Raw genomic sequence first — 54,945 nt, 5'->3', positions numbered from 1 at the left:
CGTCATCGATGATCTTGCACAGGGTGGACGGCACCGGAATACCGATAGTACCCACCTGGTTGGCTTCTGCCGGGTTCACCGCCGCCACCGGGCTGGTTTCGGTCATGCCGTAGCCTTCGCAGATGGCGCACCCCGTAACGGCCTTCCAGCGCTCGGCCACGCTCAGTTGCAGGGCCATGCCGCCCGACAGGGTAATTTTCAGCGCCGAGAAGTCCAGTGCACGGAACGCCTCGCTGTTGCACAGGGCAACGAACAGCGTGTTGAGGCCGACAAAGCCGCTGAACTTCCACTTGCCCAGTTCCTTGACCATGGCAGGCAGGTCACGGGGGTTGCTGATCAGCACGTTGTGGTTGCCGATGAGCATCATTGCCATGCAGTGGAAGGTAAAGGCGTAGATGTGGTACAGCGGCAGCGGGGTGATGAGGATTTCGCAGCCTTCGTGCAGGTTCGCGCCCATCAGCGCTCGGCACTGCAGCATGTTGGCCACCAGGTTGCGGTGGGTCAGCATGGCGCCTTTGGCCACACCGGTGGTGCCACCGGTGTACTGCAGCACGGCCACGTCGTTGGCCTGCGGGTTGGCCTCGGTCACCGGCTGGCCCTTGCCCAACGCCAGCGCGTCGTTGAAGCGCACGGCCTGCGGCAGGCTGTAGGCCGGCACCATCTTCTTCACGTACTTGATCACGCTGTTGATCAGCAGGCGCTTGAGCGGGGGCAGCAGGTCGGCCACTTCGGTGACGATGACGTGCCTGACCTGGGTCTTGGGTACCACCTTCTCGGCCAGGTGGGCCATGTTGGCCAGGCACACCAAAGCCTTGGCGCCGGAGTCGTTGAACTGGTGTTCCATCTCCCGCGCGGTGTACAGCGGGTTGGTGTTGACCACGATCAGCCCGGCACGCATGGCGCCGAAGACCGCGACCGGGTATTGCAGGACATTGGGGAGCTGCACGGCAATGCGGTCGCCCGGCTTGAGGTCGGTATGCTGCTGCAGCCAGGCGGCAAACGCCCCCGACAGCGCATACAGCTCGCCATAAGTGATAGTCTTGCCCAGGTTGCTAAAGGCCGGTTTGTCGGCAAAGCGTTGGCAGGATTGCTTGAGTACTGCCTGGATATTGGGGAATTCGTCAGGATTGATTTCCGCCGTAACCCCGGCTGGGTACTTATCCTTCCAAAAATTTTCGATCATGGAAGCCCACTCCTTCAGCAACAGCGAAGTTCGATTGGCGCGTCGATGCGCTTATTATTGATATGAGACGGCGGTTCGTTGCAAACCGGATCGTCTGAAAGCGGGCCGAGAGTAACAGCTTTGCCTGGGGTCGCCTAGAGGCCAAAACAGGCCTTGCAGTCACAAAAATGACTCAATGAACAATACAGGTCATTTTTAGAGTTTTTAACCAAAATGTCGCAGATCAGGCTGAAACAGGCCTGTTAGACCACCTTGAACGCATTCGCGGGTGAACCCGCTGCCACAGGGGCCCGCACAAAGCTTGGAGGCTGTGCAGTACCTGTGGGGGCGGGTTCACCCGCGAAACAGCCAACACAGACTCAAGCTATGTCGCGCAGCTCCCGCCGCAGGATCTTGCCCACCGGCGTCATCGGCAACGACTCGCGCAGCACGATGTGCTTGGGTACCTTGTAGCCGGTGAAGTTGGCCTTGCAGTAAGCCTTGAGCTCTTCCACGCTCAGCCCGCCCTCGCGCGGCACCACGAACAGCTTCACTGCCTCGCCAGAACGCTCGTCCGGCACGCCGATGGCGGCACAGTTGGCAACCTTGGGGTGGCCCATCACCACGTCCTCGATCTCGTTGGGGTACACGTTGAAGCCCGAGACGATGATCATGTCCTTCTTGCGGTCGACGATGCGGGTGAAACCGTCCGGGTCGATCACCGCGATATCACCCGTCTTGAACCAGCCGTCCGCATCCAGGGCCTGGGCAGTGGCCTCAGGCTGCTGCCAGTAACCCTTCATCACCTGTGGCCCCTTGATGCACAACTCGCCCCGCTCGCCCAGGGGCAATTCGTTGCCATCGTCGTCAATTACCTTGAAGGCGGTACCCGCTACCGGGATGCCCACCGTACCCAGACGCGCCAGCTGGCCATAGGGATTGGTGCTGGCCACCGGCGAGGTTTCTGTCAGACCGTAGCCTTCGACAATGCGGCACCCGGTAAGCGCCTCCCAGCGCTCGGCGGTGGCCTTGACCAGCGCCGTGCCGCCAGAGTTGGTGACCTTCAGCGCCGAGAAATCCAGCTGGCGGAAACCGGGATGGTCCATCAATGCGACAAACAGGGTGTTCAGCCCCAACAGCGCCGAGAAACGCCACTTGCCCAGCTCCTTGATGAAGCCGGGGATGTCACGCGGGTTGGTGATCAGGACGTTGTGGTTGCCGGTGACCATCATGCACATGCAATTCGCGGTAAAGGCATAGATATGGTAAAGCGGCAGGGGTGCGATCATCACCTCCTGGCCGTCCTTGAGCAGCTTCTGCCCGTCGGGGCCGTGCTGCGAGAAGCAGGCCAGCACCTGCAACATGTTGGCCACCAGGTTGCCGTGGGTGAGCATGGCGCCCTTGGCCAGGCCGGTGGTGCCGCCGGTGTACTGCAGCACGGCGATGTCGTCCAGGCTCAACGGCACCGGTTTGGGCGAGTGCTCGCGGCCCTCGCGCAGCACCTGTTTGAACGATATCGCCTGGGGTAGCTGGTAAGCGGGCACCATCTTCTTCAGCTTGTCGACCACCGTGTTGACCAGCCAGCCTTTGGCGGCAGGTAACAGGTCGCCCATCTTCGCCTCGATCAGGTACTCGATGCCGGTATCGGGCAGCACTTCCTGCACCCGCTTGCCGAACATGTTCAGGTACACCAGCGCACGTGCGCCACTGTCCTTGAACTGGTGGCGCATTTCGCGCTCGGTGTACAGCGGGTTGGTGTTGACCACGATCAGGCCGGCACGCATGGCACCAAAGACCGCGATCGGGTATTGCAGCACGTTGGGCATCTGCACCGCGATGCGGTCACCCGGCTTGAGGCCGGTGTGCTGCTGCAACCAGGCGGCGAAGGCTGCCGAGTGGCGCTCCAGCTCCCCGTAGGTCAGGGTCACGCCCAGGTTGCTGAACGCCGGGCGGTCGGCAAAGCGCTTGCAGGAGCGCTCGAATACCTCGACGACCGAGGTGTAGGCATTGATGTCGATGGTGGAAGGCACGCCCGCCGGGCGCTTGTCATTCCAGAAGTCGGCTTGCATTTATTATTGTTCCTCTGCCTGGACCTGCACTGCGTCCTTTAGTCCTTTACCTGATTGCCTGCCGGCAAAAAGGCGTTGCTCCGACGTTAGCAGGTAAGCCCAAGGCGGCATATACGCCAAGTGCCGCCATTAACATTGTGAATCTTATTTGTGCCCTTCCTGCAATCCGGCCGGTTGTGCATACACTGTTCGGGTACCCGCGCGCACAAGGACCCGCCATGCCCCACGACGCCTTCTGGCTCCCCGCCAGTGAGCACTGCAGCCTGTATGTACATCAATGGCTGCCGGCCACACCGGTAAAGGCCGTGGTGCTGCTGGCCCATGGCATGGCCGAGCATGCCGGGCGCTACCAGCGCCTGGGGCATGCCCTGAGCGAGGCCGGCTTTGCCCTGTTCGCTGCCGACCAGCGCGGCCACGGGCGCAGCGCCGAGCTGGGCAGCCGCGGCCTGTTCGCCCGCCATCATGGCTGGAATGCCGTAGTCAATGACGTTGGGTTGCTGGCCCAGCACATCGGCCAGCAGTACCCATGCACGCCGCTGTTTCTGTTCGGCCACAGCATGGGCAGCTACATTGCCCAGGCTTACCTGCTGCACCACAGCGCCAGCCTGCACGGGGCGATTCTCAGTGGCTCCAACTACCAACCGGCGGCGCTGTACCGCCTGGCGCGGCTGATTGCCCGGCTGGAGAGCTGGCGCCAAGGGCCGCAAGGCAAGAGTGCGCTGATCGAATGGTTGTCGTTCGGGTCGTTCAATAAAGCGTTCAAACCCAACCGCACGGCGTTCGACTGGCTTAGCCGCGACCCAGCCGAGGTCGACCTGTACGTCAACGACCCGTTGTGCGGCTTTCGCTGCAGCAACCAGCTGTGGCTCGACCTGCTGCAAGGCTTGGCGCAGATCAGCCAGCCGGGTAACCTCGCGCAGATCGATCCGAACCTGCCCATGCTGGTAATCGGTGGCGAATGTGATCCGGTCAGTGCCGGCAAGCGTCTAACCCATCTGGCCGACGCCCTGCGCGCGACCGGCAATCGACATGTACAGCTGCGCGTCTATCCTGAGGCGCGGCATGAAGTACTCAACGAAACCAACCGTGACGAGGTCACCGCCGATATTCTCGGCTGGCTTGAGCAGGCGCTGGCCCTTGGCCGCCCCGTGCGCAGTGAATGATAGCCGCCCTCGCCTAACGCTTAAGGAAGCACCGATGTCCCAGGTCACCAACACGCCTTACGAAGCCCTCGAAGTTGGCCAGACGGCCGAGTACAAGAAGTCCGTTGAAGAACGCGACATCCAGCTGTTCGCTGCCATGTCCGGTGACCACAACCCGGTTCACCTGGATGCCGAGTTCGCCGCCAAGAGCATGTTCCGCGAGCGTATTGCCCATGGCATGTTCAGCGGCGCGCTGATCAGTGCTGCGGTGGCCTGCACCCTGCCAGGCCCTGGCACCATCTACCTGGGCCAGCAGATGAGCTTCCAGAAGCCGGTGAAGATTGGCGACACCCTGACCGTGCGCCTGGAGATTCTCGAGAAGCTGCCCAAGTTCAAGGTGCGCATTGCCACCAACGTGTACAACCAGAACGATGAGCTGGTGGTCCAGGGTGAGGCCGAAATCCTGGCGCCGCGCAAGCAGCAGACAGTCGAGCTGGTGTCGCCGCCGAATTTCGTGGCTAGCTGAAGATTGATGTAGACCGCACCGGCCTCTTCGCGGGTAAACCCGCTCCCACAGGTACAGCACCATGCTCAAGTCTGTGGTGATCCTGTGGGAGCGGGTTTACCCGCGAAGAGGCCAGCGCAGCCAACATCACTCGATGACTTTCAGCCGCTGCTCGATATGCCGCCGCTCCGGCGCCTGCCGGGTCAGCGCCAGCGCCTGCCGCCACGCCGCACGCGCCTCCTCCACCTGCCCCAACTGGTAATGCAGCTCGGCCCGCGCCGCGTGCGCCAGGTGATAGTCCAGCAGATCACCGCGCGCCAGAATCCCTTCGACTTCCCGCAGGCCCACTTGCGGCCCATCGCGCTTCGCCAGCGCCACCGCCCGGTTCAGTTCCACCACCGCTGACGGCCAATGCCGCTGCAACACATCATACAGCCCGACGATTTCCACCCAGTCCGTTTCTTCTGCGGTTGCCGCTTCAGCGTGCACAGCGGCGATCGCCGCCTGCACCGTGTAGGCACCGAACGCCCGGCTTTGCAGGGCCTGGCGCACCAGCTCGCAGCCCTCGTCAATGCGTTGCCGGTCCCACAGGCTGCGGTCCTGTTGTTCCAGCAGCACAAGGTTGCCCTGGGCATCGGTGCGCGCCTGCTGCCGCGACGCCTGAAGCAGCATCAAGGCCAGCAGGCCGTTGGCCTCCGCATCAGGCAACAATTGCACCAGCAGCCGCGCCAGGCGAATGGCTTCATCGCTCAGCTCCTGCTGCAGCAGTGACTCGCCCGACGACGCCGAATAGCCTTCGTTGAACACCAGGTAGATCACCCGTAACACGCTCTCCAGGCGCTCGGGCAGTTCGCTCAACGCTGGTACCTGGTAGGGGATGCCGGCATCGCGGATCTTGGCTTTGGCGCGCACGATGCGCTGGGCGATGGTAGTCGGGCTTTGCAGGAAGGCGCGGGCAATCTGCTCGGTGGTCAAGTCGCAGACTGCGCGCAGGGTCAGCGGTACCTGGGCATCGGCCGACAGCGCCGGGTGGCAACAGGTGAAAATCAGCCGCAGGCGGTCATCCGCCAACAACTCTTCTTCGCTGGGGTCCTGCCCCTGGCCGTCGAGCAGCATGCTCAAGTCTGCCTGGGAGCGATCGAAACGTGCGCGTCGGCGCAGTGCATCGATGGCCTTGAAGCGCCCGGTGGAGACCAGCCACGCCCGTGGGTTATCGGGGATGCCATCACGCTGCCAGCGCTCGACGGCGATGAAGAAGGCATCATGCATGGCCTCCTCGGCCAGGTCGAAATCACCCAGCAGGCGGATCAATGTCGCCAGGATGCGCCGCGACTCCCGCCGGTACACCGACTCGACTTCGGCGCGCACCTGCGCCAGGGCTGTCATCAGTCGGGCATCCGCTGGGTCACCACCTCCACCAGGCGGTCCAGGCTTTCTCCCCAGCCCTGATAAAAACCCATTTCTTCATGGGCCCGGCAGTCAGCAGCATTCCAGTGCCAGGCGCGGGCGGTGTAGCGGGTTTTGCCCTGCTCCTCGTCAAAGCTGATCACGGCGGTCATGAAGGCCTTTTCTGACGGCACCCAACCGGGGCCAAAGGCATCGGTGAACACCAACCGTCGCGGCGCGGCAATGTCAAGAAACACGCCCTGGGTCGGGTATTCGCTACCATCCGGCGCTCGCATCAGGGTGCGGAATACCCCCCCGATCCACAACTGCATCTCGCACTCCGGGGTGGTCATGCCATGCGGCCCCCACCACTGCATCAGCCAATGGGGTTCGCTCCAGGCGCGAAACACCTTGGCCGGCGGTGCGTCGATCAGGCGGCTGATGGACAACTCGTGTTGCGCTTGCGCGGGGTGTGCAAGGCTCATGCTGATGGTTCTCCGTAGCTGTCAGGGTTGCAGTTCACGCACCGGTCGCACCTCGACACTGCCGACCCGTGCCGCAGGGATGCCCTTGGCGATATTCAGCGCTTCGTTCAGGTCGCGGGCCTCCACCAGGTAAAAGCCGGCGAGTTGCTCCTTGGTTTCGGCATACGGACCGTCGGTCAGGCTCATGTGCCCGTTACGCACACGTACCGTGGTGGCGGTCTGCACAGGCTTGAGCGCCTCGGCCGCCAGCATTCGCCCCGAGCCATGTACGGCTTCGGCGTAGGCCAGGCATTCGGCGTCTTCCGGGCTGTCGGGCAAGCTATGCAGCAGCCCCTCGTCACAATAGACCAGGCACAGGTATTTCATGGTCGCCTCCAGGGCATCGGCAAAGTGCGTTTGGCGATAACGGCTCAGGGCTTGAGATCGAACAGGGCTTTTTGCGTCTCCATGTCGAAGGGTGCAGACCAGTGTTCGTGGATCACCCGCCACTGGCCACCTTGACGACGATAGCCCACGGTCGCGCGCATGAAGCCGCACTGGCTTTCGTCGTCGCCTGGGCCGCAGCGGTTCAGCCAGTGGGCCAGGGCCAGGTCGCCATCGGCGTGGACGGTAAGCTGGGCAAGTTCGAAGACCATGGGCCCGGTGCACATGCCCATGCACATTTCCCAGTGCGCCGTGTAGGCGGCCTTGCCTTTGAATTGCAGGGCCTGGATGGCATCGAAGGCAACGATGTCATCGGCATAGGGGGCGGTGATGCTGGGGATGTCGCGATCGCGCACGGCCTGCATCCAGCGCTCGATCAGTTGGCGGATCTCGGTTTCGGCTGCGGTGCTCATCGGGGTGCCTCCGACAGTACGTAGGGTTTTGACACGCAGTGCGGCGTGCCTTCACCTATGGTCGAACGGAGAGCAGAGTAATCGACAACGCTTGAAAATATTCTGAATGCTGATCGCCCCATCGCCGGCAAGTCAGCTGCCACAGGGGTAGCACAACATGCAAATGCTGCGACAACCTTGTGGGCGCTGGCTTGCCGGCGATGAGGCCATCAGCAACTACAGTGGATACCTGTCGGTCAACCTTGCTGGCAACCTTCACCCATAGCCCGGTACTGGATGGTATGCACCTGGCCCTGGTGGTCTTCGTAGGTCATGGTCGCAGGTACCACTTCGCAGACATTGGGGATGGTCGACAGGTTGATCACCCGCTTGATGTCCAGGTTCATGGAGTAGTCGTACTGCTGGGCCACAGGCTCGCTGGAGACGGGTTTGACCTCATCGGCGAGGGCGAACGAGGACATACCGACCAATGCAAGAATCAGTAATGGTTTCATGTGAGTGTGCCTTTTGAGCATTCAAGCTGATCGATTGACTTCTATTGCCGTACCCGGCGCGGAGAAGTTGCCATCTACGGTGAAGATGGCACGAAGTACCGATCCCGCTTCGTACTGCCAGGGGGGATGAGTAAAATTCTACTCCCGGTTGCCAATAGTTGAACCCTGAACTCGGATATTCACCGTTGCCCGATTTGCAACAATCTGCGTCAAAATGGCCGCAACATCTCAGGCCAGAGCCTTTGGCCAGCTTTCAGGGAAGGACGCGTCATCTCATTAAAAAATATTCACTGCTCGACACTTGCGGCCACAGAACGCCGGCTGCTGGAGCATTTTTACCGCCAACACGGCTCGCGCATGCGTGCTGCAAGCGACGCTGAACTGTGGGTGGCACGCGCCCCAGGCATCATTGCGGGCTTGAGCCTCAATGCAGTAGGCGAAGGATTATGGCTGACGGGGCTGTTCGTCGACCCGCAACTGCGCGGTCAAGGGGTGGCCGGGCGGTTGATCGACGCGGCGCTGCAACACGCTGGCGGACCAACCTGGCTGTTCTGCCACCCGGACCTGGCGCCCTTCTATCAGCGCCTGGGTTTCCACATGGCCGGGCAACTGCCCGAAACCCTGGCCAGTCGCTTGCAGCGCTACCAGCGCAGCAAACGCCTGGTAGCCCTGCAGCGGGGTCAGTCGTCGCTGACCTCGAGCCCGGGGAATAGCACCTCGGTGTAGCCGAACTTGGCAAAGTCCTGGATACGCGATGGGTACAGCCGGCCGATCAGGTGGTCACACTCGTGCTGCACCACCCGCGCATGGAAACCGTCGGCAAAGCGGTTGATCGGGTTGCCTTGGGGGTCGACCCCTTCGTAGCAGATATGCTTGAAGCGTGGCACCACACCGCGCAGGCCCGGTACCGACAGGCAACCTTCCCAGCCGTCCTCTACTTCAGTGGACATCGGCGTGATGACCGGGTTGATCAAAATGGTCTGCGGCACCGCTTCGGCATCCGGGTAGCGCTCGCTGCGCTCGAAGCCGAAAATCACCAACTGCAGGTCGATACCAATCTGTGGCGCGGCCAAGCCTACGCCGCCCACATGGCGCATGGTTTCGAACATGTCGTCGATCAGTTGCTGCAGTTCGACAGTGCCGAGCATGTGCCCGGGCACGGGCGGGGCGATGCGCAGCAGGCGTTCGTCGCCCATCTTTAGAATGTCACGGATCATCTGGGGTTCGGCTCGGAAGGTTGGTGCTCGCTGGGTTGCGGGTGCTCATGGCCCAGCACGGTGATGGTTTGCGGAGCCTTGTGCCCTTCGAAATCTTTCTCACCAGGGTTTTTACCCTCGCTCGACATGTGCTCGATCACCGCGTTCATCTCCGCGCCCAGCAGCAATACGGCAGCGGAAATATAGAAATACAGCAACAGCACGATGATTGCACCAATGCTGCCGTACATCGCGTTGTAGTCGGCAAATGTTTTCACGTAATAAGCAAAGCCCAGGGAAGCCACGATCCACACCACCACTGCCAGCACCGAACCGGGTGTAATGAAGCGAAACTTTTGTTTCACGTCAGGCATGACGTAGTAGATCAGGGCCACTGCCACCATCAGCAAGATGATGATCACTGGCCAGCGCAGGATGGTCCAGAGTGTGACGATGAACTCCTGCATACCAATCTGGGCGGCGATCCATTCCATCACCTGCGGGCCCAGTACCATCAGTGCTGCGGCCGCCAGCAACATGCCGGCCAGGCCGATGGTGTAGAAAATGGAAAGCGGGATACGCTTCCAAACCGGGCGGCCTTCGGGCACATCGTAAGCAGCGTTCATCGCGCTCATCATCAGGCGTACGCCGGCCGATGCGGTCCACAAGGCAATCACGATACCCACCGACAACAGCCCGCCCTTGGACTGCTGCAACTGGTCGATCACCGGGTTGACCTGTTCCAGCGCCTGCGGTGGCAGTACCAGTTCCGACTGCAGCCGCAGCCAGGAAAAGAAGTCCGGCAAATGCAGAAAACCAATCAGGGCAATGAGGAACAGCAAGAAAGGGAACAGCGAAAACAGTGCTTGGTAAGCCAGCGCAGAGGCATAGGTGGACATTTCGTCATCAAGGAATTCCTTGACGGTGCGCACCAGCACGCGGTGCAAGGGCAGGCCCTGCAGGGCGGAAAAAATCATAGCGTCTCCTTTCGCCGCTCGATCGATTCAACAGACAAGTCTAATAGACCATACCGCTGCTGTGCTGCTCCCGGCCAATGCATCAGAAAAGGTTCAAGCCCTTATAGGCCTCTTCGCGGGCCTGCCCGCGAAGAGGCCGGTACAGGTTGCTCAAATCAAGGCTTTTTCACCGCGTCCTTTACATCGCCCTTGATCTGCTGCGCCTCGCCTTTGACTTCCTGCGCCTTGCCCTCTGCACGCAGCTTGTCGTTGCCGGTTACCTTGCCAACACCCTGTTTCACGTTGCCGATTGCTTCGTTGGCCAGACCTTTCGCTTTGTCTTTAGTACCGCTCATGGCAAAACTCCTGCAAATGGAGACACGTGAACCGTGTCGACAGAAGGTGGACCCAACACCCTCGCCAGGAGTTTCAACGAATTTTCCATTCGCAAGCCGAACGGTAAAACTGCGGGCGAATACCGCACCAAATCACCCCGGCGCACCTACGCAGCCAGCACAGCTGCCCTAGAATGCCCGCAAACGTCCGCCCACAGCAGGCTGGCACTCGATAAGAACAATGTTTTCCGGATACCCGCACCCATGCGTCTGATGCCTGCACTGGTGGCCTTGCTGCCACTGCTCCCCCTGCCCGCCCTGGCCGCTGCACCGGCCAACTCCGAAACCTTGCGTGTCGAGCGTTACGCCGACGACGGCCAACCCGGTTCGCTGCGCTGGGCCATCGAAACCAGCAACCAGAACCCCGGCCACTACAGCATCGACATTGACGCTGTCGGCAAACCGCCTTACATCATTCGCCCCAGCCGTGCGCTCCCAGACATCAAGGGCCCAGTGCGCATCACCGGCCTGCCTTGGGCGCGCGATGGCCAGTACATCGCCATCGACGGTTCGGCCTACATCAAGGACCAGGGCGTACGCACCTGCCCCGGCGCCCTGCCCGGCCAGTTCGGCACCAACGTGCGCACCACCACCAACCCCGGGCTGGTGCTGCGCGACACCCAGGGCGTGCACCTGAGCGGCCTGGAAGTGCGCAACTTTTGCATCGGCATCCTGGTCAACCGCGCCAGTGGCAACGTGATCGAAGACAACCGCATCATCGCCAACAAGGGCGGCGCTGGCATCATGCTGACCGGTGACGACGGCGCGGGTAACCCCACCGCTACCACCACGAACAACAACAAGGTGCTGCGCAACCAGCTGATCGACAATGGCGACGGCCTGGAGCTGACCCGCGGCGCGGCATTCAACCTGGTGGCCGATAACCTGTTCCGCTCCACCTCGGCCAACCCCGAGCCATCGCAGGGTATCGAGATTCTGTTGGGCAACGACAACAGCGTGGTGCGCAACCGCTTCGAAAACTACTCCGACGGCCTGCAGATCAACTGGGGCAAGCGCAACTACCTGGCTGCCAACACGTTCACTGGTAACTCGATCGGCGTCAGCGTTACCGGCGATGGCAACATCCTCGACGGCAACCTGATCCACGGCAACCGCATCGGCGTGGCACTGCGCCCGGAGCCGGAGGCCACCGCCACACGCCTGAGCGGCAATCGCATCTGGGGTAACAGCCAGGATATCCGCCGCTGCGAAGCTGGCGGTTCGTGCGTGCCGGGCCAGCGCACAGGCGCCATCGTGTTTGGCGTACCGGCCCAGGCGCATGCGCTGTATGTGGGCTCGCGCGGCGTGGGGGCCGACTTGCCGAAGAAAGACCAGGCAATCATCTGCGATGCCAACGGCGAGCCCAAGCCTTGCCAACCGCTGCCCAACCATAACCAGCAAGCGCCACACCTGATTGCGCTGCAAGGCAATGTGTTGCGTGGTGAAGTGCAGGGGCCGGCGTCGAGCCTGCTGCGGGTGGAGTTGTTTGGCAATGCCGAGGCGGATGGCACCGAGGCGCAGCAGTACCTCGGGGAGGTGCTGGTGAACAGTGACAAGCAGGGCCAGGCGCGGTTTGCGCAGGTGCTGGAGGGCATCGGCGGGCTGCGCAGTTTTACTGCGACCGTGACGACAGCTGACGGGGCAACATCCGAGTTGAGCCTGCCGGTTCGGCGTTAACGCTACCGGCCTGTTCGCGGGCTTGCCCCGCCCGGTGCCACCCCTCACAATGCAGGCCTTCATAGCGTCAACCCGCAGGAACCTGCATGAAACTCGACAAACCCGCCGCCATCGCCCGGCGCAACGAAGCACTGGCCAAGCCGGTGCTGAACAGCAGCAATACGCTGTTCGCCATCCTGGACAACAAACGCAACCTGTGGTGGTTCGAAGTGCCTGTGGCGCTGCTGGGCAAGGGCCAGGCCGACTGGGTCAACCTGCTGCTGCACACGCCAGAAAGCGATGAGCTGCAGCACCTGAAGGTGCCCACCAACTTCCTCAAGGCTCACCTGGAGCAGATGGAAGTGCGCAAGCCCGGCAAGCGCCGTTCCACCATCAGCCTTGCGCTCAGCGCCGACCGCGATTCGCTGCTGCGCGACACCCGCCCGGGTGGCGAGCAGCTGGACTTCCGCAACTTCGTGCAGGCTTAAGGCGGTCAGACCTTCTCGATACGGTCGTCATGGATGACGATCAGGCCCTGCTTGAACAACGCGCCGATGGCCTTCTTGAAGTTGCCCTTGCTGACGTTGAACAGCTTGCTGATCAGCGCCGGGTCGCTCTTGTCGCACACGCCCAACACCCCACCTTCAGCCTCCAGACGCGCCATGATCTGCTCTTGCAGGCTGTCAGCCAGGGCCGCACCCACCGGTTGCAGGCTCAGGGCGATCTTGCCGTCGTGGCGCACTTCCTTGATGAAGCCCTTTTCGTGCATGCCCGAACGCAGGAACTTGAACACCTCATTCTTGTGGATCAGGCCCCAGTGGCGGTTATTGATGATGGCCTTGAAGCCCATCGGCGTTTCGCCGGCCACCAGCAACTCGACCGGTTGCCCGACTTTGTAGTCGGCCGGGGTGACGTCGAGGTAACGGTCCAGGCGCGACGTAGCGGTGATGCGGCGGGTGCGCTTGTCGAGGTAGACGTGCACCACGCAGTAATCGCCGATCTTCAGCTGCCGAGCCTCTTCCGAGTACGGCATCAGCAGGTCCTTGGGCAGGCCCCAGTCCAGGAAGATACCGGCCCCGTTGATGTCCTTGACCTTGAGGCTGGCAAACTCACCCACCTGAACCTTGGGCTTTTCAGTGGTAGCGATCAGCTGGTCTTCGCTGTCCAGATAGATGAACACGTTCAGCCAGTCATCCACCTCGGTTTCGGCGTTTTTCGGGATGTAGCGCCCCGGCAGCAGGATTTCGCCATCGGCGCCGCCGTCCAGGTACAGGCCGAAGTCCACGTGTTTCACGATTTGCAAACTGTTGTAACGCCCAAGCAGAGCCATTTCCGATGATCCTCAAGACAAGGCGGCTATTCTACACCTGAAGCCACCGCATGGCCCGACCACTGATACAGTTGAACCGCCAGCCCGCCCTTGCGTCTACCCTCTGGCCAGACTGAGGAAGGAACAGCACATGCCGCTACGCCTGCTCAAAGCCTTGCTTGTCGCCGTCGGCTTCGCACTGGCCCTGGCCGCCTGCAGCCGCATCGACCTGGCCTACCGCAACCTCGACCGCCTGGTGCCGTGGTCGCTGGGCGATTACCTGGACATGAACAGCGAGCAGAAGGCCTTGCTCGACGACCGCTTGCGCGAGCACCTGGCCTGGCATTGCAAGACCCAGCTGCCCGGCTACCTCGACTGGCTGGACCGGGTACGCGGCATGGTCGCCGATGGCCAAGTGACCGACCAGGCCCTGCAGCAACGTACCCGTGAGGCCCGTGAGGCGATTGGCCGGGTGGCAGAGGAAATCACCCCATCGGCCACTGAACTGTTGCGCGGCATGAGCGATACCCAAGTGGCGCAGATGCGCGAAGCGTTCCGCGATGACATCAGCGAACGGCAGAAAAAGTACGTGGATACGCCGCTGCCCAAACAGATCGCCCGCCGTAGCGAACGCATGGAGAAACGCCTGACCCCGTGGTTCGGCGAGTTGTCGGCAGCACAGAAGCAACGGGTCCAGGCCTGGTCCACAGCGTTGGGCGACCAGAACCGCGAATGGATCGCCAACCGCGCCCACTGGCAGCAGCAATTGTTGCTGGCGATGAACCAGCGCAATGACGCCAGCTTTGAACCACGCCTGGCGACACTGTTGCAGCGCAAGGAAAGTCTGTGGACGCCTGAATACCGCTCAGCGTTTCAAAATACCGAACAACAGGCGCGCAGCCTGCTGGTGGACCTGGTGCAGCTGAGCACCCCGCAACAGCGGCGGTTCTTGCAAGAAAAGCTGGGCAAGGTGCGGACTGATTTCGGTGAATTGAAGTGTTTGAAGGGGTGAAGTCACTGGTTGCCTGCCCTGGCCCTATCGCCGGCAAGCCAGCGCCCACAGGTCCCCGAGAACGCTCAGCCCTGTGGTAATCCTGTGGGAGCTGGCTTGCCGGCGATAGGGCCAAGACAGGCCAAGCATTTACCGGGCCTTGCGCCGGTAGGGAAACACATCAATCACCTTCCCCTCACGAATCGCTGCCTGCAGCCCCTTCCAGTAATCCGCGTCATACAACTCCCCGTGCAAGCGGCTGAACAACCGCCGCTGGCCAATATCGGCAAACAGGAACGGCGGAAACTCTTCGGGGAACACGTCATGCGGCCCGATCGAGTACCACGGCTCGCCCGACATCTCGTCTTCGGGGTAACGCGGTGGCGGAATGTGGCGGAAGTTCACTTCGGTCAGGAAGCTGATCTCGTCATAGTCGTAAAACACCACCCGGCCATGGCGGGTAACGCCAAAGTTCTTCAGCAACATGTCGCCGGGGAAAATGTTAGCCGCCGCCAGTTGCTTGATGGCCAGGCCGTAATCCTCCAGCGCCTCCAGCACCTGGCCTTCGCTGGCATGCTCCAGGTACAGGTTCAACGGCGTCATGCGCCGCTCGGTCCAGCAGTGGCGGATCAGTACCGTGTCACCCTCCAAAACCACCGTCGACGGTGCTACCTCCAGCAGTTCGGCCAGGCACTCGGGCGCGAACTTGCCCCGTGGGAAGCGAAAATCGGCAAACTCCTGGGTATCGGCCAGGCGCCCCACGCGGTCGACGCTTTTCACCAGCCGGTACTTGTCGATCACCGTGGCGCGGTCGACGGTTTTAGACGGCGAGAAGCGGTCCTTGATGATCTTGAACACGGTGTTGAAGCCCGGCAGGGTAAACACGCTCATGACCATGCCGCGCACCCCAGGCGCCATGACGAAGCGGTCTTCGCTGCCGGCCAGGTGGTTGATCAGCGCCCGGTAGAACTCCGACTTGCCGTGCTTGTAGAAACCGATGGAGGTGTACAGCTCGGCAATGTGCTTGCCCGGCAAGATGCGCTTGAGGAAGTTGACGAACTCTGCCGGTACCGGCACATCGACCATGAAATAGGAGCGGGTGAAGGAAAAGATGATCGACACCTCGGCCTCGTCGGTGATCAGCCCATCGGCCTCGATACCATGCCCTTCGCGGTGCAGCAGCGGTATCACCAGCGGCCACTGCTCATCGCTGTTGTACAACCGGCCGACCAGGTAGGCACCCTTGTTGCGGTACAGCACCGGCGAAAACAGCTCCACTGCCAGCATCGGGTCTTTGCACACCCAATCCGGCAGGCATTCGCGCAGTTGCTCCTCAAGGCGTGACACGTCGCTTTCAAGGTCGCCGTAGGCGAATGCATAGTCGGAAAGAATCGCCCGTAGCAGGCCTTGCAGATTGCCATCGGGGCGATAGGTGCAGGTTTGCGTGGCGCGCTGGTGGCTGCGGATGGACGGCCGGGTGGTGTGGATGAACATGCAGCCGTCGCTGATCTGGTCATGGCTGAACAGGCTGCAGAACAATGAGTTGTACCAGGTCTCTGACAGCTCATCGTCCAGGCGCGGGTCGATCAGGCGTATGTAGGCACTTTTAACCAGAGGCCACTGCTCGACCTCCAGCAGCACCTCGTCATCGAACGCATCACGCAACCAGCCGTTGACCTCACCGACCTTCTGTTCGTACAGGTTGATACGGGCAGCGGCTGCCCGTTGGCTATCTTGCCAACGCGCCTGCTCGAAGCGCTCGCGGGCGCCTAGGGTGATGCGGCGAAAATGCTCGCGATAGTCGTCGAAGCCATCGAGGATCATCCGGGCGATCTCGCCGGCAGGCCAGTGCTGGGTCATGCGGTGGGCCTCGGTGCAAAGATTGAGTACTGAGCTTAGCCGCCCTTGGGGTCATGGGTTAATGCCACACCTCGAAGGCCTGCATGGCCCTTGCAGGCCGCAATGGATTGCACCGCAAGAAAGCACAAGAATCCCCCCGCCCCCTGGCGTACACTCGCGCCCTGCCCTGTACCCGGAGACCGCCGTGAGCCCCATCGCCCTAGCCCGCCTGCTGACCCTTGCTGCCGTCTGGGGGGCGAGTTTCCTGTTCATGCGCATCATCGCCCCCGAGCTGGGCACGGTGCCGACCGCGTTCTTCCGGGTATCCATTGCCTGCCTGGGCTTGATCGGCATCGTCGCGGTCGCCCGCGTGCGTTGGGACTTCCAGGGCAAGCTGGGTGCCTGCCTGGTGCTGGGCATGATCAACTCCGGTATCCCCGCCACCTTCTATTCCGTTGCCGCTCAGGTATTGCCAGCCGGCTACTCGGCGATCTTCAACGCCACCACGCCACTGATGGGCGTGCTGATCGGCATGCTGTTCTTCCGCGAGCCCATGACCCTGCCCAAGTTGTGCGGCATCTTCCTGGGCCTGTTTGGCGTCGGCATCCTCAGCGGCGCCGGCCCGGTCGCGTTGGACATGGCCCTGCTGCAAGGCGCCCTCGCTTGCCTGGCGGCCACCACCTGCTACGGCTTTGCCGGCTTCCTTGCCCGCCGCTGGATCAGCGGCCTGGACAGCCGCCTTTCGGCGCTGGGCAGCATGCTCGGCGCCACCTTGCTGCTAAGCCCAGTGTTCGCCTGGAGCGCGCTGAGCCAGCCACCCGCCAGCTGGGGCGGCTGGCAGGTGTGGCTGTCGCTGCTGGGCCTGGGGCTGTTGTGCACGGCGTTCGCCTACATCCTTTACTTCCGCCTGCTGGAAGAAATCGGACCGGTAAAGGCCAGCACCGTGACCTTCCTCATTCCGGTGTTCGGTGTACTGTGGGGCGCCTGGCTGCTGGATGAGTCACTGTCGATGGGCCACCTGTATGGCGGTTTGCTGATTGGCATGGCACTGTGGCTGGTGCTGCGCCCGGCGCGCAGTTGAAGCGGGGCACACGATGAACAGCGCGTACAAGAAGGTCCTGTTCCGCCTGGAACAGGACGAGAACGGCTACCCACCGGCCTCGATCGAAGGCCTATGGGCCAAAGCCGTGGAAGGCGGCTATGCCGTCGACAACATCCCCTTCCATGTCTACGGCATTGCCCCGGGTGATGTGATAACCACCCGTGAAGAAAACGGCGAAACCTGGTTCGACGCACTGCGCTGCGGCAGCGGCAGCTCGGTATTCCGGGTGCTGGTAAAGCCACCGGAAACCCTGGACCAGGTATGCACGGCCTTGCAGGACTTCGGCTGCAAGTGCGAAACCGAGCAGGCCGTGAGAATGCTGGCCGTCGAAGTCCCGCCAGCGCGTTCACTCGACACCCTGCTCTACTACCTGCTCACCCAGCGCGAGGCCGGCCTGCTGGACTTCGAGGAAGGCGTATTGCGCCACGCCATCCCCGAAGAGTTCCGCTAGGACTTACGCCTCGGCCAAGCGCGCGGCGGGCTTGCGAAACACGAACAGCAGGCCCACCACGATCAACCCCATGCCCAGCAGGCTGAGCGGTGCCAGTCGGTTGCCGAAGATCAGGAAGTCCATCACTGCGGTCACCGCCGGCACCAGGTAGAACAGGCTGGTGACATTGACCAGGTTACCCTTGGCGATCAGCCGATACAGCAGCAACGTCGCCAGCAATGAAACCACCAGGCCCATCCACAGCAACGCGCCGACAAAGCCGCCGGCCCACTCGACATGCAGTGGTTGCAACGGTGCGAACAGCGCGCACATGGCAAAGCCGGCCAGGTACTGCAGCGGCAACGTGCCCATGGGGTTATCGGTGATGCGCTTTTGCAGGATCGAGCCCAGGGTCATACTGGCCAGCGCCAGCAGGGCAAACAGCATCCCCGCCAGCGAGACCCCTCCCAGGTTGATACCCTGGTACACCACCATGATCAGGCCAGCCAACCCCAGCCCCAGGCCGAACAAACGGCTCCATGAGCGCTGACGCTCCATCAGCACCACGGTAAGGATTGGTTGTACCCCCATGACCGTGGCCATGACGCCAGGGGTGACATGGGTGTTGAGCGCCAACAAGTAGAAGATCTGGTAGGCGCCGAGCAGCACGCACCCGGTACCCAAGGCGCGCAGAATCGCCCCTCGGCTGCGCGGCCAGCGCAGCCCCAGCAGCGGGCCGATCAGCAGCAGGCCCGCGAGGGCCAACGACGAGCGCAACAGCAGGAAGGCGAACGGGCTGGCGTGCGCCAGGCCCAGCTTGGAGACAATCGCCCCGCTGCTCCACAGCAGGACGAACAGGCTGGTCGTGGCCGCCGAGGCCACGGATGCTTTGGTAAAGACAGACATATATTGCCACCTGATAGTAGGCAGAAAAGCCAAACGGACGGCGTGCGCTTCAGCGGGGAAGTAGCCGACCGTGTTCAGTAGGTTGCGTGTGCGTAGGGGTTCGGCAACAAGCCGATCAGCCCAGCACGACCACACAAGGAGGCGGAGCTACGCCGCCTACAACGCCACTGACAGGTGGTGGGTAATGACTGATCATGACCGGCTGCTGGCTGCCACGCACGACCCTGCCCGCGACTGGCGCGAAGGCAAAGCTTGTGGTGGAAGGGGTGGCTGGCATGAACGGGGTCTTTGAGGAGGTGAATGCCTGGAATATAGCGTGGGATTCTTCGCGGGACAAGCCCGCTCCCACAAGAGCGCCATCGTCCTCGAAGGATGAGGAGAACCTGTGGGAGCGGGCTTGTCCCGCGAAGAGGACGGGTCAGACAACAAAAAATCAGAACAACCAGTGATACAGCAGGTACACCACCACCACTGCCAGCACCGGCCGCAGGATGCGGTAGGCCTTGGGGTTGGCGCGTTTGAACTGCTTCACACGGGTGCTGATTTTATTGCTGAAGCGCTTGCTCCAGGCATACGCCTGGTTGATCCCGCCCACGCGCTCGTCGTCGGTGTTCTGCGGCGCGGTGGCGCGGCCGAGGAAGGCACTGACCTTGCGGTTGATGCGGGTCATCAGCGGGCTGCTCAGCGGGCGCTCGATGTCGCAGAACAGGATCACCCGGGTGAAGTCGGTTTCGTTCTTCACCCAGTGCACGTAGGTTTCGTCGAACATCACGTCTTCGCCATCACGCCAGGCGTATTCCTGGCCATCGACGTAGATGCGGCAAGCATCGGAGTTCGGCGTGGACAGGCCCAGGTGGTAGCGCAGCGAGCCTGCAAACGGGTCGCGGTGCGGGTTCAGGTGGCTGCCGCCGGGCAACAGGGCAAACATTGCGCCCTTGACGTTGGGAATGCTGCTGACCAGCTCGACGGTGCGCGGGCACAGGGCTTCGGCCGAAGGCAACGGCTTGTCGTACCACTTCAGGTAAAACCGCTTCCAACCCTTCTTGAAGAACGAACCGAAGCCGGCATCGTTGTCCTTTTCGGCGGCGCGAATGTAGCCTTCATCGAACAGGCGCATGGCCTCTTCGCGGATTTCCTGCCAGTTGTCTTTCAGCACGTCCAGTTCAGGGAAGCGCTGACGGTCCAGGTAGGGCTTGGACGGCACGCCGGAGAACAGGTACATCAACGCGTTGTAGGGAGCGAACAGCGCCGAATGGTTGACGAACTGGCGCAACACCGGCAGGCGGGCCTTGCCGCGCAGGTGCACGAACAACACGCTGCCGAAAAACACCAGCAAGACACCCGCCTTGGCTGCAAAGGAAAAGGTCATGCTTTCACTCCTTGGGGAAGAGCCAGGGCTGCACCACCTGCTCTTCTGAAAATCATCCTGCCATCATAAACCGATCCCGCCGAGGTACAAACAACCCGGGCGGGATCGCATTCATGAAGATTGTGCAATAAACCACTCCGGCGATTATTGCGCCGGGTCAGCGGCAAGGTCGATTACTGCTGGTTTTCCTGCTCGCTGAACATGTCGCTGAACAACATGCTCGACAGGTAACGCTCGCCCGAATCAGGCAGGATTACGACGATGGTCTTACCCTGCATCTCCGGTTTTTCGGCCAGGCGTACGGCGGCGGCCATGGCTGCACCACAGGAAATCCCGCAGAGAATGCCCTCTTCCTGCATCAGGCGGATGGCCATGGCCTTGGACTCTTCATCGGTCACTGTCGCCACCTGATCGACAATCGACAGGTCGAGATTTTTCGGCACGAAGCCGGCGCCAATGCCCTGGATCTTGTGCGGGCTGGGCTTGAGTTCTTCGCCCGCCAGGGTCTGGGTGATCAACGGCGATGCCAAGGGCTCGACCGCCACCGACAGGATTGCCTTGCCCTGGGTGTGCTTGATGTAGCGCGACACACCGGTAATGGTGCCGCCCGTCCCCACGCCCGCCACCAGCACGTCGACGGCGCCATCGGTGTCGTTCCAGATTTCCGGCCCGGTGGTTTTTTCGTGGATGGCCGGGTTGGCCGGGTTTTCGAACTGACCCGGCAGGAAGTACTGGGCCGGGTCGGAGGCGACGATTTCGTTGGCCTTCTCGATCGCGCCTTTCATGCCTTTGGCCGGGTCGGTCAGCACCAGTTCGGCACCCAGCGCCTTCAACACCTTGCGGCGCTCCAGGCTCATGGAGGCAGGCATGGTCAGCATCAGCTTGTAGCCACGGGCGGCGGCGACGAAAGCCAGGCCGATACCGGTGTTGCCCGAGGTGGGCTCGACGATGGTCATGCCCGGTTTGAGCTTGCCGCTGCTCTCTGCGTCCCAGACCATGTTCGCGCCAATGCGGCATTTGACCGAATAACCCGGGTTGCGCCCTTCGATCTTGGCCAGAATAGTCACGCCACGCGGGGCGATGCGGTTGATCTGCACCAGCGGCGTGTTACCGATGGAATGGGCATTGTCTGCAAAGATACGGCTCATGGCAGGAGTCCTTGGCATGAAAACAGCACGGAAAGACCTCAAGGGTAAGCCCCGGCCGGTGGCCCGTAAAGCCTGTTCGAACTCGGCCGGGCGTGTTGCGGTCAACCGCACATCCCGCCTTGGAGACGCCCTGATGAGAGCCCGTTATCGCTGGCCGCTGATCGGCCTGGGCTGCCTGGTCGTGTTGCTGGCAGCCTTGCACTTTGCCCTGCCCTACCTGGTGCGCAACTACCTGAACGAAAAACTGGCCGACATGGGCGATTACCGCGGCCAGGTGGCCGACGTCGACCTGGCCTGGTGGCGCGGCGCTTACCAGATCAACGGCCTGAAGATCGTCAAGACCAGCGGCAAGGTGCCGGTACCGTTCCTCGACGCGCCACTGATCGACCTTTCGGTGAGTTGGCATTCGCTGTGGTACGACAAGGCCGTGGTGGCCGAAGTGACCTTTGTACGCCCAGAACTGAACTTCGTCGACGGTGGCAGCAAACAGGCGTCGCAGACCGGTCGGGGTACCGACTGGCGCCAGCAACTGGAAAAACTGCTGCCCATCACCCTCAATGACGTGCGCATCGACAACGGCGTACTGACGTTCCGCAACTTCAACTCCAAGCCACCGGTCGACCTCAAGGCCACTCAGTTGAACGCCAACATCCGCAACCTGACCAATGTTCGTGACCCCAAGGGCCGTCGCGATGCGAGTTTCGAAGGTACTGCACTCATCGCAGGCGATGCCAAGGTGGAAAGCCGTGCGACGTTCGACCCGTTCAGTGATTTCGATGACTTCGAATTCAGGCTTCGTGCTACCGGCATCGAACTGCGCAAGCTGAACGACTTCGCCAGCGCCTATGGCAAATTCGACTTCAACGCCGGGCACGGGGACGTAGTCATCGAGGCGCAGGCGGAAAACGGTCGGCTGAACGGCTACATAAAGCCGCTGCTGCGCGATGTCGATGTATTCGACTGGCAACAGGACGTCGAGGAAAAGGACAAGGGCTTCTTCCGCTCGGTGTGGGAGGCAGTGGTGGGGGCGACCGAAACGGTGCTGAAGAACCAGCCAAAAAACCAGTTCGCTACCCGGGTGGAACTCAGTGGCAGCGTGCGCAAGCAGGATGTCAGCGCGTTTGAGGCATTCCTGCAGATCCTGCGTAACGGGTTTATCCAGGCGTTCAATGCCCGCTACGAGCGCGGCGCGCCGGATTCCGACTGAGATTGCGTGACGGGGCATTCAGGGACTGAATACCCGGTCTGCGTTTCCAGCCGCGCAACCCCGCGTTATAGTCGGTAACAAATCGAAAACAGGTGTTGGGCCTTTCGCGGGCACGCCCGCTCCCACAGGTAACCCACAGCTCCAGGAATGTATGCAATACCTGTGGGAGCGGGCGTGCCCGCGAAGAGGCCCTGACAGGCATACGGCAGAGGACAGACCCATGAAGTTCGAAGGCACCCGCGACTACGTCGCCACAGACGACCTGAAACTGGCGGTAAACGCGGCCATCACCCTCGAACGCCCACTGCTGGTCAAGGGCGAGCCCGGCACCGGCAAGACCATGCTCGCCGAGCAGCTGGCGGCCTCGTTCGGTGCGCGGCTGATCACCTGGCACATCAAGTCCACCACCAAGGCCCACCAGGGCCTGTACGAGTACGATGCGGTCAGCCGTCTGCGTGACTCGCAGCTGGGCGTAGACAAGGTGCACGATGTGCGCAACTACCTGAAAAAAGGCAAGCTTTGGGAAGCTTTCGAGGCCGATGAGCGGGTCATCCTGCTGATCGACGAAATCGACAAGGCCGACATCGAATTCCCCAACGACCTGCTGCAAGAGTTGGACAAGATGGAGTTCTACGTCTATGAAATCGACGAGACCATCAAGGCCAGGCAGCGCCCGATCATCATCATTACCTCCAACAACGAAAAAGAGCTGCCGGACGCCTTCCTGCGCCGCTGCTTCTTCCATTACATCGCCTTCCCCGACCGCACCACGCTGCAGCAGATTGTCGACGTGCATTACCCGAACATCAGCCAGTCGCTGGTCAGCGAGGCGCTGGATGTGTTCTTCGACGTGCGCAAGGTGCCGGGCCTGAAGAAAAAACCGTCCACCTCCGAACTGGTCGACTGGCTCAAGCTGCTGATGGCCGACAACATTGGTGAAGCCGTACTGCGCGAACGCGACCCGACCAAGGCCATCCCGCCGCTGGCCGGCGCGCTGGTGAAAAACGAGCAGGACGTGCAACTGCTGGAACGCCTGGCCTTCATGAGCCGGCGCGGCAACCGCTGACAGGAGCCGGGCCATGCTGCTCAACCTGTTCAATGAAATGCGCGCGGCCAAGGTGCCGGTGTCGGTACGTGAGTTGCTGGACCTGCACCAGGCCCTGCAAAAGCACGTGGTGTTCGCCGACATGGACGCGTTCTACTACCTCGCCCGCGCCATCCTGGTGAAGGACGAACGCCATTTCGACAAGTTCGACCGGGCCTTCGCCGCCTACTTCAAGGGCCTGGAAAACCTCGACCGGCACATCGAGGCGCTAATCCCCGAAGACTGGCTGCGCAAGGAGTTCGAGCGTTCGCTCACGGATGAAGAGCGTGCGCAGATCCAGTCCCTGGGTGGCCTGGACAAGCTGATCGAGGAATTCAAGAAACGCCTTGAGGAGCAAAAGGAACGCCACGCCGGCGGCAACAAGTGGATCGGTACCGGCGGTACCAGCCCGTTTGGCTCGGGCGGTTTCAACCCCGAAGGCATCCGCGTGGGTGAGGCCGGTAAACGCCAGGGCAAGGCGGTAAAGGTGTGGGACCAGCGCGAGTACAAGAACCTCGACGACCAGGTGGAGCTCGGCACGCGCAACATCAAGCTGGCCCTGCGCCGGCTGCGCAAGTTTGCCCGCGAAGGCGCCGCCGAAGAGCTGGATATCGACGGCACCATCGACCATACCGCGCGGGACGCCGGCTTGCTGAACATCCAGATGCGCCCTGAACGGCGCAACACGGTAAAGCTGCTGTTGTTGTTCGACATCGGCGGCTCGATGGACGCCCACATCAAGGTCTGCGAAGAGCTGTTTTCGGCCTGCAAGACCGAGTTCAAGCACCTGGAGTACTACTACTTCCACAACTGCGTGTACGAGTCGGTGTGGAAGAACAACCTGCGTCGCACCTCTGAGCGCTATTCCACCTTCGACCTGCTGCACAAGTATGGCGACGACTACAAAGTGGTATTTGTCGGCGATGCGGCCATGGCGCCCTATGAAATCACCCAGCCGGGTGGCAGCGTGGAGCACTGGAACGAAGAGGCCGGGTATGTGTGGCTGCAGCGCTTCATGGAGAAATTCAAGAAGATCATCTGGATCAACCCGTACCCCAAGCAGGCCTGGGACTACACCGCCTCGACCCACCTGGTGCGGGACCTGATCGAAGACAAGATGTACCCGCTGACCTTGCAGGGGCTGGAAGAAGGGATGCGCTACCTGTCCAAGTGATGTTGCCTGTGCCGGCCCTTCGCGGGCTCGCCCGCTCCCACAGGTACCCCACAGATCCTGAGGTGTGTGGAATACCTGTGTGCGGGCAAGCCCGCGAAGGGGCCGGCAGTGTCACCGCCAACGGTCCAGGTATAGCTCCTGCTCCCGCCAGGCCTCATCCTGCACCACCGCCCTGAAGCGCACCACCGCCCCCGGCATGCACTGCGCCAGTTGCGCCAGCGCCAACGGCGTCAACGCCCCAAGCCGCGGATACCCGCCTATGGTCTGCCGATCATTGAGCAACACAATCGGCTGCCCATCCGGCGGCACCTGCACCGCCCCCAGCGGTATCCCTTCAGAAATCATCGGCGCCCCCTGGTAAACCAGCTGCGGCCCCAACAGGCGGATGCCCATGCGGTCAGCCCGGCTGTCCAGCGTCCACTCCCGGTTGAAGGCTTCGAACAGGCTGGTACCACTGAAATCACCGATCTGTGCGCCTATCACCAGGTCGAGCACTGGCTTTTCTGCGTACTGCGGGCGCAGCGCTTGCGGCACCTCGCGCGGGGTTGCATGGCTACTGGTGAACGCCAGTGCCTGGGCCTCAACCAGCGCAGCACCCTGACCATCGATGCCACCCAGCGCTTCACGTACCACCGTGGCACAGCTGCCCAGTACATCCTCCCCCTGAAACCCGCCCGGTGCCGCCAGGTAAGCCCGCACACCCTGCTTTGGCTGCTTCAGGGTCAAGCGCTGCCCTTTGCTCAAGGCAAAGCTGCGCCAGGGCACGACGGGCTGATCATCGACGCGCGCGTCCAGGTCGGCACCGGCCAGGGCCAGCACACAATCCTGTTCGGCCACCACGCTAAAGCCCCCCAACGCCACCTCGACCACCGGCGCCTCCAACGGGTTGCCCAGCAACCAGTTGGCCCAGCGCATCGCCACCCAGTCCAGTGCCCCGCCCTGGGTCACGCCCAAGTGACGCACGCCAAAACGGCCAGCATCCTGCAACTGGCACAGCGGCGTGCTGGCTTCGATCTTCAATTGCTTCATCCTTGTGCCTCCACATCGCCGCCCAACGCCAGGAACTCGCTGCGCGAAACCGGCACGAAACGCACCCGGTCGCCGGGTTGCAACAGGCTGTAGCCGTCACGCTCACGGTCGAACAGGCGCACCGGCGTGCGCCCGATCAGGTTCCAGCCACCTGGGGATACTGCCGGATACGCCGCCGTCTGGCGCTCGGCGATGCCCACGCTACCCGCCGCCACCCGCTTGCGCGGGGTGCTCAGACGCGGACTGGCCAGGCGTTCGTCGACCAGGCCCATAAAGCCGAAACCGGGGGCGAAGCCCAAGGCGAACACAGGATAATCACGTGCGCAATGCAAGCGCACAACCTCGGCTTCACTCATGCCGCTGCGCGCCGCCAGCACAGGCAGTTCAGGGCCCACGCTGGGGTCGTACCACACCGGGATCTCGTGGCGCCGGCCGCCTCTGCCGGTGTCTGGCTGCAAACCCTCCAGCGCCTGCGTGATCAGCGCCCTCGCCCCACCTGGCGGCAGGTCGAACTGCACCATCAGCGTGGTGTAGGACGGCACCAGATCCAGCAGGTGCTCGCCGAACACGGCGCTCAGGCGCTGGCTGGCGGCGAGCATCCACGGCATGTTGGCCTCGTCGATACGGTCGAACAGGCGCACCATCAGGCTGTCGATGGCGACCACTTCAATACGCGCCTTCATTGCGACTCCAGAGCATCGAGGGCTTGGCGTATCTGCCTCACCGCTGCCACCGAACTGTCGTTGTCGCCATGTACGCAAAGCGTGCTGGCCTGCAGGCGCAGGGCACTGCCATCGTCCGCCATCAGCGCGTCGCCACGGGCCAGGCGCACTGCCTGCTCCACCACCCGCGCCGGGTCGTGATGCACTGCCCCAGGCAAGCGGCGCGACACCAGGTGGCCGCTGGCGGTGTAGGCGCGGTCGGCGAAGGCCTCGAACCACAACGGCACGCCAATTTCATCGCCCAGGGCCTGGGCGGCGCGGTTGTCAGCGGTGGCCATCAACATCAATGGCAAGGTGCTGTCGTAGGCCGCCACGGCCTCCAGCACGGTACGCAGCTTTAGCGGGTCGGCCATCATGTCGTTGTACAGCGCGCCATGGGGCTTCACATAGGCCACGCGGCCACCCAGCACTTTGCAGATGCCGTCCAGCGCGCCGATCTGGTAATGCAGCAGGTCGCGGATTTCCTCGGGGCTGCAGGCCATGGAGCGGCGGCCGAAGCCGACCAGGTCCGGGTAGGCCGGGTGCGCGCCAATGGTCACCCCATGCGCCAGCGCCAGCGCCACGGTGCGGCGCATGATGCCGGGGTCGCCGGCGTGGTAGCCACAGGCGATGTTGGCGCAGTCGATGTAGGGCATTACCTCGGCGTCCAGGCCCATGCGCCAGCTGCCGAAACTCTCACCCATGTCGCAATTGAGTAGCAGGCGTTCCACCACGCGGTCTCCCTTGTTGTTGTTCACAGGCTTACCTTACCGCGCCTGCAGCTGTTTGCCGCGTGTTTCCGGCAGGCTCAAGGCCGCCACGATCACAATGCCGTAGGACACGGCAGCGAACATGCCGATACCCAGGCCCAGTGGCACGTTCTGGCCGAGCATACCGATCAGCAACGGGAACAGAGCCGCAATGACCTTACCGATGTTGTAGCAAAAGCCCTGCCCCGAACCGCGAATGCGCGTAGGAAACAGCTCGGTCAGAAACGCGCCCATGCCGCTGAAGATGCCCGAGGCGAAGAAGCCCAACGGGAAGCCCAGCCACAGCATCACGCCATCGCTGACCGGCAGCTGCGTGTACAGCAGCACGATCACGAACGAGCCCACGGCGAACAGGATGAAGTTCTTCTTGCGCCCCAGCAGGTCGGACAAGTAAGCGCTGACCACATAGCCCACGTACGAACCCACGATCACCATGGCCAGGTAGCCACCCGTGCCCAGCACGCTTAGGCCGCGCTCGTTCTTGAGGAAGGTCGGCAGCCACGAGGTGATGGCGTAGTAGCCGCCCAATGCGCCAGTGGTCAACAGGGACGCACGCACAGTGGTCCACAGCATGCCCGGGGCGAAGATTTCGTAGAAGTGCGAAGGTGCCTCGGCGGTCTCCACTGCCTTGGCCTGGCGATACACTTCAGGGTCTTTGACCAGGCGCCGAACGAAGATCACGAAGATCGCCGGCACCAGCCCCAACAGGAACAGTGCACGCCAGGCCTGCTCTGGCGGCAGCCAGGAGAACAGCAGTGCGTAGAGAATCGCCGTGAGGCCCCAGCCGATGGCCCAGCCGGACTGCACCATGCCCACTGCCTTGCCGCGGTCCTGTGCGCGGATTACCTCGCCAATCAGCACTGCACCAGCGGTCCATTCACCGCCGAAGCCAAAGCCCATCAGCGTGCGGGCGATAAGCAGCTGTTCGTAGTTCTGGGCGAAGCCGCACAGGAAGGTGAAAAAGGCGAACCACAATACCGTCAGTTGCAAGGTGCGCACCCGGCCGATGCGGTCGGAGAGGATACCGGCGACCCAGCCCCCCACGGCCGAGGCGATCAAGGTGCTGGTATGGATCAATCCGGCTTCGGTGGTGGTGATGCCCCACAGCATGATCAGCGTGGGGATGACAAAACTGAGCATCTGGGTGTCCATGCCGTCCAGGCCATAGCCGATCTTGCAACTCCAGAAGGTGCGCCGTTGCTGTTTGTCGATGTCGCGGTACCAGGCGAAAGGCCCGGACGAAGAAGGTGAGCTGACCTGCTGCTGCACGCCGGTGGGGTTCATGGATGCCTCGGCTTGTTGGTATTGTTTTATGGGCGACATGAAGCGTCGCGGCCTGGGCACCATTGTTCAAAGGCCACGCCGCCTGCGTCCAACGAGAAAAACCGCCGGTCTGGAACAAGAAAAACTGATCATGAACCTTCGCTTCCTCGAAACCTTCGTCTGGGTCGCCCGGCTCAAAAGCTTCCGCCTGACGGCAGAAAAGCTGTTCACCACCCAAGCCTCGGTATCCAGCCGCATTGCCGCGCTGGAGGCAGACCTGGGCGTGAAGCTGTTGCTGCGTGACTCACGTGGGGTCAGCCTGACCCCGGAAGGCGGCAAGGTGCTGGAGTATGCCGAGCGCATGCTGGATACCGCCAAAGCCATGAAGCAGTCGCTGGACAGCGACCGGGCCAAGGTCGGGCGCATTCGCATCGGCGTGATGGACACGGTGATCCACACCTGGATGAGTGCGCTGGTGGCAGAGCTGACCGAGCGCTACCCGCAGGTCGAAATCGAGCTGGTGGCCGACACCGCGCTGAACTTGCGCGAGCAGCTGCAGAAAGGCTTTCTCGACGTGATTTTGCAGACCGACCTGCTGCGCGAGCAGTCGATTCGCAGCCTCGACCTGGCGCGCTACCCCATGGGCTGGGTGGTGGCGGCTGGCTCGCACCAGCACCGGGACTATGCGTCGCTGGCCGAGCTTGGGCGCGAGCGCATCATCACCTTCTCGAAGAATTCACGGCCGCACCAGGAGGTGCTGAGCTTGCTGCAGGCTGCGGGGGCGCAGACGCCGCGGTTGAATTGCGTGAACTCGGTGGCGGCGATCACTCGGCTGTTGCGCGACGGTTTTGGCATTGGCGCATTGCCGCCGGCGCTGGTGGATGCCGAGTTGGGTCGGGGCGAGCTGGTGTTGCTGCAAGGCCTGCAACCGCCACCAAGCCTGGAACTGGTGGTGGCGTGGCAGACAGGGGTGGCGTTGGTCGCTGAAGTGGTCGGGGTGTGCCGACAGGTGCTGGAGCGGTATGCGCGGGATGTGGGTGGGCAGCGGATAGCACTCATCTGACCGGCTAACGCGGTCTTTGTGGGAGCAGCCTAGCGCCAGCTTTCTTTCACCGCCCTGCGCCGCCCGCCCAGGATCACCCAGCCAAGCCCCAGCAACAGGCTTTCGACCACAAAGGCCAGCACAAACCCTGCGCCAACACCCCAGCCAATTGCCTCGGGCACCAGCAGAATCTGGTAGCTGTAGGCATTGAGGGTTTCCTCGCGCAGTTGTGGGTCGGCCTGCACCAGCACATGCCAGGTACGCTGGGCCCACGGCCCTTGCAACGCCTGCCATTCTTTTTCCAGCAGTTCGTTGCGGATCATCAGGCTTTCGATGCTGTTGGCATCACTGTTGAACACCGGGTCGTCACTGCTGCGGTAATGCTGCAGCAGCGCCTGCAAATCGCCTTTGAAAAATCGCTCGGCCGTTTGCCGGAACCCATCCAGCGCCTCGCGCGACTCGAACAGGTGCGCCTCGACCCGCTGGCTATAGTCCTTGACCAGCCCAGGGACCTGGATACCGGCCAGCAGGCCGAAGGTGAACAGCAGCAACCGCAGGTAACTTCTGAACATGCAGCGTCCTTAGCTCTGGCCGTGTGCCACGCACTCGCCGTGCCGCCACAGGGCCCATTGACCGGGCTCGTAGCGATGCCAGGTCTCGTTCTCGGTCAGGGCCTCGGTGGCAATCACCGTGACCACGTCGTTGGGGGTGGTTTCGGTATGAAAATCGACGATCAGGTCGACATCTTTCAACCGCGCGGCACCAAATGGCGCACGGCGGGTAATGTGCACCAGCTTGGTCGAACAGAAGCAGAACAGCCAGTCGCCATCGCTGAGCATGCAGTTGAACACACCCCGGCCACGGTAGCCGGCACAGGCTTCCACCAGCACCGGCAGCAGCTGTTCTACCGGCACCGGCTCGGGGAAAGCACTGCGGATGCGGTTGAGCAAGTCGCAAAAAGCCGCTTCGCTGTCGGTGTCGCCCACCGGCCGGTAGAAGCTGGCCTGCCCTTTGAAATCGCCCAGTTGCCCATTGTGCGCAAAGCACCAGTTGCGGCCCCACATTTCCCGCATGAACGGGTGGGTGTTGGACAGGCACACCCGGCCGACGTTGGCCTGACGGATATGCCCGATCACCACCTCGCTCTTGATCGGGTAACGCTGCACCAGGTTGGCCACTTCCGACTCGCTGCTCGCGGCCGGGTCCTGGAACAGGCGCAGCCCGCGGCCTTCATAGAAGCCGATACCCCAGCCGTCACGGTGCGGGCCGGTACGGCCCCCGCGCTGCATCAGGCCGGTAAAGCTGAAAACGATGTCGGTGGGGACGTTGGCACTCATGCCCAGCAGTTCGCACACAGGCGTGTCTCCTCCGCTTACAGACGGGGCTCGACCCGGCCATTGCCGCGGGGAACGGCAGGGCGTGGGTCGTCGCGGTAACGGTCGCCGCGCTCGGCGGCCAAGGGGGCTTGCCCGGCGACTTGGTCATCTTCATCCGCCTGGCGCTTGGCGGCCGCCTCGGCTTGCACACGCCGCTCACTGGCGCGTTTTTCCAGCGGCCAGCGCACCAGCACGAAGAGAAAATACAGGCCGAAGGCAATCATGCCGTACATGGCGAAGTCGGACACCGCACGCCAGGCGTTGTTGCCCACCTTGAAGGCAAGGTCCAGGGCAGTGATGGCGATGGCCGGGGCGAAGCTGTCCTTGACCGGGTCGACGACAGTCGGGGTCAGCAGCAGCACTGCCAGCACCACCCGCAGCGGTTCGCGCAGCCAGCGCCACATCCAGCCGGTAAGCTTGAAGGCCACCAGCAGGCAGCCCAAGGCGGCCACGGCGTACAGGCCCCAGGCAAAGGTGTAGTCGTTCTCGGTCATGGTGTTCGTGCAAGCCAGGCAAAGAGATGCCTATGATAAACACTTTTCCGGGCGCAGACAGTGTTTGCCTGTACCGGCCTCTTCGCGGGCGGGCCCGCGAAGAGGCCGGTACAGGCAACCCCAACCAAGAGACCCTCAATGCAAACCAAGCCCCAACCTCCCATCGCCCACGCCGATAACGCCGCCGACCCGTACGCCTGGCTGCAACAGCGCGACACCCCCGAGGTACTCGCCTACCTGCAAGCCGAAAACGCCTACCAGGAAGCCTGCCTGGCCGACCAGGCACCGTTGCGTGAGCAATTGTTCGAAGAGATCAAGGGCCGCATCCTGGAAACCGACCTGTCACTGCCGGCCCCCTGGGGCCCCTACCTGTACTACACCCGCACCACCGCAGGCGACGAGTACCCACGGCACTACCGCTGCCCGCGCCCGGCAGACGACTCGAACACCGTCGATGAAAGCCAGGAGCAACTGCTGCTCGACCCCAACGCCCTGGCCAATGGCGGCTTTTTGTCGCTGGGGGCGTTCAACGTCAGCCCCGACCACCGCCTGCTTGCCTACAGCCTCGACACCAGCGGCGATGAAATCTACACCCTGTACGTCAAGGACCTGGCCACCGGCAGCATCACCGCCCTGCCCTTCGACGACTGCGACGGCAGCCTGACCTGGGCCACTGACAGCCAGACGCTGTTCTTCGCTGAACTGGACGACACCCACCGCCCTTGGCGCCTGCGCCGTCATACCCTCGGCAGCGACGCTGCGCAGACCGTGTTCGAAGAGCCCGACGGGCGCTTCTTCCTGCACTGCTACCGCACCAGCTCCGAGCGCCAACTGGTGCTGCTGCTGAACAGCAAGACCACCAGCGAGGCCTGGGTACTGGATGCCGAAACGCCGCAGGCGCCGTTCACCTGCCTGGCGCCGCGTGTCGAAGGCCATGAGTACTTCCCCGACCATGGCCAGCTCGATGGCGAGTGGCGCTGGTTCATCCGCACCAACCAGGACGGTATCAACTTCGCGCTGTACCAGGCCCCTGCCACACCGGTGCCCAGCCGTGCACACTGGCAGGTGCTGGTGGCACACCGCGATGCGATCATGCTCGAAGGCCTCAGCCTGAATGCCGGCGCGCTGACCCTGAGCCTGCGCGAAGGCGGTTTGCCGATCATCGAAGTACGCCCGCAAGGCCTGCCATGCTACCGTGTGGAACTCCCCGACGCCGCCTACAGCCTGTACGTGCAAGACAGCCTGGAGTTTGCCAGCACACGCGTACGCCTGCGTTACGAAGCGCTCAACCGCCCAGCCCAGGTGCGCCAGCTGGAGCTGGCCAGCGGCGCCCAGGCCGTGCTCAAGCAAACCCCGGTGCTGGGTGCGTTCGATGCTGATGACTACGTGAGCGAGCGCCGGTGGGCAACCGCAGCGGATGGCACCCAGGTGCCGATCAGCCTGGTGCGTCGCCGCCAGGACCTGGGCCAACCCGTGCCGCTGTACCTGTACGGTTACGGCGCCTATGGCGAAAGCCTGGACCCTTGGTTCTCCCATGCGCGGCTGAGCCTGCTGGAACGCGGCGTGGCTTTTGCCATCGCCCATGTGCGCGGCGGTGGCGAACTGGGCGAAGCCTGGTACCGTGCCGGCAAGCAGGAGCACAAACCCAATACCTTCAACGACTTCATCGCCTGCGCCGAACACCTGATCGCCGAGGGTGTGACCACTGCCGAGCAGCTGGCCATCAGCGGCGGCAGCGCTGGCGGCCTGCTGATCGGTGCAGTGCTCAACCTGCGGCCCGAGCTGTTCCGCTGTGCGATTGCCGAAGTACCGTTCGTCGACGTGCTCAATACCATGCTCGACCCCGAGCTGCCGCTGACCGTGACCGAGTACGACGAATGGGGCAACCCTGAGGAGCCGCAGGTGTATGAACGGATCAAGGCTTATGCGCCGTACGAGAATGTAAAAGCGCAGGCCTACCCGGCGATGCTGGTGGTAGCGGGCTACAACGACAGCCGCGTGCAGTACTGGGAAGCAGCCAAATGGGTGGCGCGCTTGCGCACGCACAAGACCGACAGCAACCTGCTGCTGCTCAAGACCGAGATGGGAGCTGGGCATGGTGGGATGAGCGGGCGGTACCAGGGGTTGAAAGATGTGGCCCTGGAGTATGCGTTCGTGTTTGGCGAATTAGGTATCGCCTGAAGGGAGGTTTGAGCACCTGCGCGATACCTGTGGGAGCGGGCATGCCCGCGAAGCAGTCAACGCGGTGCCTGGCACCGGCTACGCCGGTGTTCGCGGGCATGCCCGCTCCCACAGGACCGGCGCAGGCCGCTCATGCTCAATCATCCTGCAACCCCGGCTTCGGTGGGTCCTGGCGCAACCCCGGCAATGGCTGGTCCTTCGGCGGCCCGGGCACTGGCATTGGCGGCAACAAGGGCGCCCCCGGCTGGCTGTCGTAGGCTTTGGGCGGTGTACTCGGGGTGATCTGCGGGTATGGCGTGGGTGTGGGGGTGCCCGGTGCACCCGGCACTGGCGTAGTGAGGCGAGGTGGCGTGCTGGCAGCTTCGGCCAGGGGCAGGCCAGCCATCAGCAGCGCGGTCAGGATCGCGTGAAACATCAGCAACCTCCTGTCGGGAACCTTTCTACAGGCTACGCCTAAATCACCGCTTTCGCCTGTCCGCCTGCCCTGCAAGCGCGCTAGACTCAATGCCATAACCGTCATTTGCCTGATCAGAACAAAGGAAACACCATGAGCTCCACCTCTTCCGCCGCCGCCACCGCGCGCCTTGATCGCATCCTGGCCGATGCCAAGCGTGACAAGGAAATGGGCTACCGCGACAAGGCCCTGAGAATGTACCCGCACGTCTGCGGCCGTTGCGCCCGCGAATTCGCTGGCAAGCGCCTGAGCGAGCTGACCGTGCACCACCGTGACCACAATCACGACAACAACCCGCAGGACGGCTCCAACTGGGAGCTGCTGTGCCTGTACTGCCACGACAACGAGCACTCGCGCTACACCGACCAGCAGTACTTCAGCGAAGGTTCCACCAGCACACCGAGCATCGCCAAGGCCACCCACAATCCGTTCGCCGCGCTGGCGGGCATGTTGAAGAAAGACTGACCGTCGATTCGGCCCCCACTGCTACCGGGCAGCCCGTATAATCGCGCTTTTTTTCGCGAAGGGCCCCGGTACGTGGCAAACAAACGATACAGCTGCATCGGCCTGTTCAACCCCAAGTCCCCAGAAAACGTGGGCTCGGTGATGCGCGCTGCGGGTTGCTATGGCGTCAATTCGGTGTTCTACACCGGCAAACGCTACGAACGTGCGCGTGACTTTGTCACTGACACCAAGCGCGTGCACTACGACATTCCGCTGATCGGCATCGATGACCTGCAGCGCATCGTTCCGCTGGGCTGTACCCCGGTGGCGGTCGAGCTGGTGGAAGGTGCGCGGCCACTGCCGGAATATACCCACCCGGACCGGGCCATCTACATCTTCGGCCCGGAAGACGGCAGCCTCAGCCCCGAGGTGCGGGCATGGTGTGAAGAGACCATCTACGTCCCCACCGAGGGTTGCATGAACCTGGCCGCGACCGTGAATGTAGTGCTGTATGACCGTTTGGCCAAAGGGCTGAATACCCGCTCTGGGCCCAAGTTCAAATAAAGTTGCCGCTGAGCGCCCCGAGTGAACGCGGCTGACACCCTGCTGGTCAGCTGCTTACATTTCACACGGAGGTCTTGCCATGTTCGATATCCATTCTGCTGCGTCTTCTGCGTCTTCGCAGCACAATGTCCATGGCCTGGAACGGGTCAGTTCGCTGGCTGGAGGGGCACTGATGGTGAGCAAAGGGCTGCGCCAGGGTGGCTTTATCGGCTTGCTGCAGCTCGTGGTCGGAGGTATTGCGGTGGCACGCGGGGTCAGCGGGCATTGCTCGACCAAGGCGTGGTGGCAGCGACATCGGCAGGAGTACCACCGGTTGCGTTCGGATATAGAACGCAGTGCGGTGGAGCTGGAGGCGTTGAAGGCCAGTGCCAAGGCGGCGACGCGGGGAGTGACGGTGACCGGGAAGGATCCGTTGGCAGACAGCTGATCTTTGTATCGTCTGGGCTGGCCTCTACGCGGGGCAAGCCCGCTCCCACAGGTACCGCACAGGGTTCGAGGTACAGGCCCCAGGGATGTCTAGCGCAACACCTTGCTCTGCAGCACCTCGGACTTGCGCCCCATGACGTTCTCGCTGATTTGCACAAAGTCTTCAGTGCTCACGCTGGGCAAGCGCATCAGCCCGCGTACCACATCGTCCAGCGAACGCTTGGCCTGTGTGTGGATGCGGATTTCCTTGTCCAGTGCCTGCAGCAAGATCACCCCACGGGCCACCTGAGCGGGGCTGGCGCGTTCGCCCTTGAGCCGGGTGACCTTGGCGCCCTGCTTGCTCAGGCGTGCCTGCCAGGCCTGGTAGCGGTCGTCGCTCACCCCGCCTGAACGGCGCAGCAACTCGCTGGCGTAGTAGTCGGTCAGGCTTTCCACCAGCCAGTCACTGCCGTCACGCCCATGGATCTGCGCGAACAGCTGCACCATTTCGCGCAGCAACGGGCTGCTGCCGTTCTCGCTGATCATCGGCCGGGCGCTGTGCAGGTACAGCGAACCCTGCGCTGCCATTGCCCCGCGCCACATGCCGTCACGGGCACCGACCAGCAGCAGCTTTGGCGGGTTGCGCGGGAACACGGCCTGCAACTGCGGCCAGACATAGGTCAGCAAGGTCAGGCTGTCCATGCGCCGCATGCCCTGCCCGACCGGTGCGGCCACGGTGACCTCGGTATCGCCCAGGCGGGCACGGCGGCTACCCAGGTCGCCGGCCAGCATCCAGCCAGTCGGGCGGTCGAACAGGCGCGAAACATTGTCGATGCGGAACTTGTCCTTGCCAATGCGTGGCCAGGACGTCTCGATACTCTTCCAGCCCTCGGGCAAGTCGAACGCCAGGCGTGCCACAAGCTCCGTGCCATCTTGCTGGTCAAGCCGCGCAGGCGGTACCAGCTGGTCGCCGAGGAACAACGCCCAGTGAGGGGTAACACGCGAGGAATAGGCACCGCTGGCGAGCTTCTGGTCCAACTGCACGCGGTAGCTGAGGCTGGTCTTGCCGGCCGCCGGCTGCCACACGCCACGCTGGCCCTTGAGTTGCCATTGGCCATCGGTCTGGAAGCCGCTGAAGGCCGCCGCCTTGCCCAGGTCGAAGTCGAGGCTGCGCACGGCACTGCCTTCAGCCAGGGTCAGGCGGACTTCCGCTTGGCCACTGGCGGGCAACAGGCGCACCTGGTAGTCAAGGTCGACCTTTTTCGCCCAGGCTGGCGAACTGGCCATCAGGCCCAACAGCAACAACAGCTGGCAACGCATACAGAAACTCCTTGTTTCCCCGTGGCAGCGGGCCGCGCCGGTCAGCTGGCGCGGAAGATCAGGTGGTCTTCCCAGTCGTCTTCGTGCACATCCTGCTCCCTGAGCATACGCCCCGACTGGGAAATGCGCTGTTCATGGACCTGCTGGCGATCGCCACAGACAAGGTGGTGCCAGGCCGGCAGGTCCTTGCCCTCGCTGACCAGGCGATAACCGCAGGTGCTTGGCAGCCACGTGAACTGGTCGGCCTTGCCCGGGGTGAGCTGGATGCAGTCCGGTACATGCGCGAAGCGGTTGGGGTAGTCGCTGCACTGGCAGGTATCCATGTCCAGCAATTTGCAGGCGATACGCGTGTAATAGACGCTGTTGTCGTCTTCGTCCTCAAGCTTTTGCAGGCAGCACAGGCCGCAGCCGTCGCACAGCGACTCCCATTCTTGCGGGCTGAGTTGCTCGAGGGTCTTGCGCCGCCAGAACGGCGCGTTTTCAGCGATCATCACACGGTTTCCTGCATTCATCTTTAGGGCCACGGCGCGCGGCGGGGCCAGTCTAGAGCCTGGCCTTCGGCAAAGCCAGACCGCTTGTCAGTCGCGACGGGACGCAGTAGCGTGCGGGTTTCCCGTCCGTTTGCAGGAGCTGTCATGAGCGCCAACCCCCGCATTGCCGATTACGCCATCAACGAACAGTTCATCAACCGCTGGTCGCCACGCGCCTTCACCGCCGAACCGATCAGCGAACAGACCCTGCTGAGCTTCCTGGAAGCCGCACGCTGGGCACCGTCGGCGTACAACTCGCAACCTTGGCGCTTCCTGTATGCCCGCCGCGACACGCCAAACTGGGAGCGCTACCTGAACCTGCTGGTGCCGTTCAACCGCAGCTGGGCGCAACAGGCCTCGGCGCTGGTACTGATCATTTCCAAGACCACCTTTGCAGCCCCGGGCGCCACGGAAGAAAAACCGGCGCTGTGGCACACCTTCGACACCGGCTCCGCCTGGGGCCACCTGGCCCTGCAGGCCAGCATCAGCGGCTGGCATACCCATGGCATGGCTGGTTTCGACCAGGACTTGGCGCGTCAGGAACTGAAGATTCCCGAGGGCTACGTGCTGCATGCCATGGTGGCGATCGGCAAGCTGGGTGACAAGGCCAGCCTGGATGAAGCGCTGCAGTCGCGTGAAGTACCGAGCCCGCGCAAGCCGCTGAGCGAGCTGGCTGCCGAGGGTGATTTCAGCCTGTAAGCCTTGTGGAGGCCTTACTGGCCTCTTCGCGGGCTCGCCCGCTCCCACAGGCACGGTGCTGTACCTGTGGGAGCGGGCGAGCCCGCGAAGAGGCCGGCACAGGCAACATCAATCAGTAGCCCCGGGCAAAGTCCACTTCCCCACGCAACCCCTGCCCCGCTTCATAAGCCCGCACATTCTCGACAAACAACCGCACCATCGCTGCCGGCGAGGTGGGTGCCGAGCTGTGCCCGGTCAACAATAGCCCCCAGGCGGTCCAGAACGGGTGCTGCCGGGGCAACGGCTCCTGCCGGCAGACATCGATCACCGCTCCGGCCAGATGGCCCTGCTTCAGTGCCTCTACCAGGTCGGCATCGACCACGGCCGCGCCACGCCCGGCATTGATGAACAACGCCGTGGCCTGGAAGCACTTGAACAGCGCCGCGTCATACAGGTCGTGGGTAGCAGGGGTGTCCGGCAGCAGGTTGAGCACGTAGTCGGCCTGGCCCACCATGCGTGGCAAGTCGGCCAGCGCAGCCACCTCGACGAACGGTGCCTGTTCCCGGGCGCTGCTGGCTACGCCGTACAGCACCACACCAAACGGCTGCAGGAACTCGGCCACCCGCTGGCCAATGTCGCCGGTGCCGACAATCAGCACCTTGCGCCCTTCCAGCGTGCGCCCCGGGCGGTCATCCCAGCGCCGCTCGACCTGGCTCACCAGGCGCGACAGCACCTCGCGCTCATGGCCGAGCATGTAGGTCAGCATGTACTCGGCCATCACCTGGCCGAATATGCCCACCGCACGGGTCAGGCGATAGTCACGCGGCAGGCCATCGGCCAGCAACGGCGTGATACCGGCCCACGTCGATTGCATCCATTCCGGTTTGAGGCCCTGGCGTAGCAAGCTCGCCAGCAAGTCCGGCTGGCCCAGCCACACCGTGCACTGCGCTGCCTGACGGGCCAGCTCGGCGGAGTCACCGCTGGTCAGGATTTCCACGTTCGGCGCTGTTTCGCGCAAAAGCCCGGCGTAACGAGCATGGTCATGCTCAGCAATCAGTACACGCATGGTCAGACCGGGTCGTTACGGCGCAACAGCTCTTCGGGCAGGTGCTCGATGTACTCATCTTCCAGCGGCGGCATCTGCAGGTGGTAGCCCTGGTTATCGAGGTTTTCCAGCACCTTGGTGATGTCCTCACGGGCCAGCTTGCGCTCGGGGCTAAGCACCAGATCAAACGCGTGCATGGGGGTGCCAAAGGCCGGCAACAGGCCTTCGGGCACACGCTCCAGGCCGTCGGCCTTGAGCACGTACAGGTACATTTCGTTCTTGCGGGGGCTCTTGTAGATCGAGCAAATGCGTTTCATCGGGTTTCTCCGGCAGCTGCCAGGTTGTCCAGCAGGGCCTGGCCCATGCGCTCACGGCGCCAGCCGCGCAGCGAATCGGGCAGTTGATAAGGGCCATGGGGGTAGCCGGTCTTGAGCAGCGCTTCCAGGGCTTTCTTGCGCAGCATCAGCTCGGGGGCAATGCCCAGGCGCTCGCCTTCGGCCTGGCCGATGGCACGCAGTTGCTTGAGAATGCCCGCAGCCTCGATCGGCAGTGGTTCAGGCAACGGCGCTGGCCACTGCTCGGCAGGCAGGCTGCCCGCGCGCTTGATCAGCTGCACGAGAAACTCACCGTCCTGACGAATGGTGCGCGGGTGCATCTCGTCGATCTTGGCCAGCGCCGACAGGTTGTTCGGCTGGCTCTTGGCCATGGGCCACAGCGAGTGTTCCTTGAGGATGCGGTTGCGCGGCACATCACGGTTGCGCGCTTCGCGCTCGCGCCAGGCGCACAGTTCGCGCAGCACCGCCAGTTGCTGGGGGGCCAGCTTCCAGGCGAGCTTGACGTCGCGATACAGGCTTTCGGGCTCGACTTCACGGCGCAATGCGGCCACCAGCTCGGCGCCGTCTTCCAGCACCCAGGCGTACTTGTCGTCGGACAAACGCGGGCGCAGCACCGTGAACAGCTCGGCCAGGTGCACGGCATCCTCGGCCGCATAACTGATCTGGGTTTCAGAGAGCGGGCGCTGCAGCCAGTCGGAGCGGGTCTCACCCTTGGGCAGCTCGATACCCAGCACCTCCTGCACCAGGCGCGAATAGCCCATGGAGAAGCCCAGGTTCAGGTAACCGGCAGCCAGCTGGGTGTCGAACAGCGGCTGCGGCAGCTTGCCGGTCAGGCGCAGCAGCACTTCAAGGTCTTCGCTGCAGGCGTGCAGCACCTTGACCACACCGCAGTCTTCCAGCAGATCGGCCAAGGGTTGCCAGTTGCCGATCAGCAGCGGGTCGATCAGGAAGGCCCGCTGGCCGTCACCGATCTGAATCAGCCCGGCTTTCGGGTAGAAGGTGTCGACCCGCATGAATTCGGTGTCGACGGCGACGAAGGGCAGTTGGTGCCAGTCGCGGCAGTGTTCGGCCAGGCTCTGGTCGTCACGGATCCAGTGAATTTCGATGGCCACGAGGCTCTCCCACTAACATTGGCGCGCAGTATATACGGCGCGGGCACTGCTGGTGAAACCCGGGCCATCCTTGATATCGATCAGTGGTGCTGTTTGTGAGTGAAGGAACGGCATTTCAGCGCTTGGCCGCCAGCCAAGGCCGGCAGCTGGCGAACATGTCCAGCGACTGCTGGTAGACCTCGGTGCGCACCTGCAACAGGCCGAGCATGGAGTGGAACAGGTTGTCCTGCGACAGCGGGGCATCGCTGAGCTTGGCCAGGCAGTCGGTGTCGAGGCCGAAGTCCTCCTTGTAGCTGTCGGAGAACCAGGTCAGCAGCGGCACGTGCTTTTGCTGCTCAGGGGCGATGGGGTAAGGCGTGCCATGCAGGAACAGGTTGTACTCGCCCAGCGACTCGCCGTGGTCGGACAGGTAGATCATGGCCGTGTCGACCTTGTCCTGTTTGCTGCGCAAGGTGTCGATCAGCGAAGCCAGCACCTTGTCGGTATAGGCCAGGGTGTTGTCATAGCCGTTGATGATCTCCTGCTCGCTGCACTGGTTAAGTGCGTTGCTCTGGCATACCGGCGTGAAGCGCTCGCCGCCACTGGGGTAGCGCTTGAAGTATTCCGGCCCGTGGCTGCCCATCTGGTGCAGCACCAGCACGGTGTCCCTGTCGAGGTTGTCGATCAGCTCGTCCAGACCTTGCAGCAGGATCTGGTCATGGCATTCGCCATTGGCGCACAGTTGGGGGTCCTTGAGGTTGCTGACATCAATGAACTGCACGCGGTCGCAGGTACCCTTGCAGCCCGACTGGTTGTCACGCCACTGCACGGCCAGGCCGGCACGCTGGAGAACGTCCAGCAACCCTTCGCGGTTCTTCGCCACGCGGGCATCGTAATCCTTGCGCTTCATGCCCGAGAACATGCACGGCACCGAGACTGCGGTTTCCGTGCCGCACGAGTGCACATCGGAAAACGCCAGCAGGCCTTGTTCCTTGGCCAGGTTCGGCGTGGTATCGCGCTCGTAGCCCAGCACGCCGAAATGGTCTGCCCGGGCACTTTCGCCGACGACCAGCACCGTCAGCGACTTGCGCTCGTGTTTTTGCCAGGCGGCATCTCGCTTGGCATCTTCGCCATAAGACTGGAATGGGCGCGAGGCAGTACCGACCCGCTCGCTGACATAACCGATGGAGGCCCCAACGATATTGCTCGGGGTCAGCATCAGGCGCAGTTCGTGGTGGTTGCGAAACAGCGACGACAACCCTTGATAATTGACCAGCGCTACCGAGCCAAGGGCCACGACACAGGCACCACTGACCACCAGCTTGCCCAGCAGCTCGCGGTGCCAGGGGCGGTAAGCGATCTGCACCTTCCACAACAACACTGACGGCAAGACACCCAATAACAGGATATAGGCAGCAAACTTCAGCGACATCAGATCGCGCACTTCTGCAACATTGGTCTCAGCCATATTGCGGAACATGCCGGCATCAATCAGTACACCGTACTGGTTCATGAAGTAAGCCGCGCCCGCGCCACTCATGAACAACACGATGAGTACCGGCTTCAATACATAACGGAAGGCAACCAGGGTGAGAATGAGGTTGAAGGCGAACAGCATCAGCACCGCAAACGCCAGGCTCAGCCAAAGCCCTGACAGGCCGGCGGGCACCACCTCTTGCAAGTGCTCCCAGAGAAACATGTTCAAGCCAATCAGCAGGTAAAGGCTGGCCAGCAGCGTGACCCATTCAGTCCGCAGGGATTTAAGGTTGAGCATCAGCGTTCGCAATCAAGAGTGATTATCAGCCCCCAGGCCGGATGGCACCGTGGGAAAGTTGGGCGAACTCTAGAAAGCGCATCATCAATTTTTTGTGAAAAAGACGGTAACAATTTCGTGAAGCGTGGTCTTTTATCAATTTCGTGAAAGCCATTCAGCTGCCATTCAGCGTGGCCGCCCTCACAAGCCTGCGCAAACGCGGCTATCCTCAGTGGTCAGGACCTTACCGACAACCCTGACAGAGGTGAAGAAATGCCAGTTCCGCATGATCTGCTCGCTGACCTGCACGTTACCGCTGATGCATTCCAGGCGCTCATTGACAAGGACCAGGCGCTGCACGCGCTGCACAAGGAATACAACGCCAAGGACAAGGAGGTGGTCGCCGCCGAAGGCAACGGTACCAACGACGACGCCGTCAACCGGCTGCGCAAGGAACGGTTGCTGATCAAGGACAAGATCGAACGGATCATCCATCCGCCCAAATCCTGATTGATTTCACAGGCCTGAACGCGCCATGTGGGAGCGGCCTTGCGCCGCGAAAGGGCTGCGTAGCGGCCCCAAGGTTTCAGCAATAACGCATAGATTGCCGGGGCCGCGCTGCGGCCCTTTCGCGGCACAAGGCCGCTCCCACAAGACCGCGTTTATATCAGCCCGCCGCTGATGCCTTCAAAGCACCATCCAGGTCCTCGATCAGGTCGCGGTAATCCTCGATCCCCATCGACAACCGCAGCAGGTTCTCGCTGATCCCCATTACGCCTTTCTGCTCCGGGCTCAGCGAGCAATGCGACATGGTCCACGAGTGGTTGATCATGCTCTCCACCCCGCCCAGCGAGTCGGCCAGCACAAAGATCTGCAACGCCTCCACCAGGCGGTTGAGCGCGGCGCGGTCGCCCTTCACCTTCATCGCCACCACCGCCCCGCCACTGCGCATCTGGCGTTTGCACAGTTCATGCTGGGGGTGGCTTTCCAGCCCCGGGTAATACACCTGCTCGATCTGCGCATGCCCTTCGAGAAAGCGTGCCACCTGCAGGGCGTTGGCACACTGGCGCTCCATGCGCACATCCAGGGTCTTCAGGCCGCGCAGGGCGAGGTAACAGTCAAATGGCCCCTGCACCGCGCCAATCGCCATGCTGATGCGGCGCAGGCGTGCCAGCAGTGCATCATTGGCCGCCACTACCACGCCACCGGTCAGGTCGGAGTGGCCGCCGATGTATTTGCTGGCGGAGTGCATCACCAGGTCCACGCCCAAGGTGATCGGGCGCTGGTTCCACGGTGAGCAGAAGGTGTTGTCGATGCAGGTCAGGATGCCCCGCGCCTTGGCCAGGTCGCACACCGCCTTGATGTCGACCAGGTGCAGCAACGGGTTGGTCGGCGACTCGATCCAGATCAGCTGGGTTTGCGGCTTGATGGCGGCGGCCACAGCCTCAAGGTCGTTGAGGTCGACATAGGTGGTGGTCAGGCCCGAGGTACGGCTGCGGTAGTCCTCCAGAATGCGGAAGGTGCCGCCATACACGCCGTTCATCACCACCACGTGGGCATCCTTGGGCAGCAGCTCAAGCACGGTTGCGGTGGCATTGACGCCCGAGGCACAGGCCACAGCGCCCACGCCTTCTTCAAGGGCAGCGACACAGGTTTCGTAGGCATGCCGGGTAGGGTTGCCGACGCGGCTGTAGGAGTATTCCGGCTTGTCGTCCAGGCTGCGCTTGGTGAACGAGCTGGCGGTGACGATAGCCGGGAAAATGGCGTTTTCGGCAACGCTGAACTGCTCGCCGGCGTGAATGGTACGGGTGGCGAAATTGCGCGGCTTGTCGGACATGGTCAGGCCCATTGGCAGAGTGAAGGCTGCAACTATCGCACAACCCAAATCGTCTGGCCTTGGGGTAATCTGTGAAAAATTTTTCTACACGGCCCGCGCGCGATATGGACAGTTTCGACCAGCACATACTTACCCTGCTTCAGCGCGATGCCTCGATCGCGCTCAAGGACCTGGCCGAGGCCGTCAACCTGTCCACCACGCCGTGCTGGAAGCGGGTCAAGCGCCTGGAAGAAGAAGGCTACATACTCGGCCGTGTCGCCCTGCTGGACCCCGAACGCCTGGGGCTGGGGCTGACGGTGTTCGTCCAGCTCAAGACCCAGCGCCATGACAGCGCCTGGCTGGAGCAGTTTGCCGCGACCGTGACCGGGTTTGAGGAAGTGATGGAGTTCTATCGCATGTCGGTGGACTGGGACTACATGCTGCGGGTGGTGGTGGGGGATATTGCGGCGTATGACCGGTTCTACAAAAAGCTGATTACCCGCACCGATGGGCTGTCGAACATCACCTCCAGTTTTGCCATGGAGCAGATGAAGTACACCACGGCTTACCCGGTGCATCGTTCCTGATTCTGTATGCTGCACCGGCCCTATCGTCGGCAGGCCAGCTCCCACAGGTTTATCACAGGTTCTGAAAGCTGTGCAGTCCCAGTGGGAGCTGGCTTGCCGGCGATAGGGCCCTTGCAGGCAACCCGTCAATCCGCGGCCAACACCGCCGCAATGCGGTTCCCTGCCTTGGCTTTCTCGACCTTGATCGCCACAAATTTCGAGGTAGGGGTGTAGGTCCCCTCGCCATAACTTTCCAGCGGCACCAGTGGGTTGGTCTCCGGGTAATACGCCGCCGCCTGCCCCTCAGGCACGTCATACGCCACCAGGCGGAACCCAGAAACGCGCCGTTCCACGCCGTCCTCCCACAGCGACACCAGGTCCACCTGCTCACCCGGCTCAAAGCCCATGCGGCGGATGTCGGCCTCGTTGACGAACACCACTTCACGCAGGCCAAACACCCCGCGGTAGCGGTCATCCAGGCCATACAGGGTGGTGTTGTACTGGTCATGCGAGCGCAGCGTCTGCAGGATCAGGTCGGGCTTGTCACCCCGGGCCAATACCTTGGCGTTGATCAACTCTTCCGGCAGTGCGTGGGGCATGAAGCGAGCCTTGCCCGTGGTCGTGCGGAAGTTGCGATCGGCGGCATTGTTGCCCAGGTGGAAACCGCCCGGGCTATGCAGGCGTTCGTTGAAGCCGGTGAAACCTGGGATCACGTCGGCGATCATGTCACGAATGCGGTTGTAGTCGGCCACCGCATACTCCCAGTCGATCGGCTGGTTGCCCAGCGTGGCCTTGGCCATGCCGGCGATGATCCACGGCTCCGAGCGCATGTGCGGCGAGCGTGGGCGCAACTGGCCGTTGGAGAGGTGCACCATGCTGAAGGTGTCCTCCACGGTCACGCCTTGCGGCCCTTCGGCCTGCAGGTCGATTTCGGTACGGCCCAGGCACGGCAGGATCAGTGCATCGCGGCCGGTGACCAGGTGCGAGCGGTTGAGCTTGGTGGAAATCTGCACGGTCAACGCGCAGTTCTGCAATGCCGCGTGGGTGCGCGGGGTGTCCGGGGTGGCTTGGGCGAAGTTGCCGCCCAGGGCGATGAACACCTTGGCCCGCCCCTCCTCCATGGCTTTGATCGCCAGCACCGCGTTGTGCCCGTGGGCACGCGGCACACGGAACTGGAAGCGTTTTTCGATGGCGTCGAGCAACGCCGGCTTGGGCTTCTCGTCAATGCCCATGGTGCGGTCGCCCTGCACGTTGCTGTGGCCGCGCACCGGCGACAGGCCGGCCCCGGGCTTGCCAACGTTGCCGCGCAGCAACTGCAGGTTGACGATTTCCTGCACGGTAGGCACCGAATGGCGGTGCTGGGTAACGCCCATGGCCCAGCACATGATCACCCGCTCGGCCTTGCGGTACATGCGTGCGGCCAGCTCGATCTCGGCCAGGGTCAGGCCCGACTGTTTGACGATGTGTTCCCAAGAGGTGGCGTCCACCGCTGCCAGGTAGTCATCGACGCCGCTGGTGTGCTCGGCGATGAAGGCATGGTCGAACACCGCCGGCTCGCCCTTGGCCTGGGCTTCACGCTCCCACTGCAACAGGAACTTGGCAATGCCACGCATGGCCGCCATGTCACCACCCAGGGCCGGGCGGAAGTAGGCGCTGGACGTCGGCTCAGAGCCGTTGCTGAGCATTTCGAACGGGTGCTGCGGATGTTGGAAGCGCTCCAGGCCACGCTCTTTTAGCGGGTTGAAGCAGACCACCTGGGCCCCACGCTTGACCGCCTCACGCAGCGGTTCGAGCATGCGCGGGTGGTTGGTGCCGGGGTTCTGGCCGATGACAAAGATGGCGTCGGCCAGCTCCAGGTCGTGGAACACCACGGTGCCCTTGCCCACCCCGAGGGTTTCCGACATGCCTGCGCCGCTGGCTTCGTGGCACATGTTCGAGCAATCGGGGAAGTTGTTGGTGCCGTAAGCGCGCACGAACAGCTGGTAGAGGAACGCCGCCTCGTTGCTGGCCCGGCCCGAGGTGTAGAACTCGGCCTCATCGGGCGACTGCAGCGCACGCAGGTGCGTGGCGACCAGCTCGAAGGCCTCCTGCCAGGTGGTTTCGACATAGTGATCGGTGGCAGCGTCGTAACGCATCGGGTGCGTGAGGCGGCCCTGGTATTCGAGCCAGTAGTCGGTCTGCTCCCTCAGCGCGCTGACGCTGTATTTGGCGAAGAAAGCCGGGTCGACCGAGCGACCGGTCGCCTCCCAGTTAACTGCCTTGGCGCCGTTTTCGCAGAACTTGACCATGTCGCTTTCCGGCGACTCGCCCCACGCACAGCCGGGGCAGTCGAAGCCGCCGTTCTGGTTGGTCTTGAGCATGGCCCGCAGGTTCTTGAAGGCATTTTCGCTGCCCAGCCAGCTTTTGGTGACGCTCTTGAGCGCCCCCCAACCGGCGGCGGCGCCCTTGTAGTCCCTGATGTGTTCGTCCTGGCTCATGCGATGAATCCCCACGCTTCGATGCTTTTTTCCAGCCTATTGAGCGTGAGGCAGGGGCGTCCAATCGAAAGATCTTACGGTGTGATAAGCGGTTTCGATCATGGGCCGGGAATGTGGTTGCAGCCATGATAGAGGCCGTCGATCAAGCAGTCGGACAAAGCAATTTGACGCCCCTGCGGCCAGGTTATAGCTTGGAGATGTGTCCCAACCCATTCGAGCGCGAACGTGGAACAGAACAGCCGGGCCCTGATAGACGGCTTCAACCGGAAAATCGACTACCTGCGGATGTCGGTCACCGACCGCTGTGACTTCCGTTGCGTCTACTGCATGGCCGAAGACATGCAGTTTCTGCCGCGCCAGCAGATCCTCAGCCTCGAAGAACTGTTCCAGGTGGCCGAGCGCTTCGTCGCCCTGGGCACCCGCAAGATCCGCCTGACCGGCGGCGAACCACTGGTACGCCAGGGCATCGTCGACCTGTGCGGGCGCATCGCGGCCCTGCCCGGCCTGCGCGAACTGTGCCTGACCAGTAACGGCTCGCAACTCGGGCGCCTGGCACAGCCACTGTTCGACGCGGGGGTCTCGCGCCTGAACATCAGCCTCGACAGCCTGGATGCCGACCGTTTCAAGCAACTGACCCGCACCGGCGACCTGCATCAGGTCGTCGCCGGCATCGACGCCGCGCGCCAAGCCGGCTTCAAGCGCACCAAGCTCAACTGCGTGGTGCTCAAAGGGCGCAACGACCACGAGCTGGTCGACCTGGTGCGCTTTGCCATCGATCGCGAACTGGACATCACCTTCATCGAAGAAATGCCGCTAGGGGTGATCAGCGAACACGAGCGCCGCGAGTCGTTCTGCTCCAGCGACGAAGTACGCGCGCGCCTGGCCGAGCAGTTCACCCTGATCGAATCCACCGAGTCGTCCCAGGGCCCCGCCCGTTACTGGCGTCTGGCAGAAGCGAACACCCGGGTAGGCTTCATTTCGCCGCACAGCCACAACTTCTGCGCCACCTGCAACCGCGTACGGCTGACGGTCGAAGGCCGGCTGCTGCTGTGCCTGGGCAATGAACACTCGGTGGACCTCAAGCACGTGCTACGCGCCCACCCCGGCAACGCCGAACGCCTGGAAAAGGCCATCCGCGATTCGCTGCACCTCAAGCCGTACCGCCATCACTTCGAAGTCGGTGGCGACGTGCAGATCCTGCGCTTCATGAACATGACCGGCGGCTAAGCGGCCGTCTCTGGATATCCATGATCGTCCACCCAACCCCTGATGTGCTGCGTGTGCTGTTCACCCTCAAGGGTTCGATCGTCAAGCGCATTGCCCTGCGCTGCCTGATGGTGACCCTGCTGGCAGCGCTGATCGTGCTGATCGAGCGCCATTACCCGGCGTTTTTCTACCCGGTGAGCGCCACGCCGTTCACCTTGCTTGGCCTGTCGCTGTCGATCTTCATGAGCTTTCGCAACAACGCCTGCTATGACCGCTGGTGGGAGGGCCGCAAGGCCTGGGGCAAGCTGATCATCGAAACCCGCTCGTTCGTGCGCGAAAGCGTGGTGATTGCTGACGACCACCTGCGTACGGAGCTGCTGCGCAGCCTGTGCGGTTTTGCCCATGCACTGAATGCACGGCTTCGTAACGAGGATGATCTGGCAGCCGCTCGGCCGTGGCTGGCCCGGCCTGAGAGGATCAGCCCGCACAACGTGTGCGACGGCATCCTGCGTGAGATTGGCGAACACTGTTCGCAGTTGGCCGCACAACAGCAGATCAGCGACTGGCGCTACAGCCTGCTGGAGCAACGGCTGGTGGGGCTGACCGAAGTACAGGCCACCTGTGAGCGGATCAAGGGCACCCCGTTGCCGTTCCCCTATACGCTGCTGCTGCACCGCACCATCTACATCTTCTGCCTGCTGTTACCGTTTGCCCTGGCCGAGCCGCTGGGCTGGCTGGCACCCCTGTTCACCACCATCGTGGGGTACACGTTCTTCGGGCTGGATGCGATTGGCAACGAGCTGGAAGACCCGTTCGGGCGCGATGAGAACGACTTGCCTACTGATGCCATGGTGCGGACTGTAGAGCGCGATGTGCTGGCGGGGTTGGGGGAGCAGCAGTTGCCTCCGGCATTGTTGCCGGTCGGATATGTGTTGAGCTGAGCAAATGCGCCCTCCTGTGCTGGCCCTTTCGCGGGTAAACCCGCTCCCACAGGGACTGCACAAAGTCCAAAGGCAGTGGCGATCCTGTGGGAGCGGGTTTACCCGCGAAAGGGCCGGTACAGGGCCCAGTTCAGCCCCGGCTTGCGCAGGCCTCGATCGGCAACAGGTGTTTGACGAAGTTACAAGGCCGATGCCGGGCATCCAGCTGCTCGGCCAGAATCCCCTCCCACCCCGTGCGGCAGGCGCCGGTCGAACCCGGCAGGCAGCACACCAACGTGCGGTTGGACAACCCGGCCAATGCCCGGCTCTGGACGGTCGAGGTGCCGATATCCAGAATTGACAACGCCCGGAACAGCTCGCCAAAACCGTCGATGCGCTTGTCCAGCAGGCACTCAACTGCCTCCGGCGTGCTGTCTCGCCCGGTAAAGCCGGTGCCGCCGGTAATCAGCACCACCTGCACCTGCTCGTCGGCAATCCAGGTCGCCACCTGCGCGCGAATCTTGTACAGGTCGTCCTTGAGCAACGCCCGCGCCACCAGCCGGTGGCCGACCTCTACCGAACGGCTGGCCAGCAGTTCACCGGAGGTGTCGTTGTCATAGGTACGGGTGTCGCTGACGGTCAGCACGGCGATGTTCAGCGGTACGAAGACCGCATCGGGTTGGACGCGCACGGTAAAACTCCTTGAATGGCATTGTCGACACGCTAGAGGCACGGCCCGAGGGCGTCCAATCGATATGGCGTACCGGGCGATCAATGACATCTATCGCAGACGTGGGTTAAGGTCTGCATAACCAGACGCCAGGCACTTTCATGGACATCAAGCAGCTCAAGTTCCTCATCGCCCTCGACCAGACCCGCCACTTCGGCCAGGCGGCGGCGCTGTGCCATATCACCCAGCCAACGCTGTCCATGCGCCTGCGTAACCTGGAGGACGAACTGGAGCTGGTGCTGGTCAAGCGCGGCCAGCGCTTCGAAGGTTTTACCGAGGCCGGCGAGCGCATCCTGGCCTGGGCCCGCACCTTGCTCGCAGCCCACGATGGCCTGCAAGCCGAGGCCGCCAGCTGCCGCGGCCAAGTGGTCGGTAGCCTGCGCCTGGGTACGGTGCCGCTGGCCAGCTTCAACCCCATGCACCTGCTGCTGCCACTGCGCGAAAAATACCCCGAACTGCACTTTCAGCTCAGCTCGCTAAGCTCGGAACAAGTCATCGACGGGCTCAGCCGCAACCAGCTCGACCTGGGTATCTGCTACCTGGACCAGGTCAACACCAGCTTTTTCGAAGTGATCGAACTGGGCACCACCACCATGGGCCTGTTGCACGACACCCGGCACTTTCAATTCGCCGACGCCCCGCTGCGCTGGGATGCCCTCAGTGACATACCACTGGGCTTGCTGAGCAAGGGCATGCACTACCGTCAATCGCTGGACCTGAGCTTCCGCAGCCGCGGTCTGGAGCCGAATGCGGTGCTGGAAAGCGACTCGACCTTCCAGCTGATCCAGGCCATCAATACCGGCATGTGCTGCGCGATCATGCCGCTGGACTGCGGCCTGGAAGACCTCAGCGAGCACCTGCGCATCCTGCCGGTGGCCGACGCCGCCATTCACAGCCCGGTCGGCCTGCTGCTGCGCCGCAGCGAGCCGCGCTCGGCGATTGCCGAACAGTGCTTTGCCGAGGCCCGGGTGCTGTTTCAAGCCACCTGATCGCTGGTTGCCTGGCGGTACTGGCGCGGGGTAAAGCCGGTCAGTTGCTTGAACTGGCGGCTGAAGGCGCTGTGGTCGGTATAGCCGCAGCACATTGCCACTTCGGTGATGGGCAGGTCCGAATGCAACAGGCGGTGGGCGTGCTCCAGGCGCGCCTTGTGGATCATCTGCCGGGGCGTGAGGTGGAACACCCGCTTGCAGTAGCGCTCCAGCTGGGCCACGGAAATATCGGCGATACGGGTGAGCTCGCCCATGCTGATCGGCTGGTGAAAATGCTGGCGAATGTGCTCGTCCACCGCGGCCAGGCGTTGATAGGCAGGGTGACTGTCGGCGGCTGATTGCAGGTCGACCGAAATGCCGACCAGGCCGATGATCTCGCCCGCCTGGTTGTACAGCGGGCGCTTGTGGGTCAGGCACCAACCAGGCTCGCGGCTGCCGTACAGGTGCAGCTCCAGCTGGTCCTCCAGCACCCTGCCTTCCTTGAGCACCCGGCGGTCCTGTTCGGTGTAGCCGGGCCCCAGCTGCGCCGGGAACACTTCGGCGCTGGTCTTGCCCAGCAGCGGTTGCAGGCGCTTGAGGCCGCAACGCTGGACCAGGGTGTTGTTGGCCAGCACATAGCGGGCGGCCGGGTCCTTGATGAAGATCGCAGCGTTGGGGATGGCGTCGAGGATCGGCAGCAGCAGCGATACACCGGCGAGCAGGGCCTCGAGGGTGGCGGGGCGGTGCTGGTCGAGGGACTGGTAGAGGGTTGCCAGGGGGGTATTGGTCATCTTCTCTATCTCGGTTTGCTGGGCCCGCCTCTTCGCAGCGCACGGCTGCTCCTGCAGCGACCGCAGAAGGCTTGATAGCCATGCGGTTCTTGTAGGAGCCGCCTTGTGCTGCGAAGAGGCCAGCACTGGCAATGTCTCTCTCAAACCCTTATCCGGTATGGCCTACAGCCTATCCACCAGCACACCCTGGCCGCCAGCATTTTTTGCAACTGTGCCGATTTCGTCATCCCCCCTGCAGAAAACCATCAAGAACCGTCGCCCCGACCGGTTCACTCTATGCCCCACGCAAGCCGCCCAAGTCCTACAAGAGCGCGGCCCAAAAAGCCGCATCTCGTGACATCAGACCTGCCTATCCAATAACCAACAAAAAGGCGAACCCATGTCAGGCAAATTCAAAAAACAGTTATCACTGCTGGACCTCACCTTCATCGGCCTGGGTGCCATCTTCGGCTCCGGCTGGCTGTTTGCCGCCAGCCACGTGTCGGCCATCGCAGGCCCGGCCGGCATCCTCTCCTGGTTCCTCGGCGGTTTTGCCGTACTGCTGCTGGGCATCATCTACTGCGAGCTGGGCGCTGCCCTGCCCCGCGCCGGTGGCGTGGTGCGCTACCCCGTTTACTCACACGGCCCACTGCTCGGCTACCTGATGGGTTTCATCACCCTGATCGCCTTTTCCAGCCTGATCGCCATCGAAGTGGTCGCCTCACGCCAATACGCCGCCGCCTGGTTCCCCGGGCTCACCAAGGCCGGCTCCAGCGACCCGACCGTGCTCGGCTGGTTGGTGCAGTTTGCCTTGCTGGGGCTGTTCTTCTTCCTCAACTACCGCAGCGTGAAAACCTTCGCCAAGGCCAACAACCTGGTCAGCGTGTTCAAGTTCATCGTGCCGCTGCTGGTGATCGGCGTACTGTTCACCTTCTTCAAGCCAGAAAACTTCGAGGTCCAGGGCTTTGCCCCGTTCGGCCTGTCCGGCGTGGAAATGGCCGTATCGGCCGGCGGCATCATCTTCGCCTACCTGGGCCTGACGCCGATCATTTCAGTGGCCAGCGAGGTGAAGAACCCACAGCGCACCATCCCTATTGCACTGATTTTGTCGGTGCTGCTGTCCACCGCGATATACGCCCTGCTGCAACTGGCCTTCCTCGGCAGCGTGCCGACCGAAATGCTGGCCAACGGCTGGGCCAGCGTGACCAAGGAACTGGCCCTGCCTTACCGTGACATCGCCCTGGCCCTGGGCGTCGGCTGGCTCGCTTACCTGGTGGTGGCCGACGCCGTGATCTCGCCCAGCGGCTGCGGCAACATCTACATGAACGCCACCCCGCGGGTGATCTATGGTTGGGCGCAGACTGGCACCTTCTTCAAGTACTTCACCCGCATCGATGCAGAATCCGGCATCCCGCGCCCGGCCCTGTGGCTGACGTTTGGCCTGTCGGTGTTCTGGACCCTGCCGTTCCCATCGTGGGAAGCGCTGATCAACGTGGTCTCCGCTGCCTTGGTCCTGAGCTACGCCGTCGCCCCGGTCACCGTCGCCGCCCTGCGCCGCAATGCGCCACAGATGCCGCGCCCGTTCCGGGTCAAGGGCATGGCCGTGCTCGGCCCGCTGTCGTTCATCATCGCCGCGCTGATCGTGTACTGGTCGGGCTGGAACACCGTGTCGTGGCTGCTGGCCCTGCAAATCGTGATGTTCGTGCTGTACCTGCTGTGTGGCCGTTTCGTACCCACCCAGCACCTGTCGCTGGCCCAGCAAGTTCGCTCCTCGGCATGGCTGATCGGTTTCTACGCGGTGACCATCCTGCTGTCGTGGCTGGGCAGCTTTGGCGGCCTGGGGGTAATCGGCCACCCGCTCGACACCGTGGCCGTGGCCGCCTGCGCGCTGGGCATCTACTACTGGGGCGCCGCGACGGGCGTGCCTGCCCACCTTGTGCGCCTGGAAGGTGAAGACGAAAGCGAAGCCAGCGCTGAAACCCACACCGGCCGCCCTGCTGCCGTCGCTTCCTGATCTTTTACGCAAGGGACAAGCCATGAAACAGATTCACGTCATCGACTCTCACACTGGCGGCGAGCCAACCCGCCTGGTGATGAAGGGCTTCCCGCAACTGCACGGCCGCAGCATGGCCGAACAGCGCGACGAGCTGCGCGAGCTGCACGACCCATGGCGCCGTGCCTGCCTGCTGGAGCCACGCGGCAACGATGTGCTGGTCGGCGCGCTGTACTGCCCGCCGGTGTCGGCTGATGCGACCTGCGGGGTGATCTTCTTCAACAACGCCGGCTACCTGAACATGTGCGGCCACGGCACCATCGGCCTGGTCGCCTCGTTACAGCACCTGGGCCTGATCACACCGGGCGTACACAAGATCGACACCCCGGTTGGCCAGGTCAGCGCCACCCTGCATGAAGACGGTGCCATCACCATCGGCAACGTGCCCTCCTACCGCTACCGCCAGCAGGTTGCGGTGGACGTGCCCGGCCATGGCGTGGTGCGCGGCGACATCGCCTGGGGCGGCAACTGGTTCTTCCTCGTTTCCGAACACGGCCAGCGTATCGAGTTGGCCAACCGTGAAGCGCTGACCGAGTACACCTGGGCCATGCTCAAAGCCCTCGAAACCCAGGGCATCACCGGCGAAAACGGCGCGCCTATCGACCACGTCGAGCTGTTTGCCGACGACGCCAACGCCGACAGCCGCAACTTCGTGATGTGCCCCGGCAAGGCCTACGACCGCTCCCCGTGCGGCACCGGCACCAGCGCCAAGCTGGCCTGCCTGGCCGCCGACGGCAAGCTTGCCGAGGGCCAGACCTGGGTACAGGCCAGTATCACCGGTAGCCAGTTCCATGGCCGCTACGAGCGCGACGGCGAGCACATTCGCCCGTTCATCACCGGCCGCGCCTACATGACCGCCGACAGCACCCTGCTGATCGACGAACAGGACCCGTTCGCCTGGGGCATCTGAGCCCCGGCTTTTCCGAAAACCCCATTTCGCCAGGAGTAACAACAATGACTGACAACCTCTTCACCGGCACCATGCCCGCCCTGATGACCCCGTGCACCGCCGCGCGCAAGCCGGACTTTGACGCGCTGGTGCGCAAGGGCCACCAGCTGATCGAGGCCGGCATGAGCGCCGTGGTGTACTGCGGTTCGATGGGCGACTGGCCACTGCTGACCG

The 54,945-nt window shown here is 62.9% G+C and carries 57 protein-coding genes and 1 pseudogene (1 of these 58 only partly in view); 25 read left to right on the top strand and 33 right to left on the bottom strand.

Going from position 1 to position 54,945, the window contains the following annotated elements; all coding sequences use genetic code 11:
• Positions 1–1,183 carry the 5' portion of a long-chain-fatty-acid--CoA ligase FadD1 gene (fadD1, locus tag LU684_RS20215; RefSeq protein WP_016488560.1) on the bottom strand. The gene continues 515 nt to the left of window position 1, outside the view, so 1,183 of the gene's 1,698 nt are visible here — the first part of the coding sequence; it begins with the start codon at positions 1,181–1,183; its stop codon lies beyond the left edge, outside the window.
• 359 nt (positions 1,184–1,542) lie between these two features.
• Positions 1,543–3,231, bottom strand: coding sequence for a long-chain-fatty-acid--CoA ligase FadD2 (gene fadD2, locus LU684_RS20210; protein ID WP_095116770.1), 1,689 nt, complete (start codon positions 3,229–3,231; stop codon positions 1,543–1,545).
• Between the two features lie 218 nt (positions 3,232–3,449).
• On the opposite strand from fadD2, the gene LU684_RS20205 reads away from it, so the two are divergent.
• Together LU684_RS20205 and LU684_RS20200 are read left to right on the top strand one after the other, a co-directional pair.
• Positions 3,450–4,394: an alpha/beta hydrolase gene (locus LU684_RS20205; RefSeq protein WP_016488562.1), complete on the top strand. Its 945-nt coding sequence runs from the start codon at positions 3,450–3,452 to the stop codon at positions 4,392–4,394.
• A 34-nt stretch (positions 4,395–4,428) separates the two neighbouring features.
• The gene (locus LU684_RS20200; protein ID WP_016488563.1) at positions 4,429–4,899 is read left to right on the top strand and encodes a MaoC family dehydratase; all 471 of its coding nucleotides are present in this window, start codon (positions 4,429–4,431) and stop codon (positions 4,897–4,899) included.
• A gap of 126 nt (positions 4,900–5,025) precedes the next feature.
• On the opposite strand, the gene LU684_RS20195 is transcribed toward LU684_RS20200, so the two are convergent.
• From LU684_RS20195 to LU684_RS20175, 5 genes are all read right to left on the bottom strand, one after another.
• Positions 5,026–6,264, bottom strand: coding sequence for an RNA polymerase sigma factor (locus LU684_RS20195; RefSeq protein ID WP_096426625.1), 1,239 nt, complete (start codon positions 6,262–6,264; stop codon positions 5,026–5,028).
• On the bottom strand, positions 6,264–6,749 hold the full coding sequence (locus LU684_RS20190; protein ID WP_016488565.1) for an SRPBCC family protein: 486 nt from the start codon (positions 6,747–6,749) through the stop codon (positions 6,264–6,266). The genes LU684_RS20195 and LU684_RS20190 overlap by 1 nt, the downstream gene beginning before the upstream one ends.
• A gap of 21 nt (positions 6,750–6,770) precedes the next feature.
• On the bottom strand, positions 6,771–7,115 hold the full coding sequence (locus tag LU684_RS20185; protein ID WP_016488566.1) for a YciI family protein: 345 nt from the start codon (positions 7,113–7,115) through the stop codon (positions 6,771–6,773).
• Between the two features lie 44 nt (positions 7,116–7,159).
• Entirely contained in the window at positions 7,160–7,585 is a 426-nt protein-coding gene (locus tag LU684_RS20180; RefSeq protein WP_016488567.1) for a YybH family protein, read from the bottom strand.
• A 236-nt stretch (positions 7,586–7,821) separates the two neighbouring features.
• The gene (locus LU684_RS20175) at positions 7,822–8,079 is read right to left on the bottom strand and encodes a DUF2790 domain-containing protein (RefSeq protein ID WP_016488568.1); all 258 of its coding nucleotides are present in this window, start codon (positions 8,077–8,079) and stop codon (positions 7,822–7,824) included.
• Between the two features lie 357 nt (positions 8,080–8,436).
• Here LU684_RS20175 and LU684_RS20170 point away from each other — a divergent pair, with 357 nt between their 5' ends.
• Positions 8,437–8,805 carry a GNAT family N-acetyltransferase gene (locus tag LU684_RS20170; protein WP_232894971.1) on the top strand — a complete coding sequence of 123 codons (369 nt, stop codon included), beginning with the start codon at positions 8,437–8,439 and terminating at the stop codon, positions 8,803–8,805.
• Here the strand turns inward: LU684_RS20170 and def are convergent.
• From def to LU684_RS20155, 3 genes are all read right to left on the bottom strand, one after another.
• Positions 8,760–9,296, bottom strand: a complete 537-nt coding sequence (gene def / locus LU684_RS20165) for a peptide deformylase (protein WP_060519179.1) — start codon at positions 9,294–9,296, stop codon at positions 8,760–8,762. The two genes, LU684_RS20170 and def, sit on opposite strands and share 46 nt — an antisense overlap.
• The gene (locus tag LU684_RS20160; RefSeq protein ID WP_016488571.1) at positions 9,293–10,252 is read right to left on the bottom strand and encodes a YihY/virulence factor BrkB family protein; all 960 of its coding nucleotides are present in this window, start codon (positions 10,250–10,252) and stop codon (positions 9,293–9,295) included. The genes def and LU684_RS20160 overlap by 4 nt, the downstream gene beginning before the upstream one ends.
• Before the next feature lie 155 nt (positions 10,253–10,407).
• Complete coding sequence (locus tag LU684_RS20155; protein WP_016488572.1) at positions 10,408–10,587, bottom strand: CsbD family protein; 180 nt, start codon at positions 10,585–10,587, stop codon at positions 10,408–10,410.
• Positions 10,588–10,830: 243 nt separating this feature from the next.
• Between LU684_RS20155 and LU684_RS20150 the strand changes: the two genes are divergently transcribed.
• Both LU684_RS20150 and LU684_RS20145 read left to right on the top strand, forming a co-directional pair.
• Positions 10,831–12,303 carry a right-handed parallel beta-helix repeat-containing protein gene (locus LU684_RS20150; RefSeq protein WP_060519181.1) on the top strand — a complete coding sequence of 491 codons (1,473 nt, stop codon included), beginning with the start codon at positions 10,831–10,833 and terminating at the stop codon, positions 12,301–12,303.
• A gap of 86 nt (positions 12,304–12,389) precedes the next feature.
• Positions 12,390–12,770, top strand: a complete 381-nt coding sequence (locus LU684_RS20145) for a hypothetical protein (RefSeq protein WP_016488574.1) — start codon at positions 12,390–12,392, stop codon at positions 12,768–12,770.
• 5 nt (positions 12,771–12,775) lie between these two features.
• Here the strand turns inward: LU684_RS20145 and LU684_RS20140 are convergent, their stop codons facing one another.
• The gene (locus LU684_RS20140; protein ID WP_016488575.1) at positions 12,776–13,612 is read right to left on the bottom strand and encodes a CvfB family protein; all 837 of its coding nucleotides are present in this window, start codon (positions 13,610–13,612) and stop codon (positions 12,776–12,778) included.
• 130 nt (positions 13,613–13,742) lie between these two features.
• On the opposite strand from LU684_RS20140, the gene LU684_RS20135 reads away from it, so the two are divergent.
• The gene (locus tag LU684_RS20135; protein ID WP_102689705.1) at positions 13,743–14,603 is read left to right on the top strand and encodes a DUF6279 family lipoprotein; all 861 of its coding nucleotides are present in this window, start codon (positions 13,743–13,745) and stop codon (positions 14,601–14,603) included.
• A 129-nt stretch (positions 14,604–14,732) separates the two neighbouring features.
• Here the strand turns inward: LU684_RS20135 and aceK are convergent, their stop codons facing one another.
• Positions 14,733–16,442 (bottom strand): bifunctional isocitrate dehydrogenase kinase/phosphatase, encoded by a 1,710-nt coding sequence (gene aceK, locus LU684_RS20130; RefSeq protein WP_210668655.1) that lies wholly within the window; start codon positions 16,440–16,442, stop codon positions 14,733–14,735.
• Between the two features lie 184 nt (positions 16,443–16,626).
• On the opposite strand from aceK, the gene LU684_RS20125 reads away from it, so the two are divergent.
• Both LU684_RS20125 and LU684_RS20120 read left to right on the top strand, forming a co-directional pair.
• The gene (locus LU684_RS20125) at positions 16,627–17,502 is read left to right on the top strand and encodes a DMT family transporter (protein ID WP_016488578.1); all 876 of its coding nucleotides are present in this window, start codon (positions 16,627–16,629) and stop codon (positions 17,500–17,502) included.
• Between the two features lie 13 nt (positions 17,503–17,515).
• Positions 17,516–17,974, top strand: a complete 459-nt coding sequence (locus LU684_RS20120) for a DUF4265 domain-containing protein (protein WP_232894970.1) — start codon at positions 17,516–17,518, stop codon at positions 17,972–17,974.
• Between the two features lie 3 nt (positions 17,975–17,977).
• Here the strand turns inward: LU684_RS20120 and LU684_RS20115 are convergent, their stop codons facing one another.
• From LU684_RS20115 to cysK, 3 genes are all read right to left on the bottom strand, one after another.
• A complete protein-coding gene (locus tag LU684_RS20115; RefSeq protein WP_016488580.1) occupies positions 17,978–18,859 on the bottom strand; it encodes a DMT family transporter in 882 nt (293 codons plus the stop codon).
• 433 nt (positions 18,860–19,292) lie between these two features.
• Positions 19,293–20,228, bottom strand: a complete 936-nt coding sequence (locus LU684_RS20110) for an aspartyl/asparaginyl beta-hydroxylase domain-containing protein (RefSeq protein ID WP_016488582.1) — start codon at positions 20,226–20,228, stop codon at positions 19,293–19,295.
• A 173-nt stretch (positions 20,229–20,401) separates the two neighbouring features.
• A complete protein-coding gene (gene cysK / locus LU684_RS20105; protein ID WP_016488583.1) occupies positions 20,402–21,376 on the bottom strand; it encodes a cysteine synthase A in 975 nt (324 codons plus the stop codon).
• A gap of 133 nt (positions 21,377–21,509) precedes the next feature.
• Between cysK and LU684_RS20100 the strand changes: the two genes are divergently transcribed.
• From LU684_RS20100 to LU684_RS20090, 3 genes are all read left to right on the top strand, one after another.
• Entirely contained in the window at positions 21,510–22,583 is a 1,074-nt protein-coding gene (locus LU684_RS20100) for a DUF748 domain-containing protein (protein ID WP_016488584.1), read from the top strand.
• A 220-nt stretch (positions 22,584–22,803) separates the two neighbouring features.
• The gene (locus tag LU684_RS20095; protein ID WP_016488585.1) at positions 22,804–23,649 is read left to right on the top strand and encodes an AAA family ATPase; all 846 of its coding nucleotides are present in this window, start codon (positions 22,804–22,806) and stop codon (positions 23,647–23,649) included.
• A 13-nt stretch (positions 23,650–23,662) separates the two neighbouring features.
• Entirely contained in the window at positions 23,663–24,841 is a 1,179-nt protein-coding gene (locus tag LU684_RS20090) for a vWA domain-containing protein (RefSeq protein WP_016488586.1), read from the top strand.
• Positions 24,842–24,952: 111 nt separating this feature from the next.
• Here the strand turns inward: LU684_RS20090 and LU684_RS20085 are convergent, their stop codons facing one another.
• The 4 genes from LU684_RS20085 to LU684_RS20070 are packed head-to-tail and all read right to left on the bottom strand — an operon-like array spanning position 24,953 to position 28,625.
• A complete protein-coding gene (locus LU684_RS20085) occupies positions 24,953–25,870 on the bottom strand; it encodes a biotin-dependent carboxyltransferase family protein (RefSeq protein ID WP_232894969.1) in 918 nt (305 codons plus the stop codon).
• A complete protein-coding gene (gene pxpB / locus LU684_RS20080) occupies positions 25,867–26,553 on the bottom strand; it encodes a 5-oxoprolinase subunit PxpB (RefSeq protein ID WP_096426630.1) in 687 nt (228 codons plus the stop codon). Before pxpB ends, LU684_RS20085 begins: the two co-directional genes overlap by 4 nt.
• Entirely contained in the window at positions 26,550–27,329 is a 780-nt protein-coding gene (locus LU684_RS20075) for a 5-oxoprolinase subunit PxpA (protein WP_016488589.1), read from the bottom strand. The genes pxpB and LU684_RS20075 overlap by 4 nt, the downstream gene beginning before the upstream one ends.
• A gap of 9 nt (positions 27,330–27,338) precedes the next feature.
• Positions 27,339–28,625: an MFS transporter gene (locus tag LU684_RS20070; protein WP_023048404.1), complete on the bottom strand. Its 1,287-nt coding sequence runs from the start codon at positions 28,623–28,625 to the stop codon at positions 27,339–27,341.
• A gap of 130 nt (positions 28,626–28,755) precedes the next feature.
• Here LU684_RS20070 and LU684_RS20065 point away from each other — a divergent pair, with 130 nt between their 5' ends.
• Positions 28,756–29,667, top strand: coding sequence for a LysR family transcriptional regulator (locus LU684_RS20065; protein ID WP_232894968.1), 912 nt, complete (start codon positions 28,756–28,758; stop codon positions 29,665–29,667).
• 29 nt (positions 29,668–29,696) lie between these two features.
• Here LU684_RS20065 and LU684_RS20060 read toward each other — a convergent pair whose 3' ends face one another.
• From LU684_RS20060 to LU684_RS20050, 3 genes are read right to left on the bottom strand one after another with little or no spacing between them, the layout of a single operon-like run.
• The gene (locus LU684_RS20060; RefSeq protein ID WP_016488592.1) at positions 29,697–30,218 is read right to left on the bottom strand and encodes a DUF2937 family protein; all 522 of its coding nucleotides are present in this window, start codon (positions 30,216–30,218) and stop codon (positions 29,697–29,699) included.
• A 9-nt stretch (positions 30,219–30,227) separates the two neighbouring features.
• Entirely contained in the window at positions 30,228–31,001 is a 774-nt protein-coding gene (locus tag LU684_RS20055) for a class II glutamine amidotransferase (protein WP_016488593.1), read from the bottom strand.
• Positions 31,002–31,018: 17 nt separating this feature from the next.
• On the bottom strand, positions 31,019–31,516 hold the full coding sequence (locus LU684_RS20050) for a hypothetical protein (protein ID WP_016488594.1): 498 nt from the start codon (positions 31,514–31,516) through the stop codon (positions 31,019–31,021).
• 138 nt (positions 31,517–31,654) lie between these two features.
• On the opposite strand from LU684_RS20050, the gene LU684_RS20045 reads away from it, so the two are divergent.
• Complete coding sequence (locus tag LU684_RS20045; RefSeq protein WP_232894967.1) at positions 31,655–33,697, top strand: S9 family peptidase; 2,043 nt, start codon at positions 31,655–31,657, stop codon at positions 33,695–33,697.
• A 136-nt stretch (positions 33,698–33,833) separates the two neighbouring features.
• Here the strand turns inward: LU684_RS20045 and LU684_RS20040 are convergent, their stop codons facing one another.
• The gene (locus tag LU684_RS20040; protein ID WP_232894965.1) at positions 33,834–34,112 is read right to left on the bottom strand and encodes a hypothetical protein; all 279 of its coding nucleotides are present in this window, start codon (positions 34,110–34,112) and stop codon (positions 33,834–33,836) included.
• A gap of 132 nt (positions 34,113–34,244) precedes the next feature.
• On the opposite strand from LU684_RS20040, the gene LU684_RS20035 reads away from it, so the two are divergent.
• The 3 genes from LU684_RS20035 to LU684_RS20025 all read left to right on the top strand — a co-directional run bounded on the left by LU684_RS20035 (position 34,245) and on the right by LU684_RS20025 (position 35,586).
• Positions 34,245–34,616 (top strand): YajD family HNH nuclease, encoded by a 372-nt coding sequence (locus LU684_RS20035; protein WP_016488597.1) that lies wholly within the window; start codon positions 34,245–34,247, stop codon positions 34,614–34,616.
• A 72-nt stretch (positions 34,617–34,688) separates the two neighbouring features.
• On the top strand, positions 34,689–35,159 hold the full coding sequence (locus tag LU684_RS20030) for an RNA methyltransferase (protein ID WP_232894963.1): 471 nt from the start codon (positions 34,689–34,691) through the stop codon (positions 35,157–35,159).
• A 79-nt stretch (positions 35,160–35,238) separates the two neighbouring features.
• Positions 35,239–35,586: a YgaP family membrane protein gene (locus LU684_RS20025; protein ID WP_031312544.1), complete on the top strand. Its 348-nt coding sequence runs from the start codon at positions 35,239–35,241 to the stop codon at positions 35,584–35,586.
• A gap of 89 nt (positions 35,587–35,675) precedes the next feature.
• On the opposite strand, the gene LU684_RS20020 is transcribed toward LU684_RS20025, so the two are convergent.
• A complete protein-coding gene (locus tag LU684_RS20020) occupies positions 35,676–36,884 on the bottom strand; it encodes a hypothetical protein (RefSeq protein ID WP_016488600.1) in 1,209 nt (402 codons plus the stop codon).
• Positions 36,885–36,925: 41 nt separating this feature from the next.
• Complete coding sequence (locus tag LU684_RS20015; RefSeq protein WP_016498373.1) at positions 36,926–37,375, bottom strand: YcgN family cysteine cluster protein; 450 nt, start codon at positions 37,373–37,375, stop codon at positions 36,926–36,928.
• 144 nt (positions 37,376–37,519) lie between these two features.
• Here LU684_RS20015 and LU684_RS20010 point away from each other — a divergent pair, with 144 nt between their 5' ends.
• Entirely contained in the window at positions 37,520–38,113 is a 594-nt protein-coding gene (locus tag LU684_RS20010) for a nitroreductase family protein (RefSeq protein ID WP_095116751.1), read from the top strand.
• A gap of 112 nt (positions 38,114–38,225) precedes the next feature.
• Here the strand turns inward: LU684_RS20010 and LU684_RS20005 are convergent, their stop codons facing one another.
• The 4 genes from LU684_RS20005 to LU684_RS19990 all read right to left on the bottom strand — a co-directional run bounded on the left by LU684_RS20005 (position 38,226) and on the right by LU684_RS19990 (position 42,337).
• On the bottom strand, positions 38,226–39,158 hold the full coding sequence (locus LU684_RS20005) for a D-2-hydroxyacid dehydrogenase (RefSeq protein WP_016488603.1): 933 nt from the start codon (positions 39,156–39,158) through the stop codon (positions 38,226–38,228).
• 2 nt (positions 39,159–39,160) lie between these two features.
• Positions 39,161–39,454 carry a YcgL domain-containing protein gene (locus LU684_RS20000; protein WP_016488604.1) on the bottom strand — a complete coding sequence of 98 codons (294 nt, stop codon included), beginning with the start codon at positions 39,452–39,454 and terminating at the stop codon, positions 39,161–39,163.
• Entirely contained in the window at positions 39,451–40,584 is a 1,134-nt protein-coding gene (gene rnd, locus LU684_RS19995) for a ribonuclease D (RefSeq protein WP_016488605.1), read from the bottom strand. Before rnd ends, LU684_RS20000 begins: the two co-directional genes overlap by 4 nt.
• Positions 40,585–40,699: 115 nt before the next feature.
• Entirely contained in the window at positions 40,700–42,337 is a 1,638-nt protein-coding gene (locus tag LU684_RS19990; protein ID WP_016488606.1) for a phosphoethanolamine transferase, read from the bottom strand.
• A 252-nt stretch (positions 42,338–42,589) separates the two neighbouring features.
• On the opposite strand from LU684_RS19990, the gene LU684_RS19985 reads away from it, so the two are divergent.
• On the top strand, positions 42,590–42,826 hold the full coding sequence (locus LU684_RS19985; protein WP_016488607.1) for a YdcH family protein: 237 nt from the start codon (positions 42,590–42,592) through the stop codon (positions 42,824–42,826).
• A gap of 157 nt (positions 42,827–42,983) precedes the next feature.
• Here the strand turns inward: LU684_RS19985 and LU684_RS19980 are convergent, their stop codons facing one another.
• Complete coding sequence (locus tag LU684_RS19980; RefSeq protein ID WP_060519197.1) at positions 42,984–44,165, bottom strand: trans-sulfuration enzyme family protein; 1,182 nt, start codon at positions 44,163–44,165, stop codon at positions 42,984–42,986.
• A gap of 92 nt (positions 44,166–44,257) precedes the next feature.
• Here LU684_RS19980 and LU684_RS19975 point away from each other — a divergent pair, with 92 nt between their 5' ends.
• The gene (locus LU684_RS19975) at positions 44,258–44,719 is read left to right on the top strand and encodes an Lrp/AsnC family transcriptional regulator (protein WP_232894962.1); all 462 of its coding nucleotides are present in this window, start codon (positions 44,258–44,260) and stop codon (positions 44,717–44,719) included.
• Positions 44,720–44,844: 125 nt separating this feature from the next.
• On the opposite strand, the gene LU684_RS19970 is transcribed toward LU684_RS19975, so the two are convergent.
• Entirely contained in the window at positions 44,845–47,175 is a 2,331-nt protein-coding gene (locus LU684_RS19970; protein WP_023047729.1) for an FdhF/YdeP family oxidoreductase, read from the bottom strand.
• Between the two features lie 225 nt (positions 47,176–47,400).
• On the opposite strand from LU684_RS19970, the gene moaA reads away from it, so the two are divergent.
• Positions 47,401–48,402 carry a GTP 3',8-cyclase MoaA gene (gene moaA, locus LU684_RS19965; protein ID WP_232894960.1) on the top strand — a complete coding sequence of 334 codons (1,002 nt, stop codon included), beginning with the start codon at positions 47,401–47,403 and terminating at the stop codon, positions 48,400–48,402.
• Between the two features lie 20 nt (positions 48,403–48,422).
• Positions 48,423–49,322, top strand: a complete 900-nt coding sequence (locus LU684_RS19960; protein WP_060519201.1) for a bestrophin family protein — start codon at positions 48,423–48,425, stop codon at positions 49,320–49,322.
• Between the two features lie 130 nt (positions 49,323–49,452).
• Here the strand turns inward: LU684_RS19960 and moaB are convergent, their stop codons facing one another.
• Positions 49,453–49,992: a molybdenum cofactor biosynthesis protein B gene (moaB, locus tag LU684_RS19955; RefSeq protein ID WP_060519203.1), complete on the bottom strand. Its 540-nt coding sequence runs from the start codon at positions 49,990–49,992 to the stop codon at positions 49,453–49,455.
• A 140-nt stretch (positions 49,993–50,132) separates the two neighbouring features.
• On the opposite strand from moaB, the gene LU684_RS19950 reads away from it, so the two are divergent.
• Positions 50,133–51,020, top strand: a complete 888-nt coding sequence (locus LU684_RS19950) for a LysR family transcriptional regulator (protein ID WP_016488615.1) — start codon at positions 50,133–50,135, stop codon at positions 51,018–51,020.
• Here LU684_RS19950 and LU684_RS19945 read toward each other — a convergent pair.
• Positions 51,008–51,790 (bottom strand): AraC family transcriptional regulator, encoded by a 783-nt coding sequence (locus LU684_RS19945; protein WP_060519207.1) that lies wholly within the window; start codon positions 51,788–51,790, stop codon positions 51,008–51,010. The two genes, LU684_RS19950 and LU684_RS19945, sit on opposite strands and share 13 nt — an antisense overlap.
• A gap of 379 nt (positions 51,791–52,169) precedes the next feature.
• Here LU684_RS19945 and LU684_RS19940 point away from each other — a divergent pair, with 379 nt between their 5' ends.
• The 3 genes and pseudogenes from LU684_RS19940 to LU684_RS19930 form a co-directional block, all read left to right on the top strand.
• Positions 52,170–53,783, top strand: a complete 1,614-nt coding sequence (locus LU684_RS19940) for an APC family permease (protein WP_070086910.1) — start codon at positions 52,170–52,172, stop codon at positions 53,781–53,783.
• 22 nt (positions 53,784–53,805) lie between these two features.
• On the top strand, positions 53,806–54,732 hold the full coding sequence (locus tag LU684_RS19935; RefSeq protein ID WP_023047730.1) for a 4-hydroxyproline epimerase: 927 nt from the start codon (positions 53,806–53,808) through the stop codon (positions 54,730–54,732).
• A 44-nt stretch (positions 54,733–54,776) separates the two neighbouring features.
• Positions 54,777–54,945: pseudogene (locus LU684_RS19930) on the top strand (dihydrodipicolinate synthase family protein); the annotation flags it as partial.

Origin of the sequence: Pseudomonas sp. NMI542_15, from assembly GCF_021283425.1 — a bacterium.
GTDB classification, from domain to species: Bacteria; Pseudomonadota; Gammaproteobacteria; order Pseudomonadales; family Pseudomonadaceae; genus Aquipseudomonas; species Aquipseudomonas fortuita.
This window is presented reverse-complemented; position numbering and strand designations above follow the sequence as displayed.

Excerpts from the sequence above, each read along its gene's own strand:
- LU684_RS19940 (WP_070086910.1), top strand. The coding sequence starts at position 52,170 with ATGTCAGGCAAATTCAAAAAACAGTTATCACTGCTGGACCTCACCTTC.
- LU684_RS20200 (WP_016488563.1), top strand. The coding sequence starts at position 4,429 with ATGTCCCAGGTCACCAACACGCCTTACGAAGCCCTCGAAGTTGGCCAG.
- def (WP_060519179.1), bottom strand. The coding sequence starts at position 9,296 with ATGATCCGTGACATTCTAAAGATGGGCGACGAACGCCTGCTGCGCATC.
- LU684_RS19935 (WP_023047730.1), top strand. The coding sequence starts at position 53,806 with ATGAAACAGATTCACGTCATCGACTCTCACACTGGCGGCGAGCCAACC.
- LU684_RS20015 (WP_016498373.1), bottom strand. The coding sequence starts at position 37,375 with ATGATCGCTGAAAACGCGCCGTTCTGGCGGCGCAAGACCCTCGAGCAA.
- LU684_RS20145 (WP_016488574.1), top strand. The coding sequence starts at position 12,390 with ATGAAACTCGACAAACCCGCCGCCATCGCCCGGCGCAACGAAGCACTG.
- LU684_RS20085 (WP_232894969.1), bottom strand. The coding sequence starts at position 25,870 with ATGAAGCAATTGAAGATCGAAGCCAGCACGCCGCTGTGCCAGTTGCAG.
- LU684_RS20120 (WP_232894970.1), top strand. The coding sequence starts at position 17,516 with ATGAACAGCGCGTACAAGAAGGTCCTGTTCCGCCTGGAACAGGACGAG.
- LU684_RS20135 (WP_102689705.1), top strand. The coding sequence starts at position 13,743 with ATGCCGCTACGCCTGCTCAAAGCCTTGCTTGTCGCCGTCGGCTTCGCA.
- LU684_RS20045 (WP_232894967.1), top strand. The coding sequence starts at position 31,655 with ATGCAAACCAAGCCCCAACCTCCCATCGCCCACGCCGATAACGCCGCC.
- LU684_RS20110 (WP_016488582.1), bottom strand. The coding sequence starts at position 20,228 with ATGACCTTTTCCTTTGCAGCCAAGGCGGGTGTCTTGCTGGTGTTTTTC.
- LU684_RS19945 (WP_060519207.1), bottom strand. The coding sequence starts at position 51,790 with ATGACCAATACCCCCCTGGCAACCCTCTACCAGTCCCTCGACCAGCAC.
- LU684_RS20070 (WP_023048404.1), bottom strand. The coding sequence starts at position 28,625 with ATGAACCCCACCGGCGTGCAGCAGCAGGTCAGCTCACCTTCTTCGTCC.
- LU684_RS20175 (WP_016488568.1), bottom strand. The coding sequence starts at position 8,079 with ATGAAACCATTACTGATTCTTGCATTGGTCGGTATGTCCTCGTTCGCC.
- aceK (WP_210668655.1), bottom strand. The coding sequence starts at position 16,442 with ATGACCCAGCACTGGCCTGCCGGCGAGATCGCCCGGATGATCCTCGAT.
- LU684_RS20155 (WP_016488572.1), bottom strand. The coding sequence starts at position 10,587 with ATGAGCGGTACTAAAGACAAAGCGAAAGGTCTGGCCAACGAAGCAATC.
- LU684_RS20205 (WP_016488562.1), top strand. The coding sequence starts at position 3,450 with ATGCCCCACGACGCCTTCTGGCTCCCCGCCAGTGAGCACTGCAGCCTG.
- cysK (WP_016488583.1), bottom strand. The coding sequence starts at position 21,376 with ATGAGCCGTATCTTTGCAGACAATGCCCATTCCATCGGTAACACGCCG.
- LU684_RS19990 (WP_016488606.1), bottom strand. The coding sequence starts at position 42,337 with ATGCTCAACCTTAAATCCCTGCGGACTGAATGGGTCACGCTGCTGGCC.
- LU684_RS20180 (WP_016488567.1), bottom strand. The coding sequence starts at position 7,585 with ATGAGCACCGCAGCCGAAACCGAGATCCGCCAACTGATCGAGCGCTGG.
- LU684_RS20010 (WP_095116751.1), top strand. The coding sequence starts at position 37,520 with ATGAGCGCCAACCCCCGCATTGCCGATTACGCCATCAACGAACAGTTC.
- LU684_RS20140 (WP_016488575.1), bottom strand. The coding sequence starts at position 13,612 with ATGGCTCTGCTTGGGCGTTACAACAGTTTGCAAATCGTGAAACACGTG.
- LU684_RS19980 (WP_060519197.1), bottom strand. The coding sequence starts at position 44,165 with ATGGGCCTGACCATGTCCGACAAGCCGCGCAATTTCGCCACCCGTACC.
- LU684_RS19950 (WP_016488615.1), top strand. The coding sequence starts at position 50,133 with ATGGACATCAAGCAGCTCAAGTTCCTCATCGCCCTCGACCAGACCCGC.
- LU684_RS20100 (WP_016488584.1), top strand. The coding sequence starts at position 21,510 with ATGAGAGCCCGTTATCGCTGGCCGCTGATCGGCCTGGGCTGCCTGGTC.
- LU684_RS20040 (WP_232894965.1), bottom strand. The coding sequence starts at position 34,112 with ATGTTTCACGCGATCCTGACCGCGCTGCTGATGGCTGGCCTGCCCCTG.
- LU684_RS19975 (WP_232894962.1), top strand. The coding sequence starts at position 44,258 with ATGGACAGTTTCGACCAGCACATACTTACCCTGCTTCAGCGCGATGCC.
- fadD2 (WP_095116770.1), bottom strand. The coding sequence starts at position 3,231 with ATGCAAGCCGACTTCTGGAATGACAAGCGCCCGGCGGGCGTGCCTTCC.
- LU684_RS20115 (WP_016488580.1), bottom strand. The coding sequence starts at position 18,859 with ATGTCTGTCTTTACCAAAGCATCCGTGGCCTCGGCGGCCACGACCAGC.
- LU684_RS20065 (WP_232894968.1), top strand. The coding sequence starts at position 28,756 with ATGAACCTTCGCTTCCTCGAAACCTTCGTCTGGGTCGCCCGGCTCAAA.
- LU684_RS20170 (WP_232894971.1), top strand. The coding sequence starts at position 8,437 with ATGCGTGCTGCAAGCGACGCTGAACTGTGGGTGGCACGCGCCCCAGGC.
- LU684_RS20090 (WP_016488586.1), top strand. The coding sequence starts at position 23,663 with ATGCTGCTCAACCTGTTCAATGAAATGCGCGCGGCCAAGGTGCCGGTG.
- LU684_RS20060 (WP_016488592.1), bottom strand. The coding sequence starts at position 30,218 with ATGTTCAGAAGTTACCTGCGGTTGCTGCTGTTCACCTTCGGCCTGCTG.
- LU684_RS20035 (WP_016488597.1), top strand. The coding sequence starts at position 34,245 with ATGAGCTCCACCTCTTCCGCCGCCGCCACCGCGCGCCTTGATCGCATC.
- LU684_RS19970 (WP_023047729.1), bottom strand. The coding sequence starts at position 47,175 with ATGAGCCAGGACGAACACATCAGGGACTACAAGGGCGCCGCCGCCGGT.
- LU684_RS20050 (WP_016488594.1), bottom strand. The coding sequence starts at position 31,516 with ATGACCGAGAACGACTACACCTTTGCCTGGGGCCTGTACGCCGTGGCC.
- LU684_RS20185 (WP_016488566.1), bottom strand. The coding sequence starts at position 7,115 with ATGAAATACCTGTGCCTGGTCTATTGTGACGAGGGGCTGCTGCATAGC.
- LU684_RS20195 (WP_096426625.1), bottom strand. The coding sequence starts at position 6,264 with ATGACAGCCCTGGCGCAGGTGCGCGCCGAAGTCGAGTCGGTGTACCGG.
- LU684_RS20095 (WP_016488585.1), top strand. The coding sequence starts at position 22,804 with ATGAAGTTCGAAGGCACCCGCGACTACGTCGCCACAGACGACCTGAAA.
- LU684_RS20005 (WP_016488603.1), bottom strand. The coding sequence starts at position 39,158 with ATGCGTGTACTGATTGCTGAGCATGACCATGCTCGTTACGCCGGGCTT.
- LU684_RS20160 (WP_016488571.1), bottom strand. The coding sequence starts at position 10,252 with ATGATTTTTTCCGCCCTGCAGGGCCTGCCCTTGCACCGCGTGCTGGTG.
- LU684_RS19985 (WP_016488607.1), top strand. The coding sequence starts at position 42,590 with ATGCCAGTTCCGCATGATCTGCTCGCTGACCTGCACGTTACCGCTGAT.
- pxpB (WP_096426630.1), bottom strand. The coding sequence starts at position 26,553 with ATGAAGGCGCGTATTGAAGTGGTCGCCATCGACAGCCTGATGGTGCGC.
- LU684_RS20190 (WP_016488565.1), bottom strand. The coding sequence starts at position 6,749 with ATGAGCCTTGCACACCCCGCGCAAGCGCAACACGAGTTGTCCATCAGC.
- LU684_RS20000 (WP_016488604.1), bottom strand. The coding sequence starts at position 39,454 with ATGAAACGCATTTGCTCGATCTACAAGAGCCCCCGCAAGAACGAAATG.
- LU684_RS20025 (WP_031312544.1), top strand. The coding sequence starts at position 35,239 with ATGTTCGATATCCATTCTGCTGCGTCTTCTGCGTCTTCGCAGCACAAT.
- LU684_RS20020 (WP_016488600.1), bottom strand. The coding sequence starts at position 36,884 with ATGCGTTGCCAGCTGTTGTTGCTGTTGGGCCTGATGGCCAGTTCGCCA.
- LU684_RS19960 (WP_060519201.1), top strand. The coding sequence starts at position 48,423 with ATGATCGTCCACCCAACCCCTGATGTGCTGCGTGTGCTGTTCACCCTC.
- LU684_RS20150 (WP_060519181.1), top strand. The coding sequence starts at position 10,831 with ATGCGTCTGATGCCTGCACTGGTGGCCTTGCTGCCACTGCTCCCCCTG.